The sequence below is a fragment of the Vibrio sp. ABH4_348 genome (genome assembly GCF_056159765.1).
The window spans coordinates 633,028-690,698 of record NZ_JBSWVW010000001.1; the positions used below are offsets into that span (position 1 = coordinate 633,028).

Annotated in this window: 49 protein-coding genes and 1 tRNA gene (2 of these 50 only partly in view); 24 read left to right on the forward strand and 26 right to left on the reverse strand. The window is 45.2% G+C overall.

The features are described 5' to 3' along the window. Positions 1-871: the 3' portion of a ferrochelatase gene (hemH, locus tag ACXAFJ_RS02950; RefSeq protein WP_475321308.1), read on the forward strand. It extends 98 nt beyond the left edge of the window; the window shows 871 of its 969 coding nt (coding positions 99-969); its start codon lies beyond the left edge, outside the window; it ends in the stop codon at positions 869-871. Positions 872-945: 74 nt separating this feature from the next. On the opposite strand, the gene asnB is transcribed toward hemH, so the two are convergent. The 4 genes from asnB to nagA all read right to left on the reverse strand — a co-directional run bounded on the left by asnB (position 946) and on the right by nagA (position 6,780). Further along, positions 946-2,610, reverse strand: a complete 1,665-nt coding sequence (gene asnB / locus ACXAFJ_RS02955) for an asparagine synthase B (RefSeq protein ID WP_475321310.1) — start codon at positions 2,608-2,610, stop codon at positions 946-948. Positions 2,611-2,763: 153 nt separating this feature from the next. After that, entirely contained in the window at positions 2,764-4,350 is a 1,587-nt protein-coding gene (locus ACXAFJ_RS02960; protein WP_475321311.1) for a cation:proton antiporter domain-containing protein, read from the reverse strand. Between the two features lie 76 nt (positions 4,351-4,426). Then, positions 4,427-5,641, reverse strand: coding sequence for a DNA-binding transcriptional regulator NagC (gene nagC / locus ACXAFJ_RS02965; protein WP_475321313.1), 1,215 nt, complete (start codon positions 5,639-5,641; stop codon positions 4,427-4,429). Between the two features lie 2 nt (positions 5,642-5,643). Beyond that, a complete protein-coding gene (nagA, locus tag ACXAFJ_RS02970) occupies positions 5,644-6,780 on the reverse strand; it encodes an N-acetylglucosamine-6-phosphate deacetylase (protein WP_475321314.1) in 1,137 nt (378 codons plus the stop codon). A 442-nt stretch (positions 6,781-7,222) separates the two neighbouring features. Between nagA and nagE the strand changes: the two genes are divergently transcribed. Beyond that, the gene (nagE, locus tag ACXAFJ_RS02975) at positions 7,223-8,797 is read left to right on the forward strand and encodes an N-acetylglucosamine-specific PTS transporter subunit IIBC (protein WP_475321315.1); all 1,575 of its coding nucleotides are present in this window, start codon (positions 7,223-7,225) and stop codon (positions 8,795-8,797) included. A gap of 193 nt (positions 8,798-8,990) precedes the next feature. Beyond that, positions 8,991-10,658 (forward strand): glutamine--tRNA ligase, encoded by a 1,668-nt coding sequence (gene glnS / locus ACXAFJ_RS02980; protein ID WP_475321317.1) that lies wholly within the window; start codon positions 8,991-8,993, stop codon positions 10,656-10,658. Positions 10,659-10,745: 87 nt separating this feature from the next. On the opposite strand, the gene fur is transcribed toward glnS, so the two are convergent. From fur to ACXAFJ_RS03000, 4 genes are all read right to left on the reverse strand, one after another. Further along, positions 10,746-11,201, reverse strand: a complete 456-nt coding sequence (fur, locus tag ACXAFJ_RS02985) for a ferric iron uptake transcriptional regulator (RefSeq protein WP_475321318.1) — start codon at positions 11,199-11,201, stop codon at positions 10,746-10,748. A gap of 222 nt (positions 11,202-11,423) precedes the next feature. Beyond that, positions 11,424-11,957, reverse strand: a complete 534-nt coding sequence (gene fldA / locus ACXAFJ_RS02990) for a flavodoxin FldA (RefSeq protein ID WP_475321319.1) — start codon at positions 11,955-11,957, stop codon at positions 11,424-11,426. 42 nt (positions 11,958-11,999) lie between these two features. Further along, the gene (locus ACXAFJ_RS02995; RefSeq protein WP_475321321.1) at positions 12,000-12,221 is read right to left on the reverse strand and encodes a DUF2788 domain-containing protein; all 222 of its coding nucleotides are present in this window, start codon (positions 12,219-12,221) and stop codon (positions 12,000-12,002) included. A gap of 86 nt (positions 12,222-12,307) precedes the next feature. After that, positions 12,308-13,084 (reverse strand): alpha/beta fold hydrolase, encoded by a 777-nt coding sequence (locus ACXAFJ_RS03000; RefSeq protein WP_475321322.1) that lies wholly within the window; start codon positions 13,082-13,084, stop codon positions 12,308-12,310. Positions 13,085-13,176: 92 nt separating this feature from the next. Between ACXAFJ_RS03000 and seqA the strand changes: the two genes are divergently transcribed. Then, the gene (gene seqA, locus ACXAFJ_RS03005; protein ID WP_475321323.1) at positions 13,177-13,722 is read left to right on the forward strand and encodes a replication initiation negative regulator SeqA; all 546 of its coding nucleotides are present in this window, start codon (positions 13,177-13,179) and stop codon (positions 13,720-13,722) included. A 59-nt stretch (positions 13,723-13,781) separates the two neighbouring features. After that, positions 13,782-15,428: a phosphoglucomutase (alpha-D-glucose-1,6-bisphosphate-dependent) gene (pgm, locus tag ACXAFJ_RS03010; RefSeq protein WP_475321324.1), complete on the forward strand. Its 1,647-nt coding sequence runs from the start codon at positions 13,782-13,784 to the stop codon at positions 15,426-15,428. A 79-nt stretch (positions 15,429-15,507) separates the two neighbouring features. On the opposite strand, the gene ACXAFJ_RS03015 is transcribed toward pgm, so the two are convergent. Continuing rightward, positions 15,508-16,278, reverse strand: coding sequence for a DUF1853 family protein (locus ACXAFJ_RS03015; protein ID WP_475321325.1), 771 nt, complete (start codon positions 16,276-16,278; stop codon positions 15,508-15,510). Positions 16,279-16,400: 122 nt separating this feature from the next. Here ACXAFJ_RS03015 and ACXAFJ_RS03020 point away from each other — a divergent pair, with 122 nt between their 5' ends. Continuing rightward, positions 16,401-17,159 (forward strand): Nif3-like dinuclear metal center hexameric protein, encoded by a 759-nt coding sequence (locus ACXAFJ_RS03020; protein ID WP_475321327.1) that lies wholly within the window; start codon positions 16,401-16,403, stop codon positions 17,157-17,159. 82 nt (positions 17,160-17,241) lie between these two features. Here the strand turns inward: ACXAFJ_RS03020 and ACXAFJ_RS03025 are convergent, their stop codons facing one another. Continuing rightward, complete coding sequence (locus ACXAFJ_RS03025) at positions 17,242-18,531, reverse strand: citrate synthase (RefSeq protein ID WP_475321328.1); 1,290 nt, start codon at positions 18,529-18,531, stop codon at positions 17,242-17,244. A 396-nt stretch (positions 18,532-18,927) separates the two neighbouring features. On the opposite strand from ACXAFJ_RS03025, the gene sdhC reads away from it, so the two are divergent. The 8 genes from sdhC to sucD all read left to right on the forward strand — a co-directional run bounded on the left by sdhC (position 18,928) and on the right by sucD (position 28,532). Further along, a complete protein-coding gene (gene sdhC / locus ACXAFJ_RS03030) occupies positions 18,928-19,320 on the forward strand; it encodes a succinate dehydrogenase cytochrome b556 subunit (protein ID WP_475321329.1) in 393 nt (130 codons plus the stop codon). After that, positions 19,314-19,658, forward strand: coding sequence for a succinate dehydrogenase, hydrophobic membrane anchor protein (gene sdhD / locus ACXAFJ_RS03035; protein ID WP_475321331.1), 345 nt, complete (start codon positions 19,314-19,316; stop codon positions 19,656-19,658). The genes sdhC and sdhD overlap by 7 nt, the downstream gene beginning before the upstream one ends. Beyond that, the gene (sdhA, locus tag ACXAFJ_RS03040; protein ID WP_475321332.1) at positions 19,659-21,425 is read left to right on the forward strand and encodes a succinate dehydrogenase flavoprotein subunit; all 1,767 of its coding nucleotides are present in this window, start codon (positions 19,659-19,661) and stop codon (positions 21,423-21,425) included. A gap of 15 nt (positions 21,426-21,440) precedes the next feature. Then, a complete protein-coding gene (locus ACXAFJ_RS03045; RefSeq protein ID WP_475321333.1) occupies positions 21,441-22,151 on the forward strand; it encodes a succinate dehydrogenase iron-sulfur subunit in 711 nt (236 codons plus the stop codon). Between the two features lie 99 nt (positions 22,152-22,250). Next, a complete protein-coding gene (sucA, locus tag ACXAFJ_RS03050; protein ID WP_475321335.1) occupies positions 22,251-25,070 on the forward strand; it encodes a 2-oxoglutarate dehydrogenase E1 component in 2,820 nt (939 codons plus the stop codon). 27 nt (positions 25,071-25,097) lie between these two features. After that, entirely contained in the window at positions 25,098-26,303 is a 1,206-nt protein-coding gene (gene odhB / locus ACXAFJ_RS03055) for a 2-oxoglutarate dehydrogenase complex dihydrolipoyllysine-residue succinyltransferase (RefSeq protein ID WP_475321337.1), read from the forward strand. Positions 26,304-26,493: 190 nt separating this feature from the next. Then, complete coding sequence (gene sucC / locus ACXAFJ_RS03060; protein WP_475321338.1) at positions 26,494-27,660, forward strand: ADP-forming succinate--CoA ligase subunit beta; 1,167 nt, start codon at positions 26,494-26,496, stop codon at positions 27,658-27,660. Continuing rightward, positions 27,660-28,532 (forward strand): succinate--CoA ligase subunit alpha, encoded by an 873-nt coding sequence (sucD, locus tag ACXAFJ_RS03065; protein WP_475321339.1) that lies wholly within the window; start codon positions 27,660-27,662, stop codon positions 28,530-28,532. Before sucC ends, sucD begins: the two co-directional genes overlap by 1 nt. Before the next feature lie 70 nt (positions 28,533-28,602). On the opposite strand, the gene rnt is transcribed toward sucD, so the two are convergent. Then, positions 28,603-29,238, reverse strand: a complete 636-nt coding sequence (rnt, locus tag ACXAFJ_RS03070) for a ribonuclease T (protein ID WP_475321341.1) — start codon at positions 29,236-29,238, stop codon at positions 28,603-28,605. Positions 29,239-29,490: 252 nt separating this feature from the next. On the opposite strand from rnt, the gene motY reads away from it, so the two are divergent. Continuing rightward, a complete protein-coding gene (gene motY, locus ACXAFJ_RS03075; RefSeq protein ID WP_475324046.1) occupies positions 29,491-30,360 on the forward strand; it encodes a flagellar protein MotY in 870 nt (289 codons plus the stop codon). 72 nt (positions 30,361-30,432) lie between these two features. Here motY and ACXAFJ_RS03080 read toward each other — a convergent pair whose 3' ends face one another. The 10 genes from ACXAFJ_RS03080 to ACXAFJ_RS03125 all read right to left on the reverse strand — a co-directional run bounded on the left by ACXAFJ_RS03080 (position 30,433) and on the right by ACXAFJ_RS03125 (position 38,960). Beyond that, positions 30,433-30,870, reverse strand: coding sequence for a DUF2753 family protein (locus ACXAFJ_RS03080; RefSeq protein ID WP_475321342.1), 438 nt, complete (start codon positions 30,868-30,870; stop codon positions 30,433-30,435). A gap of 184 nt (positions 30,871-31,054) precedes the next feature. Then, entirely contained in the window at positions 31,055-31,471 is a 417-nt protein-coding gene (gloA, locus tag ACXAFJ_RS03085; protein ID WP_475321343.1) for a lactoylglutathione lyase, read from the reverse strand. 38 nt (positions 31,472-31,509) lie between these two features. Then, the gene (gene nth / locus ACXAFJ_RS03090; RefSeq protein WP_475321344.1) at positions 31,510-32,220 is read right to left on the reverse strand and encodes an endonuclease III; all 711 of its coding nucleotides are present in this window, start codon (positions 32,218-32,220) and stop codon (positions 31,510-31,512) included. A 10-nt stretch (positions 32,221-32,230) separates the two neighbouring features. Continuing rightward, positions 32,231-32,920: an electron transport complex subunit E gene (locus tag ACXAFJ_RS03095; RefSeq protein ID WP_475321345.1), complete on the reverse strand. Its 690-nt coding sequence runs from the start codon at positions 32,918-32,920 to the stop codon at positions 32,231-32,233. Next, on the reverse strand, positions 32,920-33,552 hold the full coding sequence (rsxG, locus tag ACXAFJ_RS03100; protein ID WP_475321346.1) for an electron transport complex subunit RsxG: 633 nt from the start codon (positions 33,550-33,552) through the stop codon (positions 32,920-32,922). Before rsxG ends, ACXAFJ_RS03095 begins: the two co-directional genes overlap by 1 nt. 10 nt (positions 33,553-33,562) lie before the next feature. Next, positions 33,563-34,609: an electron transport complex subunit RsxD gene (gene rsxD, locus ACXAFJ_RS03105; RefSeq protein WP_475321348.1), complete on the reverse strand. Its 1,047-nt coding sequence runs from the start codon at positions 34,607-34,609 to the stop codon at positions 33,563-33,565. Continuing rightward, positions 34,609-37,365 carry an electron transport complex subunit RsxC gene (gene rsxC, locus ACXAFJ_RS03110; protein WP_475321349.1) on the reverse strand — a complete coding sequence of 919 codons (2,757 nt, stop codon included), beginning with the start codon at positions 37,363-37,365 and terminating at the stop codon, positions 34,609-34,611. The genes rsxD and rsxC overlap by 1 nt, the downstream gene beginning before the upstream one ends. 4 nt (positions 37,366-37,369) lie before the next feature. Beyond that, positions 37,370-37,951: an electron transport complex subunit RsxB gene (gene rsxB / locus ACXAFJ_RS03115; protein WP_475321350.1), complete on the reverse strand. Its 582-nt coding sequence runs from the start codon at positions 37,949-37,951 to the stop codon at positions 37,370-37,372. A gap of 1 nt (position 37,952) precedes the next feature. Further along, positions 37,953-38,531: an electron transport complex subunit RsxA gene (rsxA, locus tag ACXAFJ_RS03120; RefSeq protein ID WP_475321351.1), complete on the reverse strand. Its 579-nt coding sequence runs from the start codon at positions 38,529-38,531 to the stop codon at positions 37,953-37,955. A 353-nt stretch (positions 38,532-38,884) separates the two neighbouring features. Continuing rightward, a tRNA-Asn gene (locus tag ACXAFJ_RS03125) sits at positions 38,885-38,960 on the reverse strand. 565 nt (positions 38,961-39,525) lie between these two features. Between ACXAFJ_RS03125 and uvrB the strand changes: the two genes are divergently transcribed. The 3 genes from uvrB (at position 39,526) to luxU (ending at position 43,784) form a co-directional block, all read left to right on the forward strand. Further along, on the forward strand, positions 39,526-41,559 hold the full coding sequence (uvrB, locus tag ACXAFJ_RS03130) for an excinuclease ABC subunit UvrB (protein ID WP_475321353.1): 2,034 nt from the start codon (positions 39,526-39,528) through the stop codon (positions 41,557-41,559). Positions 41,560-42,043: 484 nt separating this feature from the next. Beyond that, positions 42,044-43,444 carry a quorum-sensing sigma-54 dependent transcriptional regulator LuxO gene (gene luxO / locus ACXAFJ_RS03135; RefSeq protein WP_475321354.1) on the forward strand — a complete coding sequence of 467 codons (1,401 nt, stop codon included), beginning with the start codon at positions 42,044-42,046 and terminating at the stop codon, positions 43,442-43,444. A gap of 4 nt (positions 43,445-43,448) precedes the next feature. Then, positions 43,449-43,784: a quorum-sensing phosphorelay protein LuxU gene (gene luxU / locus ACXAFJ_RS03140; RefSeq protein WP_475321355.1), complete on the forward strand. Its 336-nt coding sequence runs from the start codon at positions 43,449-43,451 to the stop codon at positions 43,782-43,784. A gap of 27 nt (positions 43,785-43,811) precedes the next feature. Here luxU and ACXAFJ_RS03145 read toward each other — a convergent pair whose 3' ends face one another. Continuing rightward, on the reverse strand, positions 43,812-44,696 hold the full coding sequence (locus ACXAFJ_RS03145; protein WP_475321357.1) for a YvcK family protein: 885 nt from the start codon (positions 44,694-44,696) through the stop codon (positions 43,812-43,814). A gap of 279 nt (positions 44,697-44,975) precedes the next feature. On the opposite strand from ACXAFJ_RS03145, the gene ACXAFJ_RS03150 reads away from it, so the two are divergent. The 3 genes from ACXAFJ_RS03150 to udp all read left to right on the forward strand — a co-directional run bounded on the left by ACXAFJ_RS03150 (position 44,976) and on the right by udp (position 48,779). After that, entirely contained in the window at positions 44,976-45,392 is a 417-nt protein-coding gene (locus tag ACXAFJ_RS03150) for a CBS domain-containing protein (RefSeq protein WP_475321358.1), read from the forward strand. A 121-nt stretch (positions 45,393-45,513) separates the two neighbouring features. Further along, positions 45,514-47,835: a heavy metal translocating P-type ATPase gene (locus ACXAFJ_RS03155; protein WP_475321359.1), complete on the forward strand. Its 2,322-nt coding sequence runs from the start codon at positions 45,514-45,516 to the stop codon at positions 47,833-47,835. Between the two features lie 185 nt (positions 47,836-48,020). After that, entirely contained in the window at positions 48,021-48,779 is a 759-nt protein-coding gene (udp, locus tag ACXAFJ_RS03160; RefSeq protein ID WP_475321360.1) for a uridine phosphorylase, read from the forward strand. 43 nt (positions 48,780-48,822) lie between these two features. Here udp and ACXAFJ_RS03165 read toward each other — a convergent pair whose 3' ends face one another. Beyond that, entirely contained in the window at positions 48,823-49,644 is an 822-nt protein-coding gene (locus ACXAFJ_RS03165; RefSeq protein WP_475321362.1) for a hypothetical protein, read from the reverse strand. A 234-nt stretch (positions 49,645-49,878) separates the two neighbouring features. After that, on the reverse strand, positions 49,879-51,918 hold the full coding sequence (gene metG, locus ACXAFJ_RS03170; protein ID WP_475321363.1) for a methionine--tRNA ligase: 2,040 nt from the start codon (positions 51,916-51,918) through the stop codon (positions 49,879-49,881). A 163-nt stretch (positions 51,919-52,081) separates the two neighbouring features. Here metG and apbC point away from each other — a divergent pair, with 163 nt between their 5' ends. From apbC to ACXAFJ_RS03185, 3 genes are all read left to right on the forward strand, one after another. Continuing rightward, positions 52,082-53,140, forward strand: a complete 1,059-nt coding sequence (gene apbC / locus ACXAFJ_RS03175) for an iron-sulfur cluster carrier protein ApbC (RefSeq protein WP_475321365.1) — start codon at positions 52,082-52,084, stop codon at positions 53,138-53,140. Between the two features lie 190 nt (positions 53,141-53,330). Continuing rightward, the gene (udk, locus tag ACXAFJ_RS03180) at positions 53,331-53,972 is read left to right on the forward strand and encodes a uridine kinase (RefSeq protein ID WP_475321366.1); all 642 of its coding nucleotides are present in this window, start codon (positions 53,331-53,333) and stop codon (positions 53,970-53,972) included. Positions 53,973-54,155: 183 nt separating this feature from the next. After that, positions 54,156-56,249 (forward strand): AsmA family protein, encoded by a 2,094-nt coding sequence (locus tag ACXAFJ_RS03185; protein ID WP_475321367.1) that lies wholly within the window; start codon positions 54,156-54,158, stop codon positions 56,247-56,249. Between the two features lie 106 nt (positions 56,250-56,355). Here ACXAFJ_RS03185 and cobO read toward each other — a convergent pair whose 3' ends face one another. Together cobO and ACXAFJ_RS03195 are read right to left on the reverse strand one after the other, a co-directional pair. After that, complete coding sequence (cobO, locus tag ACXAFJ_RS03190; RefSeq protein ID WP_475324047.1) at positions 56,356-56,994, reverse strand: cob(I)yrinic acid a,c-diamide adenosyltransferase; 639 nt, start codon at positions 56,992-56,994, stop codon at positions 56,356-56,358. A 64-nt stretch (positions 56,995-57,058) separates the two neighbouring features. Then, positions 57,059-57,671, reverse strand: partial view of a methyl-accepting chemotaxis protein gene (locus tag ACXAFJ_RS03195; RefSeq protein ID WP_475321369.1) — the 3' portion only. It continues 935 nt past the right edge of the window; only the last 613 of its 1,548 coding nucleotides appear in the window; the start codon falls outside the window, past its right edge; its stop codon occupies positions 57,059-57,061.

Below are 57,671 nucleotides of genomic sequence, written 5' to 3' on the forward strand. Positions count from 1 at the left end.
TCATCGAGTGGTTGATACCAGCCGCTGGATTTGGTGTCCAATTCTTCATGGCATTGTTTTACCGATTCGTTCACCTAAAGTAGCCAAGTTATATCAAACCATATGGATGGATGAAGGCTCTCCATTGATGGTGTACTCCAAGCAACAAGCCAGCACATTGCAAGCTAAGACAGGTTTGCCCGTTGAACTTGGTATGACCTACGGCAATCCCAGCTTGACCGATGGAGTGACTAAACTTCAGGCTCAAGGCGTTGAGCATATTATTGTATTACCTCTGTTTCCACAGTATTCGGCTACCACAACGGGTGCGGTGGTAGATGGATTGAATAAAGCCTTTAAGAAACTTAGAGTGTTCCCCGCGTTTTCTTTAATTCGGGACTACCACGATCACCCTTTGTACATAAAAGCACTGGCTGATCGTATTCGAGAACATTGGCAAAACAATGAACGTGGTGAGTATCTGCTGTGCTCTTATCACGGTATTCCTCAACGCTATGCTGATTTGGGTGATGTCTATCCTCAGCATTGCGAGAAGACAACTGAATTACTCGCAAAAGAATTGGGTTTGAGCGACAGTGAAATTGGTATGACTTATCAGTCCCGTTTTGGTCGTGAGCCTTGGCTACAGCCATACACAGATAAAACGTTGGAGAAAATGCCGGACACTGGTATTAAGAAACTCGACATAGTGACCCCAGCATTTTCTGTTGATTGTTTAGAGACGTTAGAAGAGATCGCTGAAGGCTGTGAAGAAACTTTCTTAGAGGCTGGTGGCGAGAAATTTAACTATATTCCTTGCTTGAATTCGACCGACGCCCACCTTCAGATGATGGAAGCGCTGATTAACTCGGTTAAACCCAATTACAGTTAATTTAGACTTCTATCTAAATCCAGTTCAAAAGCAAAAGGCACCGCGAAGGTGCCTTTTTGATTTTGGACTTCTTGCTAGTAAGATTCGTTGTGAACTGTTTTCACGGCGCGACCTGAAGGGTCTGCATTGTTCTTAAACGATTCGTCCCACTCAATGGCTTTTGCTGAAGAACAAGCGATTGAAGGCCCGCCTGGTACACATTCCGCTGCGGATGGTAGAGGGAACAACTCCTCAAAGATTTCGCGATACATGTAGCCTTCTTTAGTTTGAGGCGTGTTGTATGGGAAGCGGAATTGAGCCGATTCCATCTGCTGATCAGACACTTTTTCTTCCGCAACTGCGCGCAAGGTGTCAATCCATTGATAACCTACGCCATCTGAGAACTGCTCTTTTTGACGCCATGCGATAGAGTCTGGTAGGTAATGCTCAAAACATTCACGTAGAATGTGTTTTTCCATCTTGCCGTTGCCACACATTTTGTCTTCAGGGTTTAAGCGCATTGCTACGTCGATAAACTCTTTGTCCAAGAAAGGTACGCGACCTTCAACACCCCATGCTGCTAGCGATTTGTTCGCTCGAGCACAATCAAACATGTTCAGTGCAAGCAACTTACGAACGGTTTCTTCGTGGAATTCTTTCGCGTTAGGCGCTTTGTGGAAGTACAAGTAGCCACCAAAGATTTCATCGGCACCTTCACCAGACAGCACCATTTTGATACCCATGGCTTTGATCTTTCTGCCCATTAGGTACATCGGAGTAGAAGCACGAATCGTCGTTACATCGTAAGTTTCAATGTGATAAATTACATCGCGAATCGCATCCAAACCTTCTTGAATGGTATAGGTCATCTCGTGGTGAACCGTCCCGATTTTGTCAGCTACTTCACGAGCGGCTTTCAAATCTGGAGCGCCTTCCAAACCAACCGCGAAAGAGTGTAGTTGAGGCCACCAAGCTTCTGTTTTGGAATCATCCTCAACACGCATTGCTGCAAAACGTTTTGCCACCGCTGAAGTAATTGAAGAATCGAGACCACCAGAAAGTAATACACCGTAAGGAACGTCTGTCATCAGCTGGCGCTTCACCGCTGATTCTAGCGCTTCGGTTAACTCTTCCTTGCTAGTCGAGTTGTTTTGAACTGCTGCATATTCGTTCCAATCGCGCACGTAGTAACGCTGAGGTTCTTCATCGCTAGAACCGTAGTAACAACCCGGTGGAAATTCACTAATAGTGCGACAAACCGGTGTTAGTGCTTTCATTTCAGACGCAACATAGTAATTGCCATGCTCATCTAAACCTTGGTAAAGCGGAATAATACCAATATGGTCGCGTCCAACTAAGTATTGGTCTTTTTCTTCATCGTAAAGAACAAAGGCAAAAATACCGTTTAGGTCTTCAAGTAGGTCCGCGCCTTTTTCTTGGTATAGCGCAAGGATGACTTCACAGTCGGAATCCGTCTGGAATTCGTACTTGCCTTCAAAACGAGCGCGAATTTCTTTGTGGTTGTAGATTTCACCGTTAACCGCAAGGATGATTTTTTTGTCTGGGCTGTAAAGAGGTTGCGCACCACTGTTAAGACCAACAATGGCTAAGCGTTCATGAGCTAAAATCGCTTTGTCGGAGGCGTAAATACCTGACCAATCGGGGCCTCTATGACGAAGCTTTTTTGACATTTCTAATGCTAACGGACGCAATGCAGACGCATCACTCTTGATATCTAAAATTCCAAATACTGAACACATAACAATTCCTTACAACCAGTCCTTTATGTGTTCAATTTGCCACTATGATTAAAAAAAGCAATGAGAAAGTATAAAAAAAGCAAACCACCAAGGGTTTGCTTAGTATTTTTTTAATAAAACGTAGATTAATTAAATGAAATTTAATTATGGGTATTATTTGGCCGCTTTATCGCTAGGTAACTGTTCTAAGACATGTTGGGCAAAACCTTTACCAGCTTCACTGTAAATATTAAACGCGGCGTCAACACCGGATTCTCGCAGTGATTCGAGTTGGTCTGGGTAAGCTGCAATTGCGGCGATTTGTCCGGCAAAGTTTTTCTGCTTTAATTGCTCGAGTGCAGATTGATTACCTTGGTGGTGCGGCATCGCCAGTAACACTAGCTCAACGTTGGCTGTATCTAGAATCCTCTCCCAAAAGTCTGAGTCGGTTGCATCGCCAGCTATCACATTTCTGCCTTCCTTGCGGTGCAGCTCTGCAGCATCTTCTTTAACTTCCACACCTAAACAGCGCTTACCTTGCTGCTCAACTAATTCATCGTATGCGCCACTACCGATACGCCCCATACCTAGGATAAGTACTTGGGCTTGTCCGGGGTTTATCAACTTGTCTTTTAAATTGAGTTTCTCAGCGGCGTGGTCTCGCAGCCAATTGGCAAATTTACGATAAATTGCGTGGCCATTTTTATTAATAGGGGAGGCGATGATGAAAGAAATAGAGACAGCAAGAGCGATGCCGACCAATACATCGGCGCTCATCCAGCCCATATTGAAGGCCAACCCACCAACAATCAAGCCAAACTCACTGAAGTTGAACAAAGAAAATGCCGTTAGTAAGGATGTGCGTACTCTAAATTTAAATAGGTTGATAATAACAAAGTACAAGATGCCTTTAATTGGTAGAAGCAGTAGGAACAATAACGCCAGTACTAAACCAGACATTGTTGGCTCTGCGGACAAACCAATGTTTAGGAAGAAGCACACTAAGAACAGCTCTTTCATGTTAAACAATGATTTGGATAGCTCGGAAGCCTTGTTATGGCTCGCGAGTAACATTCCGAGAACGATAGCCCCTAGGTCGGCTTTCACTCCGACTAAATCGAATAGACCTGCTCCTGCAACCAGGGCAAGGAAAATACCCATTAGGACCAGCATCTCTCCGTGTCCAACCGAATCTAAGAGTTTGAAGAATAGTGGGCGGATAAAAGGAAGGGCAAACAATACAATAGCATACCATTCAGGTAGCTTGCCGGTGGACGCCGTCATAAAGACCACGGCGAAGATATCTTGCATAACTAAAACACCAATCGCGATGGTGCCATAGGTAGCGTTCATTTCGCCCTTTTCCTGAAGAACTTTTACCGCAAAAACCGTACTGGAGAAAGAGAGGGCAAAGGCCAGAAGGATCACCTGAGACATATCCATATTGGCAAGAGAACCTAAACCCAGAGATTTAAACAGCAACAGCCCTAGCGCAAAAATGGTGGTTGATAACAGGTTGTGTATGGTCGCGCCAGCCCAAATTTCTTTGGATAAAAGGGTTTTGATATCGAGTTTGAGACCGATGGTAAAGAGCAGTAGAGTCACACCCAAATCGGCAAGTGAGCTAATCACATCATTGGATTGATAGCCAAAAGCGTGTAAACCAAAACCGGCTAACAAAAAGCCAACGAGTGGTGGCAGTTGCAGTTTTAGTGCAACAAAACCCGCAGCAAACGCTGCAGAAATTAATACGATATCCATTCTACCTACGAGTAACAAAAAAGAGCTACGTTATTAACATAGCTCCATATTCTAGTAGTTTTGCGCGTTGAGGTAATTACTCTTCGAGCAATTTTTGTAACAAGACACCATTTAACATGGCGCGTTTGATCATCGCGAAGGCACTGAGAGTGGGTAGGTGATATACTTGCGACGCCACAATTGGCAAGTTTTGATGAAAAGTTTTCAGTGATTGATTTTCAATGTTGCGTCTAATCGCAGGAAAAACGATGTCTTGGCAGCGAGTAATATCACCGGCGATGACTATTTTTTGCGGGTTAAACAAGTTTATAGTGATGGCGATGGCTTTGCCAAGCTGATTGCCTACACGCACTAAGCTTTGTTTGGCAAGCTCGTCACCTTGATTGGCGTGATCACACACATCACCAATAGTAATACTGTCTAGTTGAGTTAGCGATGATTCATACCCCTGACCAATAAGCGATTTGACTCGCTGTACGATGGCTGGATTTGCCGCCACAGTCTCTAAGCAGCCAAAATTTCCGCATTGGCATTGTTCACCAAGAGGGTCAATTTGAATATGGCCAATTTCTCCAACGTTTCGGTTAAAACCAAGAAAAACTTGACCGTTAACGATAATACCGGCGCCTGTACCACGGTGCACACTAACCAAAATAGAATCTTGGCAGTCTTGGCTTGAACCAAAATAGTGCTCGGCCAATGCCATTCCTCTAACGTCATTACCAACAAAGCAGTGAACATTAAATGCATCGTGTATTAAGTCGCCTAAAGACAGGCTATCGATGGAGATATTTGGCATGTACTCGACCAAGCCTTCTTCCGGGTTAACCAAACCCGGCAAGGCCACGCCGATCGCAATCAGGTTTTTAATCACCAATTGCTGCGATTCAATAAACTCGCGGATGTGAGTGATTAAACCTTCTACCAACTCATCTTGAGATTGGTAATTGAAGTCTTGGTAGTCACTGACTAACTCTTTACCACCCAAATCAAATAGGGTGATTTGTAAGTAATCTCGACCTAGTCGAACAGCAATCGAGTGGAAGGGAGCGACTTCGGTGGTTAGGGAGATGGCACGACGACCACCAGTGGAAGCTTGTTGCGCGACCTCTTTGATGAGGCCGCGTTCTAGTAGTTGACGAGTAATTTTGGTGACACTGGCGGGAGCGAGTTGACTGGCGTCGGCAACTTGGATTCGAGAGATTGGTCCTTGTTGGTCAATCAATCTATAAACGGCTGCGCTGTTGAGTTGTTTTACTAAATCTACGTTACCAATCTGTCCGCCAGTCATGCCTAATTTTGCTCGTATTGTCCGTTCACCACGGTCGCTTTGACATTATAGTCGCGATCAAACACAGCAAAGTTCGCTACCATCCCTTTGCGGATACGGCCAAGTTTGTGGTCGACTCCGATTGCTTTTGCAGGGTATAGCGTCGCCATGCGAACGGCTTCGTCCAAAGCAACGCCCACGTGTTCAACAGTATTTTCAACAGATTCCATCATTGTTACTGCTGCGCCACCAAGTGTGCCGTTTTCGTCAACACACTTACCATCACGGTAATATACTTTCTTACCTACAAAAATAAAGTGATCGATGTTTGCGCCTGCAGGAGCTGTGGCATCGGTCACTAATACTAGTTTTTCGCCTTTAATTTTCTGGGCAATTCGGATGTTGGCGTAGTCAACGTGGAAGCCATCGGCAATGATGCCTGCGTATACGTCTTGTGAATCGTAAACCGCACCAACAACGCCCGGCTCACGGCCGACACTTGGTGTCATTGCATTAAACAAGTGGGTAGCGAATGTAATACCAGCGTCGAAGCTTTCACGCGCTTCAGCATAGGTGGCATTTGAGTGGCCAATTGACACGACAATGCCCGCATCGCGTAGACGGCGAATGTGGTCGTGGTCGTTCTTTTCTGGTGCCAACGTCACTTTGGCAACAAGTTCTGCGTTGTCACAGATAAAATCAACCATGTCAGTGTCAGACGGACGGATGTGATCGACACTGTGAATCCCTTTTTTCTCAACGTTTAAGTAAGGACCTTCAAGGTGCAAGCCTAGCGATTGATTTTCGTATTTTCCGTGGAACTCACGAGCCGCTGAAATAGCGTTACGCATGTCTTCATCTGACGAGGTAATTAAAGTTGGCAAGAAACTAGTACAGCCTGATTTCAAGTTAGCTTTATGCATAATCTCGAGCGTTTCTGCGGTCGTTTCATTGTTGAACATCACGCCACCACAGCCGTTAAGTTGTAGGTCGATAAAACCTGGAGTCAAATTTGCTCCCTGCAAATCAATCGTCTCGATACCACTTGGGATCTCGGACTCAGCCACAATTGAATGAATTAGGTCGTTTTCAACGATGACAGCATGACCCGTCAAAACGTCCGTACCGGTGAATACTTTACCGTTAGTTAGCGCATACATGGTTGCTAATCCTTCTATCTTCTAAAACTTAAATTGGGTGAGTTCCATCGGGTCCCTATGGTTTCGCGCGTTGGCGAATAACAGCTATTGCGATTTGTCCAACCTTTGTGGTCTTACAAACTGCGGTTGTCAGTAAATCTTATTACTCACTCACCACATCCGGCACAATTCAAGGAGTTACAAGTTTGATTGTTTTGTAGCCATCAATAACTTAACACTACCGTGTTTTGGGACTCGTTCTGATCATTTTTTGTATTGTAAAATAAGTTTTATGATCTGGCTAGCAAATTCCCCGTCACGGCTGGGTTTCTGGTGATTATGATCACAAATGATGAGGTTTTAATTTGCGGGGCAAAATTAATGTCATAAACTGATTTCGACTAAATTGAGCCACTAAAAAAAGTCGCTCAAAAAATAGAAAATCCTATAGGGGGAACTTAAGGTGAATATTCTTGGATATGCGCAAAAATTAGGTAAAGCTTTGATGCTACCTATCGCAACACTACCTGTTGCGGCGCTCTTACTTCGTTTGGGTCAAGGCGACCTTTTGGGTATCGATTTTATGGCGCAAGCTGGTGGCGCTATTTTCGGTAACCTACCACTTCTTTTCGGCCTTGGTATTGCAATTGGTCTTTCTAAAGATGGCGCTGGTGCAGCAGGTCTTGCTGGTGCCGTGGCATACTTTGTACTGACCGCAACAGCAACAACTATTGACTCAGCAATCAACATGTCATTCTTCGGCGGTATCATTGCAGGTATCATCGCAGGTCACTCATACAACGCGTTCCACGCGACTCGTCTTCCTGAATGGTTGGCGTTCTTTGCTGGTAAGCGTTTAGTACCTATTATGGCAGGTTTGTTTGCCCTAGTAGCCGGTGCGGTTTCTGGCTTCGTTTGGCCAACAATCCAAGGCGGCCTAGACACACTAGCACACGCTATTTCTTCTTCTGGTTCAATCGGTGAGTTCGCATACGGCGCACTTAACCGTGCATTGATCCCTGTTGGTCTTCACCACGTTCTTAACTCTTACATCTGGTTCGGTCTAGGTTCATGTCAAGAGATTCTAGTAACTGGTGCTCAAGCTGCAGGTCAAGCTCTTCCAGCTCTACAGCAAGTGTGTGTAGACCCAGAGCTAGCAAAAACTCTTGTTGCTGGTCAGCAGCACACATTTGAGTTTGCTAACGCGGTAACACCAGAAATCACTGCGACTGTAAAAGAAGTAACTGAAAACGTTAAAACTGGTGACCTACACCGCTTCTTCGGCGGCGACAAAGGCGCTGGTGTATTCATGACTGGTTTCTTCCCAGTAATGATGTTCGGTCTACCTGGTGCTGCACTAGCTATGTACCTTGCTGCTCCAGCTGAGAAGCGTGGTCAAGTTGGTGGTGCTCTATTCTCAGTAGCATTCTGTTCTTTCCTAACTGGTATCACAGAGCCTCTAGAATTCTTGTTCGTGTTCCTAGCTCCAGCGCTATACGCACTACACGCAGTTCTAACTGGTCTATCTCTAGTTGTTGCTAACATGTTCGGTACTCTGCACGGCTTCGGCTTCTCTGCAGGTCTAATCGACTTCCTACTAAACTGGGGTCTAGCAACTTCACCAGTAACTCTACTAGTTATCGGTCTTGCGTTCGGTGCGGTTTACTTCTTCGTATTCAGTGCTGCAATCCGCATGTTCGACCTTAAGACTCCTGGTCGTGAAGGTGACGACGAAGAAGTTAGCGCAGCAGCTGGTGATGCGAACAGCGGTGAGCTAGCTCGTCAATACCTTAAAGCGCTAGGTGGTCACGAGAACCTAACTAACATCGACGCGTGTATCACTCGTCTACGTCTAACTCTTAAAGACCGTTCAGTTGCAAACGAAGACGTTCTTAAGAAGCTAGGTGCAAAAGGTGTTGTTAAGCTAGGTGAGAACAACCTACAAGTTATCCTTGGTCCTCTTGCAGAAATCGTAGCTGGCGAAATGAAAGCTATCGGTGCAAACGAAGACCTATCTAGTGTTAAGCTTCCAAGCTAATTAAACACAGATACTAAGCTGAATTGAGGCTCCCAATAGGGAGCCTTTTCTTTTTGTGGCTATCAGAGTACAAAAGTCGTGTTTGCAATGGGGCAAACTCTTGTGTAAACCCTCATAATTGTGGATCATTGACGACATCTGTCGCTGTACTCCAAGTGCAGTGTTTTTGACCAATTTATTAGAGGTGCAATTGATGAGTGAAGCTGAAGCTCGTCCATCAAACTTCATCCGTCAGATCATCGACAAAGATCTTGCGGAAGGTAAGCATGATAGCGTTCATACCCGTTTTCCACCTGAGCCGAATGGCTACCTACACATAGGCCATGCAAAGTCTATATGTCTCAATTTTGGCATTGCTCAGGATTATCAGGGTCAATGCAACTTGCGCTTTGATGACACCAACCCAGAAAAAGAAGACGTCGAATACGTCGAGTCGATCAAGAGTGATGTATCTTGGTTGGGCTTTGAATGGGATGGCGAGATTTGTTACTCATCCAATTATTTCGACCAGTTGTATACTTACGCGGTTGAATTGATTGAGAAAGGTTTGGCGTATGTTGAGGAGCTCTCTCCTGACGAGATCCGTGAGTATCGCGGTACTCTGAAGGCACCGGGTAAGCCGAGTCCTTATCGTGAACGCAGTGTTGAAGAAAACCTAGCTTTGTTCGAAAAAATGCGAGATGGCGGTTTTGAAGAAGGTAAAGCTTGTCTTCGTGCCAAAATTGATATGTCGTCTTCATTTATGGTTCTGCGTGATCCGGTGTTATACCGCGTTCGCTTTGCAGAGCACCATCAGACAGGTGACAAGTGGTGCATTTACCCAATGTACGACTTTACGCACTGTATTTCTGATGCGCTAGAAGGGATTACTCATTCCCTATGTACATTGGAGTTCCAAGACAACCGTCGTCTTTACGACTGGGTGTTAGAGAACATTTCTATTGAGTGTCAGCCAAGACAATACGAGTTTTCTCGATTAAACCTTGAATATACAGTGATGTCTAAGCGCAAGCTTAATCAGCTTGTAGTTGAGAACTTAGTCAATGGTTGGGATGATCCACGAATGCCAACTATCTCTGGTTTGCGCCGTCGCGGCTTTACACCAGCCTCAATTCGCGAATTCTGTAAGCGTATTGGCGTGACAAAACAAGAGAATATGATCGAATTTGGTTCTTTGGAATCTTGTATTCGCGATGATCTTAATGAAAACGCTGCTCGTGCAATGGCAGTGCTAGACCCAGTGAAAATCGTTATCGAAAACTTCCCTGAAGGTGAAGTAGAAACGCTTACTGTTTCCAATCATCCGAACAAACCAGAAATGGGCGAACGCACGGTACCGTTTAGCCGTGAAGTTTGGATTGAGCGTGATGACTTCCGCGAAGAAGCAAACAAGAAGTACAAACGCCTGGTATTGGGGAAAGAAGTCCGTCTACGTGGCGCCTATGTGATTAAAGCTGAGCGCATTGAAAAAGACGACAATGGCGAAATACAGACTATTTACTGTGCGTACGATGCTGAAACATTGGGCAAAAACCCAAGTGATGGTCGTAAAGTTAAAGGTGTAATTCATTGGGTATCAGCAGATAACGCATTGCCAGCTGAAATTCGTTTGTACGACCGCCTGTTTACCGTGGCAAACCCCGCCGCTGCAGATAATTTTGCTGAAACGATTAACCCAGATTCACTCAAAGTCGTACAGGGTTTTGTCGAGCCAAGCTTGAAAAATGCGGCAGCTGAAGTAGGTTACCAGTTCGAGCGTACAGGTTACTTCTGTATCGATTCCAAAGACAGCTCGCCAGAGAAGTTGGTATTTAACCGTACGGTTGGATTACGCGATACATGGGCCAAAATAGAGGGTTAACAAACTCTCTTTTACAACCCTCTCAATGAGTAAACAAAAAGCCAGCAAATTGCTGGCTTTTTTAATAACAAAATCTTTTGAGTTCGCTTACTTTTGAATTTTGCGTTCGCTGGTTGGTTTTGGTGAGCACTTTTCATTATCCACACATACACCGTACAGGTACAAGCTGTGGTTGATGAGCTCTACGTTATTTTCTTGAGCGATTTCTTGTAGGCGGTTAAGAATAATCTCGTCAGTAAATTCGATAACTTCACCACTGTTTAGGCAGACCAAATGGTCGTGGTGATGCTGTGTAGCCAATTCAAAAACGGACTTACCACCTTCAAAGTGGTGACGAGTTACAATACCAGCGTCGTCAAATTGGTTTAGCACTCGGTATACCGTTGCCAGGCCGATTTCTTCACCGAGATCGAGTAATTTCTTATATAGGTCTTCGGCACTGATATGCTGACAACCAGGTTTTTGTAGTACTTCCAAAATCTTTAATCTTGGGAGGGTGACTTTAAGGCCAGCGTCTTTCAACGCTTGATTATTATCTGACATATAATTTCCCGTGGAAAATCGGCAGCGATTTCAATACGTAACTGTACAGCATTATAGGTGACTATACGACAACAATAAACCATGAAGTTCCGGAGGTTACTAGTCGAATGCCCATAAACTAGGTCTAGGTCACTGATGTTGAGAATGAAATTGAAAATCTTTCGAAGCGAAATAAAAAGCCAGCTTTATTAAGCTGGCTTGATTTTGAACGAAGGGGAGTGATTAGTCTTCTAGTTCTGCCAAGCACATCTCTTCATAAACTTGTTTACACCAACCTTTAACACGTTCGTCGGTTAACTCTGGTTGGCGGTCTTCGTCGACACATAAGCCTACAAATGAAGAGTCGTCTCCGTCTACTAGGGCTTTCGACGCTTCAAATTCATAACCATCAGTCGAGGTGTGACCTAAAATTGTGCCACCTTTTGCTTCAACGATATCGCGAATCGTGCCCATGGCATCACAGAAGTATTCTGCGTAGTCTTCCTGGTCACCACAACCAAAAATGGCCACAAGCTTAGTTGAAAAGTCGATTTGCTCGAGTTCTGGGAAAAAGTCGTCCCAATCACATTGAGCTTCTCCGTAATACCAGGTTGGTATACCGAGCAACAATAGGTCGAAATTATCGATGTCTTCTTTTGAGCTTTTGGCGATATCTTGAACGTGAATGAGGTGTTTACCCATTTCTTTCTGGATCTGCTTTGCGATCGCTTCAGTGTTACCCGTATCGCTTCCGAAGAAGATACCTACACTTGACATAGATTTATTACCTTTAACTTGTAATGTAATTTAGAGAAGTAGTTAACCGAGACCAGTACCTTCCCAACTAAACTGGATAATACCTTTTGCAACAAAGCCAGCGCAACCCAGAAACAAAACTAACCAAACGATTCGCTGTCCAAAAGGTGGAACATTACCCGTCTTCAATACGTCTTTAATCGCCATACCTATCAAAAAAAAGATTGATGCAAACAACAAATCCAAGCCAATTGACTCGAGTGTGTTCATGTATTCATAAAGCATAGTTTGTCCTTTGTTGATACACAGGCTAGGCGATGAAAAATTCGACAGCACTATACCATCTGTTGTTTACAAAGTTAATCCCATGATTAAAGTGGATTTTTTTCGATAAACTTACGAATTATACGCAAAACATCGTTCGGCTTTTCGGCGTGTAACCAATGACCTGTATTGGCGATAATGTGGGCTGATGCATTGGGAAATTGGTTCTTAATGTGCGCTTGGTGATCGGCCGTAATGTAATCTGACTCTCCACCTTTTATAAAGAGAGTTGGTGCGATAAAGGCTGGTTGCGGTTGCCAGCCGATAATGTCGGAGTAGTTGGCTACTAAGCTGGCTACGTTGAAGCGCCAATTCATCAAACCATCGCGGTTATAAAGTGATTTACCGAGAAACTGTCTGACGCCGGGCATTTCAATATGCTGTGCCATCACTTCGTTGGCTTCGGCCCTTGATCTGCAAGATGCGGACTGAACGGCTTCCAAACCTGCGATCACATTGTCGTGACGACGAGTTTGATAGTTGACTGGCGCCATATCCATTATCACTAAACTATGAACGAGTTCTGGATGTAAACCAGCTAAACGCATTGCAGCTTTTCCACCCATGGAGTGGCCAATAACCATGGCTTTGGTAATACTCAGCTCTTCAAACAGACGGGCGAGATCTTCGGCCATATCGTCGTAGCTGTGACTATCACTATGAAAAGATTGCCCGTGATTGCGCATGTCGACACTTATGACATCGAACTGTGTGGCCAACTCGCGCGCAAGGACGCCTAAATTGTCTAGACTACCAAACAAACCGTGAATCAATACTAAGGTCGGACCATGTCCTTGCCGTTTATAATTGAGAAGCTGTGACATTTTTGCTTATTCGTGACTGGTTTAACGTAGAGTATCGCAATTGATCTCGCTATAATTCAGCAGAGTTTAAACACAGAGAATATGAAAAGCGAATGAAAACGATCGAGGTAGACGAGGATCTATACCGTTACATTGCCAGCCAAACTCAACATATTGGTGAAAGCGCATCGGATATTTTAAGACGCCTGTTACACGTGGAACAGGTCAAAGCGGATTCGCAACCACTATCTGACGTCCCCGCGAAACCTAACGGTATAGTGGTCGCAAAAGATGCCGTAAAGGACGTTCGACCCGATGCAGTGAAGGCAATGCGTAGCCTGTTAATTTCAGATGAGTTTGCGGCGCACAAAAAAGCCATCGATCGATTTATGCTGGTTCTCTCCACCTTATACAGCTTGGACCCGGACAATTTTGCATCAGCAACTCAAGTAAAAGGGCGCAAACGTGTTTACTTTGCTGACAACGAGCAAACCTTATTAGAAAGTGGCAACACCACAAAGCCCAAATCCATCCCTGATACACCGTTTTGGGTAATCACAAATACCAACACCAGCCGCAAGCGACAAATGGTAGAGCAATTGATGGCACATATGAATTTGCCAGCAGACTTAAATGAAAAAGTCGCCAACGCAATCTAAGTTTTCAATTCAACCTCACGTTAGCGCGTGAGGTTTTTTCTTAAATATAGGACGTTAAAATGGCTATCCACCCTAGAGCTGGGCAAAGAACCCTGCCTGAAGATCTTAATAATATTCCCGCCCTTGTTGCTAATTATTACTTAAACCAACCGGATGTATCACTTGATGAGCAGAAGGTTGCGTTTGGCACTTCTGGGCATCGAGGAACCTCTGAAAAGTTCAGTTTTAATGAACACCATATCAAAGCGATTGCCCAAGCGATTGCTGAGGTCCGTAAATCCAATGGTGTTACCGGCCCATTGTTTTTAGGGAAAGATACCCATGCGCTCTCAGAGCCTGCGTTTGCGACTGTTGTTCAAGTATTAGTAGCGAATGGTGTGACGGTAATAAGCCAGGAAGATTCAGGATTTACCCCAACACCGGGTATCTCGCATGCAATCTTGACTTACAATCTCGTTAACGATGAGTTGGCAGATGGCATTGTTATTACGCCTTCCCATAATCCTCCTCAAGATGGTGGTATCAAGTACAATCCTACTCATGGCGGTCCCGCAGAAGCAGCGCTAACCGATGCGATAGAAGCTCGCGCAAATGAGATCATCGCGGCGAACTTAGTGGATGTAAAATCACTGTCGTTTAGCGATGCAAAAAACAGCGACTTTTTTGTTGAGCGAGAATTAGTTGCACCATATGTACAAGACCTAACGAATGTCATCGATATGGACGCCATTAAACAAGCCAAATTGCGAATCGGTGTCGATCCATTGGGCGGTAGTGGTATCGAGTACTGGCGACAAATTGCTAAGTATTACGAGCTGGATATCACGTTAGTTAATGAAGCCGTTGACCCATCATTCCAGTTTATGTCGCTAGATAAAGATGGTGTGATTCGTATGGATTGCTCTTCACCTTACGCGATGGCCGGATTACTCTCTCTGAAAGACCAATATGATTTGGCATTTGGCAATGACCCTGATTATGACCGCCATGGTATCGTAACTCCGGCGGGTTTGATGAATCCGAACCACTTTTTAGCAGTGTGTATTGACTATCTGTATAGACATCGTCCGCAATGGGCGCAAAAAGTGGCAGTAGGCAAAACTCTGGTCTCTAGCGCGATTATCGATAAGGTGGTCGCTGACTTGGGCCGAGAGCTATGTGAAGTTCCAGTCGGCTTTAAATGGTTTGTTGATGGGCTGTTTAGCGGTGAGATTGGCTTTGGTGGCGAAGAAAGTGCTGGAGCCTCCTTATTGAGAAAAGATGGCACGCCTTGGTCTACCGACAAAGACGGCATCATCTTGTGCTTATTGGCCGCTGAAATTACCGCGGTTACGGGTAAAAACCCTCAAGTGTATTACGATGAGCTGGCGGCAAAACACGGCGCTTCTTTCTACACTCGTATTCAAGCGGTCGCCAATGGTCCTCAAAAATCCGTACTTAAAAAGATGTCACCAGAAATGGTAACCGCTGAGACTCTTGCGGGCGATCCTATTACCGCCAGACTTACCAACGCACCGGGTAATGGGGCTGCAATTGGTGGTCTGAAAGTCACGACGGAATTTGGTTGGTTTGCCGCTCGCCCATCCGGGACAGAAGATATCTACAAGATCTACTGTGAAAGTTTCAAAGGAGAAGAGCATTTGAGACTTATCGAACAAGAAGCGCAAGCGATCGTCAATACGGTTTTTGAGCAGGCTGGCGTGTAAGGTCTCACTAATTACTCGTTTGTATGAAAACTAGAAGGAGCCGTTTGGCTCCTTTTTGTTTATGTAGTGCGCTAACAGCCTATGCTTTGGCGACCTTATGGTCACCTGGCCATGAATCTGGCATCACGAACCAAAATTGTCCATTCTCATCTAAACCGTGTACAAATTTGTCTTTTGCTATGTCCGTAGTTAACGTTAATTGGTCCGAGCCTATCGCCCACTGGTGTTTATGTAAAATTGCTATCGAGAAAGGGTTTTCCAGCCATTGCGAGTGATAACACCAAAAGCCGTTGATTTGAGATTCGTTGATTTGTAACTGACCACAATGTGTTGGAATAGGCTGATTTAAAAATGGATTACTGTACAGCCGGCCCTGAAGTAGTGCTTTATGTTGCCGAACTGGGTATTGGGCATAGTCGCGCAGAAAAACTGGGTGATTTGTCATGTTCAATTGATGCTCAAGCATGTGATTGGACTTGATATCTAATCGGTCTTTCGCATTTGGACCGTACCAAAAATCGTCCAAAAGTAAGTAGAACTTAATGGCCACTTCCCAATGCTCATATTGTTCTGTTTGGCTATCATGCAGCACAAAGTCAATAGCCCCTGCGGTTTTACCGTTGTCGTTAATTTGAATCTCTTCCAGCGCAATTTGGTAGCGGTTAGAGTGAATAAATGCCTCTCGGCATAAGTGCTGATAGACAAATCCTAAACGCTGGTTGCCCTGATAATTGGCTAGTTTTTGACTTTCTTGTTCATGGAGAAAAGATAAGTGAGAAAATCGGTGGTCGTTTTTGATAAGGGATGGTGTAGAGACAACCCATTGATAAAAAGCGCGGTGACTAGACATGGACAGAGTTGGTTTTTGTAGTGTTATCGGTATTCTATACACAAGTGATTTTTTGATATACCGCTAACGCCAAAATCATACTCGATTGATTATTTCGTTAGTACAATAATTAAGGCCGCAATATGCAGAACATTGAGTTGGAAACCATCCTCCATAACAAGCTTTCACCGGAATTATTCAAAGATTACAGTCCCAATGGCATGCAAGTTGAAGGCAAACGTGACATAAAAAAAATTGTTACTGGCGTCACCGCTTCGCAAGCGCTAATTGATTATGCGATCAGTGTAGAAGCAGATGCGCTTTTAGTGCATCACGGTTACTTTTGGAAAGGCGAGCCTGAGCCTATTAGAGGGATGAAAGGCAATCGCATTCGCAGCTTAATCAAACACGATATTAATTTGTATGGCTACCACTTACCGCTGGATGTTCACGCAGAACTCGGCAACAACGCTCAGTTGGCGAATTTACTCGATATTCAGGTCGAAGGTGGCTTAGAGGGGCATCCACAATCTGTCGCTATGTTCGGTAGGTTGCGCAAACCAGTTTCGGGAAAAGAACTTGCCAGTAAAATATCTCAAGTATTGAATCGAGAGCCGTTGCACATTACGCCTGAGCGAGGGGATTCTAAGATTGAAACTATCGGCTGGTGTACTGGTGGTGGTCAAGATTTTATTGAATTAGCTGCAAACCATGGCCTAGATGCATTTCTCTCGGGTGAGGTATCGGAGCGGACAACTTACACGGCAAGAGAGCGCAATATTCACTACTTTGCCGCCGGACATCATGCAACAGAACGCTACGGAGTTAAGGCGTTAGGTGAATGGTTGGCTGCAAACTATGACTTGGATGTTGAGTTTAAGGATATCGACAACCCTGTCTAACACGCTTCAATACATAAAGAGCTCAGATAAAGAAAAAGCGAGGTGATGACCTCGCTTTTCGTTTCATACGCTTTAACGACGTTTATGAGCGGTCGTTAAGTGGTGAAAAATCGCGTTGCGCTTCACCTGTGTATAGCTGGCGTGGACGACCGATTCGATTAGTTGGGTCACTGTGCATTTCGTTCCAGTGAGCAATCCAACCGATAGTACGAGACATCGCAAAGATTACGGTGAACATAGAAACTGGAATACCGATAGCTTTCAAGATGATACCTGAGTAGAAATCGACGTTCGGGTAGAGTTTCTTCTCGACAAAGTACTCATCAGAAAGGGCGATACGCTCAAGCTCCATCGCAACATCAAGAAGTGGATCTTGAATGTTAAGCTCGTCAAGCACTTCATGACACGCTTCGCGCATTACCGTTGCACGTGGATCGTAGTTCTTGTAAACGCGGTGACCAAAGCCCATCAAACGGAATGGGTCTTCTTTGTCTTTCGCGCGTTCAACATACTCAGGAATGTTGTCAACACTACCAATCTCTTCCAACATGCGTAGACATGCTTCGTTAGCACCACCGTGCGCTGGACCCCAAAGAGAAGCGATACCTGCTGCGATACATGCAAATGGGTTCGCACCTGAAGAGCCTGATAGACGTACGGTTGACGTTGAAGCATTTTGCTCGTGGTCTGCGTGCAGAGTGAAGATTTTATCCATTGCACGTGCTACGACCGGGTTCACTTCATAGTCTTCACATGGGTTCGCAAACATCATGTGTAGGAAGTTTTCAGCGTAGCTTAGATCATTACGAGGGTAGATGAATGGCTGACCGATTGAGTACTTGTAACACATAGCGGCAAGCGTTGGCATCTTAGACAGTAGACGGAATGCTGCGATTTCACGGTGCGAGTCATTCGCAATGTCTAGTGAGTCGTGGTAAAACGCCGCAAGTGCGCCAGTTACACCACACATAACCGCCATTGGGTGCGCATCGCGACGGAAGCCGTGGAAGAAGCTTGCGATTTGCTCATGCACCATAGTGTGACGAGTTACTGTTGTTTTAAATTCCTCGTATTGCTCACGAGTAGGGGCTTCACCATATAAAAGGATGTAACACACTTCCAGGTAGTCAGCATTGTTGGCTAGCTGGTCGATTGGGTAACCGCGGTGCAAAAGCACACCTTTGGCGCCATCGATGTAAGTGATTTGAGATTCACAAGATGCAGTGGCAAGAAAACCAGGGTCGAATGTGAAGTAACCATTCGCTCCAAGTTTACGAACATCGATTACTTGAGGACCTAGCGATCCGTCCATAATCGGCAGCTCGATTGGCGCTTGACCTTCAATGTGAAGGGTCGCTTTCTTATCTGCCATAACAATCTCCTTTGTTTATTATTTAATCCTGTCCAGGACGTTTGTGTGCGGATCTTTTACGTTCCTAGCTAAGTAAAGTCAATTTTTCTCCGGCGATGTGTGCACTTGTTTTGATTTTTTGCGTACATAACGTTAAAAATCTGTTCTATGTAGCAAAATTTGTTACATCAATTGTATTAGAATGTTGCCAGCCGTATAGTGGCGCAGTTAATTCTGGCTCAGGCCTTTAAATTCAAGGCTTGAAAGAAATCGCAGGAGTCGATTTTTACAGAATTGTTAACAATACCTTTACAACTAAATAGGCTATAATTAGCGAGAAGTTGTTAAGAAGATGTTAACTTTTGTGGCTTTAAAGCCCAAAATTCATTCATAACTATAAATGCTCAATAGAGCTGAGTGAGCAAGCCCGTGAAAGAAAGAAAGTCAAGACCTGTTAATTTAGATTTACAGACCATGCACTTTCCGATCACTGCTATTGTATCAATCACCCACCGTATCTCGGGGGTGATCACATTTGTCTCGGTCGGAATTTTGCTTTGGTTGTTATCCGTTTCCCTTTCCTCTCCGGAAGGTTTTAAGACGGCCGTTGATATAGTAGACGGCTTTTTAGGAACCTTCGTAATGTGGGGAATACTGACGGCACTGGCATACCATATCGTATTTGGTATTCGTCACCTAATTATGGATATGGGCTACTTCGAAGAGCTCGAGTCGGGCAAAGCCACTGCCAAGATCAGCGTTGTAATCACGGCGGTGTTGTCGGTACTAGCGGGGATAATGGTATGGTAAAAACTATCTCTTCATTTGGTCGCAACGGGGTACATGATTACCTGCTTATCCGTGCGACAGCAATCATTATGACTTTGTACGTGGTGTACTTAGTCAGTTTTTGTGCATTCACAGACATCTCTTATGTGGCTTGGACACAGTTCTTCGCCAGCACCTTTACCAAAGTGTTCACTATGCTTGCTTTGGTTTGTGTGCTGATTCACGCGTGGATCGGTATGTGGCAAGTCTTTACTGATTACATTAAACACAGTGCATTGAGAAGCCTAATGCAACTGGGCGCGATTGCGCTGTTGCTCGCTTATCTTTTCTCTGGTCTGTTTATTCTGTGGGGTGCATAAATGTCAATTCCAGTTCGCGAATTTGATGCCGTAGTAATCGGCGCTGGCGGTGCGGGCATGCGCGCTGCGTTACAAATTTCTGAGCAAGGCCTTAGCTGTGCCTTGCTTTCTAAAGTATTCCCAACTCGCTCTCATACCGTTTCTGCTCAAGGTGGTATCACAGTAGCGTTGGGGAACTCACACAAAGACAACTGGCAGTGGCATATGTATGACACTGTAAAAGGTTCAGATTACATCGGTGACCAAAACGCCATCGAATACATGTGTAAAACTGGACCGCAGTCAGTTATCGAACTTGAAAAAATGGGCTTGCCGTTTTCTCGTTTTGAAAACGGTACGATCTACCAGCGCCCATTTGGTGGTCAGTCAAAAGAGTTTGGTGGTGAGCAGGCTGCGCGTACTGCGGCGGCGGCTGACCGTACCGGTCACGCTTTGCTGCACACTCTTTATCAACAAAATATCAAGCACAAAACGACCATCTTCTCGGAGTGGTATGCGTTGGACTTGGTGAAAAACCAGGACGGCGCAATCCTAGGTTGTACTGCTATCAGCATGGAATCTGGTGAGATTTGTTACTTCAAGTCGAAAGCAACCGTTCTAGCAACTGGTGGTGCAGGCCGTATTTACGCGTCGACTACTAACGCACACATTAATACCGGTGACGGCGTGGGCATGGCACTTCGTGCTGGTGTTCCAATGCAAGATATGGAGATGTGGCAGTTCCACCCAACTGGCATTGCCGGGGCTGGTGTTCTTGTAACCGAAGGTTGTCGTGGTGAAGGTGGCTATCTGCTCAATAAAGATGGTGAGCGCTTCATGGAACGTTACGCTCCAAACGCCAAAGACCTTGCAGGGCGTGACGTTGTTGCTCGTTCAATGATGATCGAAATTCGCGAAGGACGTGGTTGTGACGGCCCATGGGGTCCGCATATCAAGCTTAAGATGGATCACTTGGGTAAGGACGTTCTTGAATCACGTCTACCAGGTATCTGTGAGCTATCACGCACCTTCGCACACGTTGACCCAGTTAAAGAGCCAATTCCAGTTATCCCAACCTGTCACTACATGATGGGTGGTGTACCAACTCAAGTTTCAGGTCAGGCTCTTAAACAAGATGCCTCTGGAGCAGATGTTGAAGTACAAGGTCTGTTTGCATGTGGTGAAATCGCATCTGTATCGGTTCACGGTGCAAACCGTTTGGGCGGCAATTCGCTACTAGACTTGGTGGTATTTGGTCGCGCGACAGGTCTTCACTTGGGTGAAACTCTTGAAGCGCAAGCTGAAGCTCGCCCTGCAACTGAATCAGATATTGAAGCTTCTCTGGCACGTACCATGCGCTGGGAAAACAGCACTTCTGGTGAAGACCCAGCACAGATTCGTAAAGACCTACAAACTTGCATGCAAAACAGCTTCTCGGTATTCCGTGAGGGTGATGCAATGGCAACGGGTCTGGATGAGCTAAAAGTTATTCGTGAGCGCCTAAAAGAAGCACATCTTTCAGACAAGTCACAAGAGTTCAACACTCAGCGAATTGAGTGTTTGGAACTAGACAATCTAATGGAAACGGCGTTCTCAACTGCAGTAGCGGCAAACTACCGTACCGAGAGCCGTGGCGCACACGCTCGATTTGACTACCCAGAGCGTGATGACGAAAACTGGTTGTGTCACTCTATCTACAACCCGGAAAACGAAGCGATGACCAAGCGTGATGTCAATATGACTCCAGTTCATCGTGAAGCTTTCCCGCCGAAAGCACGTACATACTAAAGGGAGGACATAAACATGAAACTTAACTTCTCTTTGTACCGCTACAATCCGGATGTAGACAAAAAGCCTTACATGAAAGACTACACACTTGAGGTAGAAGAAGGCTCTGACATGATGGTGCTAGACGCACTAATTCTATTGAAAGAGCAAGATCCTTCAATCTCTTTCCGTCGCTCTTGTCGCGAAGGGGTATGTGGTTCTGATGGCTTGAATATGAACGGTAAAAATGGTTTGGCCTGTATTACGCCTTTGTCAGCGCTAAAAGGTGACAAATTGGTAATTCGCCCATTACCAGGTTTGCCCGTCATTCGCGATCTGATCGTTGACATGACGCAGTTCTACGATAACTACGCCAAAGTAAAACCTTACTTGATTTCTGATGGTGATTTACCGCCAGCGCGTGAGAATCTTCAAGCACCAGATGACCGCGCTCATTTGGACGGTTTGTACGAATGTATCATGTGTGCATGTTGTACAACTTCTTGTCCGAGTTTCTGGTGGAATCCAGATAAATTCATCGGCCCTGCGGGTCTACTTGCCGCTTACCGTTGGCTAATTGATAGCCGCGATACTGCGACGGATGAACGTTTGTCTGATCTTGATGATGCATTTAGCGTTTTTCGTTGCCACGGCATCATGAATTGTGTAAGTGTTTGTCCTAAGGGACTGAACCCGACGAAAGCTATCGGACACATCAAGTCGATGTTAGTGAATCGCTCGGTTTAATAGTTATAAAATTGCGCCTGGCTGTTTTGGTTAGGCGCCTTAAAAACAAGCTCGGCTTAGACCGATGCAAAACGTGAAATCTACTGGTAAAGGGAATATATGCACAACGGCGTGATGAAGGCATGGCTCGAGTCTTCACACTTGGCTGGCGCCAATGCAACGTATGTAGAGGAACTCTACGAACTGTATCTAAGCGACCCCGATCTGGTAAGTGAGGAGTGGACACGTGTATTTGATGAGTTGCCTAAGCACTCAGAAGAAGTGGCAGACCAGCCACATTCACGCGTTCGCGAATACTTCCGACGACTCGCCCAAGAAACTAAGCATTACAACGTCCAAGTTAGTGATCCTGATGTCAATGCAAAACAGGTAAAAGTACTACAACTTATCAATGCTTACCGCTTTCGTGGTCACGAAGCGGCCAACCTAGACCCACTTGGTTTATGGGACCGTCCAGCCGTTGCTGAACTAGACCCATCTTTCCATACTCTTACCCAAGACGATCTTGATGAAACTTTCAATGTAGGTTCTTTTGCCATTGGCAAAGACACAATGACATTGAAAGAACTGCATTCATCATTGAAAAAGATTTATTGTGGTTCGGTAGGTGCAGAGTACATGCATATTACCGACACAGAGCAAAAACGTTGGATTCAACAACGTTTGGAATCCGTTGTTGGTCAACCTAAATTCTCGAAAGAAGAAAAACAAACCTTCTTAGGTGAGTTAACTGCTGCTGAAGGGCTAGAGCGTTATCTTGGCGCTAAGTTCCCGGGAGCAAAACGCTTCTCACTTGAAGGTGGTGACGCTCTAATCCCAATGACCAAAGAACTGATTCGTCATGCTGGTGCAAACGGTATGCGTGAAGTCGTTGTTGGTATGGCGCACCGCGGCCGCTTGAACATGCTAGTCAATGTTCTTGGTAAAAAGCCGCAAGACCTATTTGATGAATTTGCGGGCAAACACGATGAAACATGGGGCTCTGGTGACGTTAAATACCACCAAGGTTTCTCTGCTGACTTCGCGACCCCAGGTGGTGATGTTCACTTAGCACTCGCGTTTAACCCGTCTCACCTAGAAATTGTAAACCCTGTGGTCATGGGATCGGTACGTGCTCGTCAAGATCGCCTAGGCGATAGTGAAGGCAGCTCAGTACTTCCTATTACAATTCACGGCGACTCTGCGATTGCAGGCCAAGGTGTAGTGCAAGAAACATTTAACATGTCTCAAGCGCGTGGCTTCTACGTTGGCGGTACGATTCGAATTGTTGTCAACAACCAAGTTGGTTTCACTACCTCGAACCCACGTGATACGCGTTCAACCATGTACTGTACTGATATCGCTAAGATGGTACAGGCTCCGATCTTCCACGTGAACGCAGATGACCCTGAAGCTGTAGCGTTTGTTACTCGCATCGCACTAGATTTCCGTAATGAATTTAAGCGTGATGTTGTGATTGACTTGGTTTGTTACCGTCGTCATGGTCACAATGAAGCGGATGAGCCAAATGCAACTCAGCCGTTGATGTATCAAAAAATCAAGAAGCATCCAACGCCTCGTAAATTGTACGCAGACGTACTAATCGAGCGCGGTGAGTGTGACATTGAAACTGCGACATCAGCGATCAACGAGTACCGTGATGCACTCGACCACGGCGAAGTCGTGGTAAAAGAATGGCGTCCGATGGCGTTGCATTCAGTAGATTGGTCTCCATACCTTGGTCATGATTGGAACATCGACTGGCAATCTCAGTTTGACAAGCAACGCTTGGTTGAATTGGGTAGCAAGCTATGTGAGTACCCAGACAGCCACAAACTGCAAAGCCGTGTAAACAAGCTTTATAACGATCGCCGAGCGATGGTTTCAGGTGAAAAGGCGATTGATTGGGGTATGGCAGAATCACTGGCATACGCAACAATCGTTGATGATGGCAAACGTATTCGTATTACTGGTCAGGACTCAGGTCGTGGTACCTTCTTCCACCGCCACTCAGTACTGCATAACCAGAGTGATGCAAGTACCTACGTACCGCTATCAAGTATCCACGACAAACAAGGCCCGTTTGAAGTCTTTGACTCAGTATTGTCAGAAGAAGCGGTATTGGCATTTGAATATGGCTACGCAACAGCTGAGCCGGGCGGTTTGACTATGTGGGAAGCGCAGTTTGGTGACTTCGCCAACGGTGCCCAAGTCGTAATTGACCAGTTCATATCTTCTGGTGAACAGAAGTGGGGACGTTTATGTGGTCTATCAATGTTCTTGCCTCACGGCTATGAAGGACAGGGACCAGAGCACTCATCTGCACGTCTAGAGCGCTTTATGCAGTTATGTGCCGACCAGAATATGCAAGTAGTTGTTCCATCAACACCTGCGCAGGTTTACCACATGATTCGCCGTCAGGTTGTGCGTCCAATGCGTCGCCCTCTGATTGTCATGTCGCCGAAGTCATTGCTTCGTCATCCACTTTGTACCTCTACATTGGATGATTTGGCAGACGGCACTTTCCTACCTGCAATCCCAGAGATTGATGAACTGAACCCTGCAGATGTAAAACGCGTCGTGTTCTGTTCAGGTAAGGTGTACTACGACTTGCTAGAGCAGCGTCGTAACAATGAGCAAAAAGATGTTGCCATTGTTCGTATTGAGCAGCTGTACCCGTTCCCAATCGACGAAGTACAGGCTGCGATCAGTGAGTACAAGAACGTTGAAGATTATGTTTGGTGTCAAGAAGAGCCTCAAAACCAAGGCGCTTGGTACAGTAGCCAACATAACTTCCGCGCCGCTATTCCAGCGGGAGCCGATTTGAAATATGCGGGTCGTCCAGCGTCTGCGTCGCCAGCTGTTGGTTACATGTCCGTACACTTGAAACAGCAGAAGGCGTTAATTGAAGACGCACTTACCCTAGGTCAAAAAGACTAAGAACTAGAAGATAAGGAAGATAGAAAGATGACAATTGAAATTCTGGTTCCAGACTTACCTGAATCAGTTGCAGACGCAACCGTAGCGACTTGGCACAAAAAGCCAGGTGAAGCTATCGCTCGCGATGAAGTCATTGTTGATATTGAAACTGATAAAGTGGTTTTGGAAGTTCCAGCTCCTGAAGCCGGTGTTTTGGAAGCCATTGTTGAAGAAGAAGGTGCAACAGTACTTTCTAAACAACTACTAGCGCGCCTTAAGCCAGGTGCGGTAGCTGGTGAACCAACTGCTGACACAACGACAGAAGCGGAAGCGTCTCCAGATAAGCGCCACAAAGCAAGCTTAACGGAAGAAAGCAACGATGCGCTGAGCCCAGCGGTGCGTCGCCTACTGGCTGAACATAATCTACAGCCAAGCGACATCAAAGGTTCTGGTGTTGGTGGTCGCATTACTCGTGAAGACGTTGAAGCGCATCTTGCGAATGCAAAATCTGGTAACGCTGAAGCGGCACCTGCTGTTGAAGCGCCAGCGGCAGCTCGTACTCAGAAACGCGTACCTATGACACGTCTTCGCAAGACAGTGGCTAACCGTCTGCTTGAAGCGAAAAACAGCACTGCAATGTTGACGACGTTCAACGAAGTGAACATGAAACCTATCATGGATCTTCGCAAGCAGTACAAAGATCAGTTCGAGAAACGTCACGATACCCGTTTAGGTTTCATGTCTTTCTATGTGAAAGCGGTAACTGAAGCACTTAAGCGCTACCCAGAAGTTAATGCGTCTATCGACGGCGATGATATCGTGTACCACAACTACTTCGATATCAGCATGGCTGTTTCAACGCCACGTGGTCTTGTTACTCCAGTTTTGAAGGACTGTGACACACTAGGCTTCGCTGACATCGAAAAAGGCATTAAAGAGCTCGCCATTAAAGGCCGCGACGGAAAACTTACCGTTGATGAGCTAATGGGCGGTAACTTCACCATCACTAACGGTGGTGTGTTTGGTTCGTTGATGTCGACACCTATTATCAACCCACCACAATCTGCCATTCTTGGTATGCACAAAATCCAAGAGCGCCCAATGGCGGTAGATGGTAAAGTTGAAATTCTACCTATGATGTACCTTGCGCTTTCTTACGATCACCGTCTAATCGATGGCCGTGAGTCAGTAGGATTCTTGGTAACCATCAAAGAACTTCTAGAAGATCCAGCACGTTTGTTGCTTGATGTATAAGAAGTTTTAGCTAGGCTTTAAAGCCTGCAATTACAAGGCTGAGTCGGCTCAACGGCTCAGCCTTCATTTGAATCGAGATATGTCCAACGTATCTTTGATTGAATTGAGAAGCACCCTACGTACGTATGACAGACAGTGTTAGTCATATGGAATAATAAAATCCCAAGGGATAACTGAACGGAATAACACAATGAATTTGCATGAATATCAAGCCAAACAGCTGTTTGCAGAATTCGGTTTGCCTGTACCAGAAGGCTACGCTTGTGATACCCCACAAGAAGCTTTCGAAGCAGCTGGTCGCATTAGCACAGAAAAGAAAGTAGTGAAGTGTCAGGTTCACGCTGGTGGTCGCGGTAAAGCGGGCGGCGTTGAGCTACACGACACGAAAGATGGTGTTAAAGAGTTTGCACAAAAGTGGCTAGGTAAAAACCTAGTAACTTATCAAACAGATGCTAATGGCCAGCCAGTAACAAAAATCTTGGTTGAAGAAGCATCTAACATTGCAAATGAGTTGTACCTTGGTGCGGTTGTAGACCGTGCGACACGCAAAATCGTTTTCATGGCATCAACTGAAGGTGGTGTGGAAATTGAGAAGGTTGCTGAAGAAACGCCTGAGTTGATTCACAAAGCGATCGTAGACCCTTTGGTAGGCCCTCAAGCATACCAAGGCCGTGAGCTAGCATTCAAACTAGGCTTGGCTGGTGACCAAATCAAGCAATTTACCAAAATCTTCCTGGGTCTTGGTAATATGTTCAGCCAGTACGATTTTGCACTTCTAGAAATCAACCCACTTGTGATCACTGCAGAAGGTAATCTGTTGTGTCTTGATGGCAAAATCAACATTGATTCAAATGCACTTTACCGTCAGCCAAAAATCCGCGAACTGCACGATCCTTCACAAGAAGACGAGCGCGAAGCGCACGCTGCACAGTGGGAGCTTAACTACGTTGCACTAGACGGAAACGTTGGCTGTATGGTTAACGGTGCTGGCCTTGCAATGGGTACGATGGACATCGTAAACCTTCACGGCGGCAAACCAGCGAATTTCCTAGATGTAGGTGGCGGCGCGACTAAAGAGCGTGTTGCTGAAGCATTCAAGATCATCCTATCTGATGACAACGTTAAAGCGGTTCTAGTTAATATCTTCGGTGGTATCGTACGTTGTGACATGATTGCTGAAGGCATTATTGGCGCAGTTAAAGAAGTAGGTGTTAACGTACCAGTAGTTGTACGTTTGGAAGGTACCAACGCTGACCTAGGTCGCGAAGTACTTGCTAATTCTGATGTTGATATCATTGCAGCTGAGTCACTAACTGACGCAGCTCAGAAAGTAGTTGCTGCTGCGGAGGGCAAATAATGTCTGTACTAATTAATAAAGACACGAAAGTAATCTGTCAGGGTTTCACTGGTGGTCAAGGTACTTTCCACTCTGAGCAAGCGATCGCTTACGGTACGCAAATGGTAGGTGGTGTTTCTCCAGGTAAAGGTGGTCAAGAGCACTTAGGTCTTCCAGTATTTAATACCGTTCGTGAAGCAGTAGAAGCGACTGGCGCAACAGCGACAGTAATTTACGTTCCTGCACCTTTCTGTAAAGATGCAATCCTAGAAGCGATTGACGCGGGTATCGAACTTATCGTGACTATCACGGAAGGTATCCCAACAACAGATATGATCGATGTTAAAGTGAAGCTAGAAGAAACTGGTGCACGTATGATCGGTCCTAACTGTCCAGGTCTTATCACTCCAGATGAGTGTAAGATCGGTATCATGCCTGGTCACATCCATAAGAAAGGTAAAGTAGGCATCGTTTCTCGTTCAGGTACGCTAACTTACGAAGCAGTTAAGCAAACTACTGACGAAGGCTTTGGTCAGTCTACTTGTGTTGGTATTGGTGGTGACCCAATCCCAGGTTCAAACTTCATTGATATCTTGAAATTGTTCCAAGAAGATCCAGAAACTGAAGCTATCGTTATGATCGGTGAGATCGGCGGTACAGCAGAAGAAGAAGCAGCGGCATTCATCAAAGAAAACGTGACTAAGCCAGTTGTTTCTTACATCGCTGGTGTAACTGCTCCTCCAGGTAAGCGTATGGGTCATGCTGGTGCAATCATCTCTGGTGGTAAAGGTACAGCTGAAGATAAGTTTGCTGCTCTTGAAGCCGCAGGCGTTAAGACCGTTAAGTCTCTTGCAGATATCGGCAAGGGTCTACGTGAAGTAACAGGCTGGTAATCCCCCCTAGTTACTAGACGAAACCAAAAAAAGCCTGACTAATGTCAGGCTTTTTTTGTTTGAATAAAACTTAATCTTCTGGCGACAATGGCCAACCGCCCAGTTCACGCCACTTGTTAACGATGCCACAAAACAGCTCTGCGGTTTTTTGTGTATCGTATAAGGCTGAATGAGCTTCTTTGTTGTCAAAGTCCATTCCCGCCGTTTTACATGCTTTGGCCAGCACCGTTTGTCCGTAGGCAAGCCCGCTTAATGTTGCCGTATCAAAGGTAGCAAAAGGGTGGAAGGGTACACGTTTCAATTTGCTTCGCTCACTAGCTCTCATCACAAAGTTATGATCGAAAGTGGCATTGTGAGCAACCATGATCGCTCGATTGCAGTCATGGGCTTTTTGTTCTTTTCGTATGACTTTATATATTTCTTTTAATGCTTCTGATTCCGGTACAGCGCCACGCAATGGACTGAAAGGATCGCGAATTCCATTAAAATCCAGAGCTTCTTGTTCGAGGTTGGCACCCTCAAATGGTTCAACATTAAAATGAAGGGTAGTAGCAGGCTTGAGAGCGCCAGATTCGTCCATGGTTAATGTAACGGCACAAATCTCCAGTAGTGCATCGGTGTTGGCGTTAAATCCCGCGGTTTCGACGTCAACGACGACCGGAAAATAGCCTCGAAAACGATCTTTTAGTTGGTTTTGAGAAGTCATAATTGTTAATTTGGGAATGTCTGGCTCGATTATCGCAAAACTATGTCTAGAAAGACAATCTAGTGAGTAGCTCAAGGTTTATTGACCGCCGCAAATTTGCAACTGCGGATTTTAGACAATTGCTTCAAAAGTTGGCGAGAACTTTGCTTTAATAGTATTGCCCAAGTTGGATGAGTACTGGGGTAAACACAACTTCTCATTTAACTGATTGATTTTATGGAGTATTAGGTGAACACTAATTTAAAGAAGTCTATGAAATGGTTGATGGTGGCTTTGATTGGCCTAACCACAACTCATGCTCAGGCTTTGGAACGGCGCTATGTTGCCGCCCCGCAGCAATCGGTTTGGGAAATGGCATCAAGTACACCGTTGGAATGTCGATTGGTACATCCGATTCCTAATTATGGTAAAGCTGAGTTTTCTGCCGTCGCCAGTAAAAAAATCAATCTCGATTTTGAACTGAAAATGCTGCGCCCAATGGGACAGACTCGTGAAGTGTCGGTTGTCTCTATGCCACCGGTTTGGCATCCGGGTGATTCTGCTTCTCGTATGGCTCAGTTAGATTTCTATCAGCAGTTTGATGGCTATGTTGGCGGTCAGACGGCATGGACGTTACTAACGGAACTTGAAAAGGGACGCTTTCCAACGTTTAGCTACAACGAATGGCGCGGTAACGATCAACGTATAGAAGTGGCATTGTCCTCAGTGCTATTTCAAGATTCCTATAACGAATTCAGCGCGTGTATTGCTGGTTTGTTACCGTATAGTTTTGAAGATATAGCGTTCACTATACTGCATTACGACCGTTCAAGCGTCGAATTAAACAAAGCTTCACGTAAGCGTTTGGCACAAATTGCAGAATACATTAAACACAACCAAGATATTGATCTGGTTCTGGTCTCAACTTATACCGATTCGGTAGACAGTAAAGCCGTCAGTCAAAACCTATCGGAACTGCGCGCCGAATCGCTTAGAGAATATTTCAAATCGCTCGGATTATCTGAAGATAGGATTCAGGTACAAGGCTACGGTAAACGCCGTCCGATTGCAGACAATGCTTCGCCAATTGGAAAAGACAAAAACCGTCGTGTAGTGATTTCACTGGGACGTATACAGGTTTAGCTTTTACAGAAACCACAAAAGACAAAACCAGCCACTAGGCTGGTTTTTCAATTTCTATACAACTAAAAATGGCTAGTTGAGTTTGAACTTGGCAATCATATTACAGTTAGTTGCACTATCAATATCTTTAACCATTTGTGCAATCTTAGGATTAGGGTGGCGTTTCATAAACTCTATCAAGGCTTTCTTACAACATCCCAAAGAGTCAACGAATGCACTGCAACTTGTATTTGGACATTGAGGAACCAGAGTTAAAAACTTTTCAGAAGCCAGCTGCAAATATTTAAGCTCATAAGAAGTATCGCCAACGGAACGCCAGAACGACGCTAGGTTATGACAAGATACCACCGAAATCATTAGACGGTCTTCGACATCAATAGAATCTGAGTCGCTTATTTCATCGCTCAACGTCAACGCTTTTTGATAATGGATGATTGAACGAGCGTGATCTGCTTCTTGAAGCGCCTGATCAGCTAGCAGAGTTTGCTGTTCCCAATCAGTAATAGTCATTTAAAACACTCCAGCCAAAATAGTAACGAGAGATTAAATGATAATGATTAGCATGTAAAGAAAGTTGTGGATAATTGCAAGAAAAGTTGAAGAAATGAGAGCATCTTAGAAGGAAATGATAAGGGCAGTGAAACACTACCCTAGGATACAAAACACTAGTCTCACTAATCTAACCAGCGAGATGTTATCCGTTTAGACCAGCAGAAGCTTGTTTATTCTGAATCAACTCTAGCATGTAGCCGTCAGGATCTTTTACGAAGGCGATATGAGTGGTGCCGCCTTTCACAGGGCCAGGCTCGCGTGTCACATTACCACCTGCAGCTTTGATGGCATCACAGGTTGAGTAGATATCTTCAACACCAATCGCGACATGGCCAAATGCATTGCCCATATCGTACTCTGTGGTGCCCCAGTTGTAAGTAAGCTCGATTACAGCACCTTCAGACTCATCACCATAACCTAAAAACGCTAATGTGTACTCGTATTGCTCGTTCTTGTTAGTGCGCAACAACTTCATGCCCATTACGTTTGTGTAAAACTCGATAGATTTGTCGAGATCACCGACGCGAAGCATGGTATGTAAAATACGTCCTTTAGACATAGTTAACTCCTAATTATTTTAATATCTTTTACAGAAACTCAGCGACGTTTGGTCGCTTTTTTCTCTTTCTGAGCCTGCTCTTTCAATACTTCGTTGATAAAACTTCGTCTTCCGTATTGGCGAGTAATGATGCACTTATCAAGTGAAAATCCACGAGCAGGGCAATATTCTCGACCGTAAAAAATGATTTGCAGATGCAGCTTGTTCCACTTTTCTTTGGGGAATAGACGCTTGGCATCACGCTCCGTTTGGTCAACGCTTTTACCATTGGTCAGCCCCCAGCGATACATCAAACGATGGATATGAGTATCTACTGGAAATGCTGGTACACCAAAGGCTTGTGCCATTACAACAGACGCAGTTTTGTGTCCAACACCTGGCATGGCTTCAAGCGAAGCAAAATCTTGCGGCACTTCGCCATTGTGTTGATTGATGATCATTTCTGACAGGTGCCAAATCCCTTTTGACTTCATTGGTGATAAACCACAGGGCTTAATGATCTCTTTGATTTCTTCAATCGACATTTTCACCATGTCATAGGGATTGTCTGCTTTGGCAAATAACAAAGGCGTTATTTGGTTGACTCTCTCATCGGTGCACTGGGCCGATAAAAGCACTGCAATTAGTAAGGTGTAGGGATCTTTGTGGTCAAGCGGTACTGGCGTCTCTGGGTAGAGGTCTTCCAGTATGTCGACGATGGCTTGGACCTTTTCTTTTTTACTTACGGTTTGAGTGTTTAATTCAGTCATCTTTGAATTCTTATTGGTTGGTTACGCGTACGCGCTCAATGCTTGGTTTTTCTTTACTCGGTTGTTTTGAAGCAAAATAACCATCGACAAAGTTTTTGAATGCGACAATCAAACCAACCCCGATAAACGCGCCGGGTGGTAATAATGCAAGTAGGAAGCTACTTTCCACCTCGAATATCTGAATTCTTAGCGCCGTTGCCCATTGCCCAAGTAATAAATCCGCACCATCGAACAAGGTACCATTACCCAGTACTTCACGCATTGCCCCCAGCACAACCAAGGCTGCTGCCATTCCCATCCCCATCCAGAATCCATCTAATGTAGATGGTAGCGGCGCATTTTTAGAAGCAAATGCCTCAGCGCGACCAATGATGATGCAGTTGGTCACGATAAGTGGGATAAAAATACCCAATGACAAATACAGGCTATACGCATAGGCATTCATCAATAATTGGACACAGGTTACCAGCGAGGCAATGATCATGACATACACCGGAATACGCACATCTTTCGGTACATAATCCCGAACCAAAGAGACGCTTAAGTTAGAGCCAACCATTACAATTAAGGTCGCGATTCCCAGCCCTAGCGCATTGGTCACCGTGGAAGAGACAGCAAGTAAAGGACACAGCCCCAACAATTGAACAATTGCAGGGTTGTTACTCCACAAGCCTTCTTTAATCATCTTAGAGTGTTCCATTAGTCCTCCACACCACAGCCTTTGGGTTGTGCTGCAATCGCACGTTTGTGTTCGACTGCGTACAGGGCAACATTTTTAATCGATTTGACGACCGCTCTTGGGGTTATGGTTGCACCAGTAAACTGATCGAACTGACCACCATCTTTGCGGACACGCCAGTCAGCTAAGTTATCTTCACGAACTTCTTTACCTGAAAAACCTAACATCCAATCTGAAACTCTTAAATCAATCTTGTCTCCGAGCCCCGGCGTTTCTTTATGCGCCAAAACGCGTGAACCTAAAATGGTGCCATCGAGCGCAACACCAGTGATGATTTTAATGGCACCGTTGTAGCCATCAGGAGCAACGGATTCAATGGCAAAGGCAGTGATTTGACCATCCCGAGTTGCGATATAAGCTGGTACTGGCTGTTTCAAATGTAAGCTTGGGTCAGATATTAATGTACAAGATTGGTATAGTTTGTTGTCGTGCCAACTGGTGGGTATGACTTGGTTTAGGATTGAAAGTAACTGTTTTTGTTCTTGCTCTTCGATGGTGTCTTTTGTCAAATAGTGGGTGATGGCGACCAATCCTGTAGAGACACAAGCAAAGGCGGCCAGCACTACACCATGTTTTTTGATTGCAGCTATCATTGCCGTTTCCTTAATGACCGTAAGTTCTAGGTTTGGTGTAGTAGTCGATGAGCGGAACACACATGTTGGCAAGCAATACCGCAAATGCGACGCCATCTGGGTATCCCCCCCACGCGCGAATGACAAAAACCAAACCAGCAATTAGTGCACCAAATACAAGTCTTCCTTTTACCGTTGTTGACGCCGATACTGGATCGGTTGCGATAAAAAATGCGCCCAACATGGTGGCACCAGAGAACAGCTGTATCGACGGAGAAGCCACCGTTCCCGGTGCAAACAACGCAAATAGGACACTGAATATTGCCAATGTTGCGATCATTGCGGCTGGAATATGCCAACTAATGATTCTCAACTTAATCAGAGCCAATCCACCGACTAAATAAGCTAAATTGACCCAAGTCCATCCTACTCCCGCAAGTCCAGAGAACAATGGAGAGTTCAATATTTCACTCGGTGTTGAACCCGCCAATAACCCTGTTTTGAAGGCATCAAGCGGAGTTGCTGCGGTCACACCATCAATAGAGGTGCGAGTTTGCAGTAATGACAACCCGTCTAGGTTAAAGCCCGTAAATATCAATGAAATTGCATCGCCCAATGACGCGTGAATAGGTTGAATCGAAACTGGCGCCACCCAACTGGTCATTTGTACCGGAAAGGAAATAAGTAGCACAACATAGGCGACCATAGCTGGGTTAAACAAGTTTTGACCCAGTCCTCCATAAAGGTGTTTGGCTATGATGATGGCAAATATCAAACCTATTACTAACACCCACCATGGTGAGTATGGAGGTATGGAAATCGCAAGTAACCAAGCGGTGACCAAGGCGCTATTGTCACGCAGTGCCATCCAAGGCGAACGGCGTCGTAACAACATCACTACAGCTTCAAGTGCCATTGCCAATGGGATTGCAATCGCGAGTTGAACAAGTGTTCCCCAACCAAAAAAATAACTCTGCACAAGTAAGCCGGGAAGTGCGCAAAGCGCTACCCACTTCATTATTGAAGATGTCGTTCTTCTGTTATGTGAATGGGGGGAACTGGCAATAAAAAACGACACTAGTTATTGTCCTCGGAGTTTTGTGGGTTTTCTCGTTGTTGTTTTTTTGCTTTAGCGCGGGCAATGGCCGCAGCGACCGCGGCTTTTTTCGGATCGATTGGTTCAGTAGACACAACCTCATCGGTTTTGTTTCCGCTGTTGTCTAGTTTCTCAGCCGATTGACTTGCCGCTTGCTTTTTGGCTTTTGCTCGGGCAATGGCGGCAGCGACCGCGGCTTTTTTCGGGTCGACTGTGTCAGAAGCGGCAACCTCATCAGTTTTGTCTTCGTTGCTGTCTAGCTTTTCAGCCGATTGACTTGCCGCTTGCTTTTTGGCTTTTGCTCGGGCAATGGCGGCAGCGACCGCTGCTTTTTTCGGATCGATTGGTTCAGAAGACACAACCTCATCGGTTTTGTCTTCGATGCTGTCTAGCGTCTCAGCTGATTGACTTGCCGCTTGTTTTTTGGCTTTAGCGCGGGCAATGGCGGCAGCGACCGCGGCTTTTTTCGGGTCGACTACTTCAGAAGAGGCAACCTCATCGGTTTTGTCTTCGTCGTTGTCTCGTTTTTCAGCGGGTTGGATTGCCGATTGCTTCTTGGCTTTAGCACGCGCAATCGCGGCTGCAACAGCAGCTTTTTTCGGGTCGACCGCTTCAGAAGATAAAACCTCATCGGCTTTGTTTTCGTTGCTGTCTAGCTTTTCAGCAGGTTGACTTGCCGATTGCTTTTTGGCTTTAGCACGCGCAATCGCGGCCGCAACGGCGGCTTTTTTCGGATCGACCGCTTCAGAAGATGCAACCTTATCGGTTTTGTCTTCGTTGCTATCTAGCTTCTCAGCGGGTTGACTTGCCTCTTGCTTTTTCGCTTTAGCACGCGCAATAGCAGCTGCAACCGCTGCTTTTTTCGAATCTGCTTGTTCAGCTGATTGCTCTGGCTGAGGTTTAGTCTCGGTATTAACAGAATTTGTCGCTTGTTTTTTCGCTTTAGCTCTTGTAATGGCTGCAGCCACAGCATCTTTTTGCGATGATTTAGTCTCTGTAGTATTGCTATCAGCATGACTACTATCTGCTGTTGGGGAAGTTTTCTCTGCTTTTCGTTCGCGAGCCAGACGTTTTCGTTCCTCGCGAAGCTTCTTCATCTCAGTGTTGTCAGGCTCACTCGAACCTGATTGTTGCGAGGCGGCTTGTTGAGCCTTGGCTTTAGCAATGGCGGCTGCAACCGCGGGTTTAACGGCAGGTTTTTCAGCTTGAGCTTTTTGAGCCTTAACTCGTTCTATCGCAGCGGCAATTGCATCATCACCAGCCTTTCCGGCTTCTACTTTGCGTTTTTCAGCGGCTTTTTTGAAACGGTTTTCACGCTCTTGCTTGTCGCGCTCCATACGCGCTTTTTTCTCTTCGAAGCGCTGTTTGGCACGTTCTGCCGCTTCGGCTTCTTCATTGCGAGTTCGAATTTCGGCTTTGGCTTGACGGTAGTACTGTACTAAAGGTATTTCACTCGGACAGACGTAAGCACAGGCTCCACACTCTATACAGTCTTTGAGATTTAATTCCTCACATTTATCAAACTCTTCGGCTTTAGCATGCCATTGAAGTTGCTGAGGCAACAATGAAGCAGGGCAAACCGCAGCACACTCACCACAACGAATACAGGCCATTTCATTTCGACCTGCATCTATTTCGCGATAGCTCGGAGCAAGAATACAGTTGGTTGTTTTGGTTACTGGCACCTGAGTGTGAGGCAGGGTGAATCCCATCATAGGGCCACCGAGAATAATGCGTTGTAGCTTCTTGTCCGCGCTATAGCCAAAGTCGTCCAACAATGACTGAATTGGCGTCCCAAACTTAACCCACACATTGCGCGGTTGCTCAAAGGTATTCCCCGTCAAGGTCACTAAGCGCTCGGTATGGCTTTCACCGTTAAGGATGGCGCGCTTAATCGCGTATAAAGTACCCACATTTTGAACTAAAACCCCAATATCAGCTGGAATCTTTTTAGCGGGAACTTCCAGATTAGTCAGGATTTTTATCAGCTGCTTTTCGCCACCAGACGGATATTTGGTCGGAATAACACGAATCACAATAGGTAGATTCTTAGCGGCCGTTTGCAGTGCTTTGATGGCTGCCGGTTTGTTGTCTTCGATACCAATTACAACCAATTTTGGTTCGAGAATATGCTGCAGAATCTCAATGCCAGTGATGATTTCAGAAGCGTAGTGTTGCATCAGTACATCGTCTGCCGTGATGTATGGTTCGCACTCCGCAGCATTGACAATGAGTATCTCGGTCTTGGCAAATCCAGATTGGATCTTTTTGGATGTTGGGAAGCCAGCACCACCCATACCTGAGATCCCGGCTTGGCGCAGTTTTTCGGTTAATTCTTCAGGACTATCTTTACGGAAGTCTTCACAGACGGCCAAGCGTTGCCAGTTATCTTCGCCATCTGGTGCAATCATAATGCAAGGTTCGGTAAGACCAGAAGGGTGAGCGACAGTTCTATGCTCAATTCCAGTTACAATACCAGAAGTTGGCGCATGAACTGGTAACATGAAACCTGAGTCGCCCTCCGTTAACGGTTGACCCCTAAGCACCTTGTCACCAACATTGACAATGACTCTACCTGCTTTACCGATATGCTGTTTTATGGGCAACACGAGTTCTTGTGGCAAACCTGCTTCCACGGGAGTGCATACATTTGACTGGGTTTTGTTTTCCAATGGATGGATTCCACCGGGAAAATCCCAAAGTGCCCCGGCTTGAATTTGTTCAATCAATGACTGCATCGAATTATTCACCCACTCGTGTCACAGGTTTTTCGGTTACATTGACAACCGGAATGGCGTTCATTTGCCATTTCCAAGTTGCGGTTGTCGTCTCAACAGGAATCATTTCGATACAATCTGTCGGGCAGGGTGCAACACATAAGTCACAGCCCGTACATTCATCTTTGATAACCGTGTGCAGTGCTTTCGTTCCACCAACAATTGCGTCCACAGGGCAAGCTTGAATGCACTTGGTACAACCTATACACATGTCTTCATGTATATAGGCGACGGTTTTGACTTCTTCAGTAAGATCGTGTGCCGATTCCACGGCCTCGACACCCATTAAATCGGCGAGTTTCTCTATGGTTGCTTGACCACCAGGTGGGCATTTATTTATCGAATCCCCGTTGGCGATGGCTTCCGCATAAGGTCGACAACCCGGATAGCCACATTGACCACACTGTGTTTGCGGTAGCACGTCGTCGATTTGATCCACAATAGGATCGGATTCCACTTTAAAACGGATCGAAGCAAACCCAAGAGCGGCGCCAAATACTGCAGCCAAAGCTACTAGCGCTAGGATAGCGAGTACAATCGTGGTCATGTTACTTCACCAAACCAGTGAAGCCCATGAAGGCCAATGACATGAGCCCAGCCGTGATCATGGCAATCGATGCCCCTTTAAAAGGAACTGGAACATCAGCCGCCGCCAGACGCTCACGCATGGCAGCGAAAAGAACTAAAACCAAAGAGAAGCCAGCTGCGGCGCCAACGCCGTAGACTAAAGATTGCACAAAAGTATGGTTCTCATTGACGTTAAGTAAGGCAACACCCAATACCGCGCAGTTTGTGGTGATCAAAGGTAAGAAAATACCGAGTAGACGGTACAAAGTGGGGCTGGTTTTGTGTACAACCATTTCCGTGAACTGAACCACGACGGCGATAACTAAAATAAAGCTCATGGTACGCAAGTACTGAATGCCAAGCGGCTCCAAAACATAGCTTTCGACTAAATACGAACACACGGACGCAAGGGTTAGCACAAAAGTCGTGGCCAATCCCATTCCGATGGCGGTTTCCAGCTTCTTGGATACACCCATAAATGGGCATAAACCTAAAAATTTAACTAATACAAAGTTGTTGACCAAGACAGTGCCGACCAACAACATAAAATATTCGGTCATAGAACCTTCTTATTGTTTGACTGGTATTAGACACAGGGTCCCTTCTATTAATGCACTTATGACTGTGCTGTAAAGGTTGCTCACTACCGCTGTGACGATCAGATCAAAACGTCTGGATTTGTTTGGATTATTGTAAACCGAGGGGTTTATTATCCAGATTTACTTCATTAATAACAACCAAGAGCGACTAAGGGTATTCTCGTGATTTTTGGTATGTTTACGTTCTTAGTTAGATTGTACCTTAGATAGCTCAGTTTGGTTTAGTGAGTTCACGCTATCTCTTGGTTTATTTGGATAAAAGTAAGTTCTGAGAACGAAAAAAGCCGTGTTTATCAACACGGCTTTCTCAAATTTGGCTCCCCCTGCGGGACTCGAACCTGCGACATACGGATTAACAGTCCGCCGTTCTACCAACTGAACTAAGGGGGAATTACGTTTAGCGGCGAGAATACTAACGATCCCACTAGTTAGTGTCAATATATTGAATAGAGGATCCTACCAATTTTTTTGTCCTATGATGTTTACAATTCCTCAAGCTTTGCCAGCTCTGGGTTTGGATTAGTTATCCACCAAAATTGTGGATAACCATGTGTGCGAAAACTGAGCAACTGATTCTGACAATTTATATGAAACCTTATTGCGTTTTCTCAGAAAGTTTAAAAAGCGAACAAGAGGCTAATTATTAAGCAAATTTTAGCTTGGAGGGTAAAATACTAAACATCTAGGAGTGATGTGAATAACTCAGGATAGCTCGAAAAATAACCGAAAATTGTGAATAAGGTGTGTGTGAAAAACAACCAGGTTTGGGGCGTTTTTTGGTCAGGGTGGAGGATATTATCAGAGTGGATTTGGATCTTCCAGCGATCAAACCGACAAAGTGAAAAAACAGAATGAAATAGTTTTCACACCCTATTAATTCTGTATAGGTATACAGTGTTTTGAGTTAAACTATTCCGATGATCCTCATCAAGAACAAACCGAGTAAGGAAAGCAAATGGATAAAACCTATGATTTGGTCTCCGACTATCAACCCGCAGGTGATCAACCTACGGCAATCAATGAGTTGGTCGATGGTTTAGATTCAGGATTAGCTCATCAGACACTTCTCGGTGTAACCGGTTCTGGAAAAACATTCACGCTTGCTAATGTTATTGCCCAATCTCAGCGCCCGGCAATTCTATTGGCCCCGAACAAAACACTGGCGGCTCAATTATACGGCGAGATGAAAAGCTTCTTTCCGAATAACGCAGTGGAATATTTTGTCTCGTATTACGACTATTACCAACCAGAGGCTTATGTTCCAACAACGGATACCTTCATCGAGAAAGATTCCTCTGTTAATGCTCATATCGAACAAATGCGTTTGTCGGCAACCAAAGCGCTGCTGGAAAGAAAAGACGCTATTATCGTCGCGTCCGTGTCAGCTATTTACGGTTTGGGTGATCCAGAGTCGTACTTAAAGATGATGCTTCACATCCGTCGTGGTGACGTGATGAATCAACGAGATATTTTGCGTCGATTAGCAGAGCTTCAATATAGTCGTAATGATGTTGCGTTTGAGCGAGGACAATTTCGCGTTCGCGGGGAAGTTATTGACGTATTCCCAGCGGAATCCGATCAAGATGCGGTGCGCATTGAGATGTTTGATGATGAAGTCGATTGTATTAGCGTGTTTGATCCTCTTACCGGAGTGGTAAAACAAAAAGATCTCGCAAGGTTTACCATTTACCCCAAAACTCACTATGTCACCCCTCGCGAGCGTATGCTTGAGGCGATTGAAAACATCAAGGAAGAGCTTAAACAGCGGAAAAAGTACTTGCTCGACAATAATAAGCTGCTTGAAGAGCAGCGTATTAGTCAGCGCACTCAGTTTGATTTGGAAATGATGAATGAACTTGGCTTTTGCTCTGGTGTAGAAAATTATTCTCGTCACTTAAGTGGCCGTACCGAGGGAGAGCCGCCCCCGACCTTGTTCGACTACCTTCCTCATGATGGTTTGCTGATTATTGATGAATCGCACGTTACCGTGCCGCAAATTGGCGCCATGTACAAGGGTGACCGTTCGAGAAAAGAAACTCTGGTTGAGTTTGGTTTTCGACTACCCTCAGCACTTGATAACCGACCTCTCAAGTTTGAAGAGTTTGAAGCTTTGGCACCGCAAACCATCTTTGTCTCTGCGACACCGGGCAATTATGAATTAGAAAAATCCGCAGGCGATGTGGTTGATCAGGTCGTGCGTCCCACAGGACTGCTTGATCCCCAGCTAGAGGTGCGACCGGTTGCTACGCAGGTTGACGACTTATTGTCTGAAATTCGCTTACGCGCGGCCAAAGACGAGCGCGTTCTCGTTACTACATTAACCAAACGCATGGCTGAGGACTTAACGGAGTATTTAACCGAACACGATGTAAAAGTTCGTTATTTACATTCTGATATCGATACGGTTGAGCGCGTTGAAATTATTCGTGATTTACGACTGGGAGAGTTCGATGTCTTGGTGGGTATTAACTTGCTGCGAGAAGGTTTGGATATGCCAGAAGTTTCGCTGGTGGCAATACTGGACGCAGACAAAGAGGGCTTTTTACGTTCAGAACGCTCACTGATTCAGACCATTGGTCGAGCCGCTCGTAACCTACAAGGGAAAGCGATTCTTTACGCTGATTCGGTGACTAAATCCATGAAAAAAGCCATGGATGAAACAAATCGCAGACGAGAGAAGCAACAAGCTTACAACCAAGAACAAGGGATCACGCCACAAGCTCTTAAACGCAATATTAAAGATATTATGGAGCTTGGTGATGTCCACCACGCGTCTCGGAAAGATCAGAAAAGTAAAGTGGTACCGCTTTCGAAAGTGGCTGAAAACGAGGTGGAATACACCGCTATGTCACCTCAAGAGTTGGAAAAGGCGATTGGTGTGTTGGAAACGCAAATGTACAAACATGCCCAAGATTTGGAGTTTGAGTTAGCGGCGCAAGTACGAGATCAAATTGAACAACTGAGAAATCAGTTTATCAGTAACAGCTAAACCCAATGCGGCAGATAAAAAAATAGCCAAACGCAAGTCGCGGTTGGCTTTTTTGTGAATAATGTTTTCACTAACAACGTCAGTTGGCTAGGTGACCCAAGAAGGGTCACTCTTAAGTTAGCATTTACCGTGCCAATACTAGTACTATAGGTTTATTAAATTATCTATTTTGCTGTTTTTGGTGCTAAGTGTATGAATTTTTTCGGGCAGTTCATCACGCTCTGACATGTTTAAATAGCTTTGTAGAATTCATACTCATTAAAATACAGCACCTTATACTGATAATTTTGGTCAATAGCTGTGTTGTCTGTTTGATTTTTGGCTAAATGACGGCGTATTAGGAAATTCGAGTGATATCAATTTTTCTCATGACGACTAGTCGCTCATTTCATAACTTTTTGTAAAAAACCTCTCAGTAAATTTGCAAATTGCAAAGCTGAGTGCGAAAATTTATTAAAATGCAAAAATAAAAATCAGCTTGGCTATGGAATCTCATCTTTATTCAAAAAAGTCTCGATACTTGCTTATGGTCGAGGATACAGCGTCTGTCGCCGTTCTGTATCGTTCCTACATCACTCCTCTTGGTATTGACATCAATATTGTCGGCACGGGTAAAGAAGCAATTGAAAGCCTTAAAATCCGCATTCCAGATCTTATTTTGTTAGATCTCAGATTACCGGATATGACAGGTATGGATGTCCTTCAAGAAGTTAAAGCCTCACATCCTGATGTCCCTGTTATTTTTATGACCGCACATGGGTCGATAGAAACTGCAGTCGAAGCAATGCGCCATGGCGCCCAAGATTTTCTCATTAAACCGTGTGAAGCAGACAGATTACGCGTTACGGTTAACAACGCGATTCGCAAAGCGAGTAAACAAAAAGAAGAGACCCAAGACGCGGGCAATCAAAATTACCAAGGTTTCATTGGCAGTAGCCATACCATGCAAGCGGTCTATAAAACCATTGACTCTGCTGCGACCAGTAAAGCCAGTATCTTTATCACAGGAGAAAGTGGCACAGGTAAAGAAGTCTGTGCTGAAGCGATTCACGCGGCAAGTAAGCGTGGAGATAAGCCATTTATCGCTATCAACTGTGCGGCCATTCCCAAAGATCTTATCGAAAGCGAACTGTTTGGCCACGTAAAAGGCGCATTTACCGGGGCGGCTACCGACCGTCAAGGTGCAGCAGAACTGGCTGATGGCGGTACTTTGTTCCTCGACGAACTATGTGAAATGGACTTGGATTTACAAACTAAACTGCTGCGGTTTATTCAGACCGGTACCTTCCAGAAGGTGGGGTCGTCTAAAATGAAAAGTGTCGATGTTCGTTTTGTTTGTGCGACCAACCGAGATCCCTGGAAAGAAGTGCAAGAAGGGCGCTTTCGAGAGGATTTGTATTACCGATTGTACGTGATACCACTGCATTTACCGCCGTTGAGAGAGCGAGGGGAAGATGTGGTTGAAATTTCCTATTCGCTGCTTGGTTTTATGTCGAAGGAAGAAGGGAAAGATTTTTGCCGACTTTCACCTCAGGTTATCAATCGCTTTGTCCGATATGAATGGCCGGGGAACGTACGACAATTACAAAACGTATTGCGAAATGTGGTGGTATTGAACAATGGGACTGAAATTACGGTGGATATGCTACCGCCACCTCTCAATAGAGAGAGTGAGCAACCAATAAAGGTTGCATCCGACTTAATTTCAACTAAACCTAAGAAAGAGCAAGATATTTTCCCATTGTGGCTCACCGAAAAAATGGCGATTGAACAGGCGATAGAAGTGTGTGAGGGCAATATTCCTCGTGCAGCGGGCTTCTTGGATGTCAGCCCTTCAACCATTTACCGTAAACGTCAAACTTGGAACGAGAAACAAGGTAAATAATGATATGGAAGTGCGAAACCAAAATAAGATAGACAGGCTAGCTGGAGAAATTGGTGCTGAAAACGTTCCCGTTCTGCTCGAGATATTTCTAGGTGAACTGAATACTTACATTGAAAGTCTGCGCTCAGACTCACTGGCAGACCGCAATCAATATCTTAAAGAAATCAGTCATGCACTAAAAAGCAGTGCTGCCAGTTTCGGTGCTGAGAAGCTTTGCAGCTACGCTGTTGACGTGGACGCAGCGGCAAAACATGAAGAATCAACGTTAGACAGTCAATTTGGTACTGGGCTGTTGTCCGTGTTAGAGGAAACGCGAGACGACTACGCCACACTGCTTTAGTTTTAACTAGCGCACTATTTCCTTTCGTTAACTCAATAGACCGATAATCGCTTTGGTCAGCTTTTGTCTGTCATGGCGCCAATCTCGATTAGGGGAGGCCAAGTCGGCTTTCTCATAGCGCCAATCTACAAGAGTTTCATCCGGTGTTGGTCCCAGAACCACATCGATTTTCCGTGACTGGCATGCTCGTTCACACCACGTCAGCTTTTCTTTCGCTGTCATGCGGCCTGCTGGACCAAATTCCGGTGATAAGTTTTCAATGAATACAAGTTGAGCTTTGCTATTGTCGGAAATAGCTTGACCAATTTCTGGAAGTAGAAGTGGTGGCATGATACTGGTCAGAAAGCTCCCTGGTCCCAAAATGATCAAATCGGCAGAATGGATAGATTCTACGGCTTCGCTGGTGGCGGGCACTTCTGGATCTAAATCTAAGCGCAATAGGTCTTGCTCCATTTCATCGACGTTGGTTTCACCTGTTACTCGTTTCCCTTGGGTAGAAAGTGCAGTGAGATCGGAAGGGTGTTCGGACATCGGGACGATATTCACATCGACTTTCAACATTTCTCGAATCAAATTGATGGCATCAAGTGGGCGAACCGATAGGTTGTCCAATGCAGTTAGCATCAGATTGCCAAGGTTGTGCCCATTCAATTCTCCGTTTCCTTTGAATCGATATTCAAACATCATAGAGCTGATAGATGGCTGTGTAATGAGCTGATTTATACAATTGCGAGTATCACCCCAAGCGATGCCACCTTGGCAGTCGCGAATTCTGCCGGTTGAGCCGCCATTATCAGTGGTGGCGACAATCCCTGTCGCGTTGGAGCCAAAATCAGACAGGGCTGCAAGCATTCGCCCTAATCCGTGTCCGCCGCCGATGGCGACAACTTTATTATTGAGAACTGAATTCATATTTTTGTAGTTATCGTTATTACATTTGCTGTGAGACCGGGTTTTCCACCCATGAGTTTGCCGTGAATTGAATTGTTCAACAAGTCCAAGCCTCTCGTTATCAATCCATGACCATTCTAGCTTTTCATATTGGCATAGGGCTAAGACATCGAGAGTTCAATTGAGTTCGACTCCAGTTTAATCGGTGAGACCTATTACAAAAATAGCCGTTATCCAATTCGCTTTTCCAAAATTTTCAGCAACACTTAGATCAAAGGAAGCACGTCTGGGGAGGCGATGATGGAGTCACTGAAAGTTAAAGATTATATGTCACATAAAGCGGTGACATTTAAAAAAGAAATGCCGTTGAGTGCTGCACTTGAAAAAGTGATGAAGTCGACTCATATGGGTGGGCCAGTTATTGATGACAAAGAGAAAGTGATTGGCTTTTTGTCAGAGCAAGACTTACTCGATAAATTAGTCAAAGTCAGTTACTACTGTCAGGACACACACACCGTAGGTGATTGCATGCACCCTGAAGTGCTATCCGTAACGCCAGAAACCTCGATTATCGAACTTGCTGATATGATGAAAGTCGGGCGCCCGAAAGCGTACCCTGTCATCGATAGCGGCAAATTAGTGGGAATGATAACTCGTACCGACGTACTAAGAGCTATCGGAAAAACCTTAGACGACTGTTTTCAGCATCCTGTATAGGTTTCCTCGGCAAGATTAGGTTGTAAGGTAATTTCGCAAAATTGCGGTTGACTCTGGACTTAACTCCAAGGTTTACAATAACCAATGTGACTAATTGTTATTGAATAACCAAGGAGAAGTTATGACTCAATATCATGCTCATGATGCGTGTTGTTCGCAGCACGCTCATTCAAAAAACGCTCAACAGTGCTGTGATCAGCAATCAGCACCTTTGCATTCAAATACAACAGACGCCACCGTCAATGAGGTTACTTCCCATTGTTGTGGTAGTTCGACACAAACAGATTGCTCTGCCAGTGAAGACGATGGAGAGTCTGACCCCAGTCAGTTATCTTGGATAGTCAAAGGGATGGATTGTGGCTCATGTGCCAACAAAATCCAAACCGCGCTTGAAAAGCAACAACAGATTAACCGCGTTCAGGTGTCTTTCGCTACCCAAAAACTAACGGTAGTTTTGCACCCTGAAGCGACCAATCGCAAACTTCAATCTGAAAATATCGCTCAAGTGGTATCTCAACTAGGGTTTGAACTTACCCCTATTAACACCTCCGATAGCACTACCTCTAATAAGTCTTCTGTCTACAATCATCTCAAAGAATATACCAGTATTGGCCTAGTTACTGGGCTGATGTCACTCGCCTTAGTGATTGAAAGGTGGTCCCCGCTCTTAAGTGAACTGGCTTTCATTGGTGCCATGTTGTTTGGACTGTGGCCGATTGCAATAAAAGCGTGGCGTTTAGCGAAAAGCGGAACGCCATTTAGTATTGAAACCTTAATGAGTGTCGCGGCCGTCGGTGCTTTGTATCTTGGCGAAACTGTCGAGGCTGGTATGGTTCTCGTGCTTTTTTTAATTGGTGAGAAGCTTGAAGGCTACGCGGCTCACAAGGCGAGAAGTGGTGTTCAATCACTGATGGCATTGGTGCCTGACAAGGCCCTTGTCCTTAAAAATGGACAGAGGACAGAAATGGACATTAATGCCTTAAAGCCAGGAATGTTGGTTGAAGTGGCTCCCGGCCAGAGATTACCTGCGGATGGCAACCTGAAAAGTGACTGGGTTAATGTCGACCAAAGTGCACTTACTGGCGAGTCTGTACCGGTTGAGAAGTTGAGCGGAGAAGCGCTAATGGCGGGATCTATCGTGACTGATAAAGTTGCGGTTTTTGAAGTTACCTCAAAGGCGGGTCAGAACTCAGTCGATAAAATTTTGCAGTTGATTGAGGAAGCGGAAAGCCACAAAGCACCGGTTGAACGATTCTTAGACAAATTTAGCCGTTGGTACACACCATTAATGATGGTGATAGCCGGTTTGGTTGTGGTTATCCCACCACTGATGTTTGCTCAATCTTGGCAGGAATGGCTGTATAAAGGACTGGCATTGTTACTTATTGCCTGCCCATGCGCGTTAGTGATTTCGACACCCGCGGCGATCACCAGCGGACTAGCCAGAGCAACCAGAATGGGCGTGTTGATAAAAGGTGGCGCAGCGTTGGAGAAGTTGGCGACCGTTGACACATTGGCGATGGATAAGACTGGTACACTGACCAAAGGCCAACCTGAAGTGACAGACGCTGTCGGGTTTGATATTGACCAAAATTTGTTGTTAGAGCGTTGCGCCGCGCTCGAAGAAGGTTCAACCCATCCTCTGGCCAAGGCATTAGTAAGCTACTGCAAGGAGAAAGGGGTTGTTGTGGCTGCTGCCGACAATCGACGTATTTTAGTTGGTGAAGGTGTACAGGGAGACATCAATCAACAGCGATTCCAACTGGTTTCATATAAAGTGGCGTCAACACTATGCGCGTTTACAGAACGACAAAATGAGGTTCTTGAAGGGCTTTTGTCTCAGGGGAAAACGCTGGCTGTGCTTTTATTTGGCGACCAAGCTCAGGGAGTTATCGCCTGGCAAGACTCGTTAAGAGAAGATGCGAGATCCAGCTTAGCTAAGCTTAGCCGACATGGCATCGAATCTATTATGTTAACGGGTGACAACAAAGTTAGTGCTGAAGGCATTGCCAGTAAGCTAAACATTAGGGCGCAGTCTGAATTACTGCCGGATGACAAAGTAAAATGGGTACAGGAATTTTCGAAAACCCATTCGGTGGCCATGGTTGGCGATGGTATTAACGATGCGCCAGCTTTGAAGTCAGCTCAGGTTGGGATCGCTATGGGCAGTGGAACGAACGTTGCCTTAGATACCGCTGACGCCGCACTGACAACCGATCGCTTACAGTCGTTACCAGAAATGTTCTGGTTGGCAAACAAGACGATGTCGATTATCCGCCAGAACATTACCATCGCGTTGGGACTTAAAGCGGTGTTTCTCATCACGAGTATTTTGGGTTACACGGGGCTATGGGTAGCAGTATTAGCCGATAGTGGTGCAACTGCTTTGGTGACTTTGAATGCCTTGCGACTGATAAAAACCAAATACCCAGAATTGGGTTGAAGTATGAGCATTTATGGGTGTGTTGACTGATCTATATCTCACTAAACGTATTTTGTTACTTTTATTGCTTTTATAAAGGTGATCTTGATCGCTATATGCTGGTGATAAATAGGCTACTGTATCAAACAGAATTACAAAAAATTGAACTCGCTTTCGGGCGAGTTCTATTGTTTAGGAGCAAAATTATGTCTGAAGCTGTATTCCATTTGGGTGTGACCGAAGCCGACCTTGCGGGTGCCAAAATTGCCATTATTCCTGGTGACCCAGCACGTGTTGAAAAAATTGCCAATTTAATGGACAAGCCAGAGTTTCTTGCCAGTCATCGTGAATATACGGTGTTTCGCGCTGAGTTAGACGGTAAACCAGTTGTTGTGTGTTCAACGGGTATTGGTGGTCCATCAACATCAATTGCAGTCGAAGAGTTGGCGCAATTGGGTGTGAGAACCTTTTTGCGAGTCGGTACTACTGGTGCAATTCAACCCCATGTAAATGTTGGTGACATGATCGTGACTACAGGCTCGGTGCGTCTTGACGGTGCAAGTACCCACTTCGCACCTATGGAATTCCCAGCGGTTGCAGACTTTGATGTAGCTACAGCGATGCGTGAAGCGGTGATTGAACAAGGCGGGGTGGCACATACTGGGGTAACAGCATCGAGTGATACCTTCTACCCGGGCCAGGAACGCTACGATACCTTCTCAGGTCGAGTCGTGAAGCGCTTCCAAGGCTCAATGCAAGAATGGCAAGATATGGGTGTACTTAACTTCGAAATGGAGTCAGCTACCTTGCTAACCATGTGTGCGAGTTCTGGCCTAAAAGCTGGTTGTGTTGCAGGTGTGATAATCAATCGTACTCAAAAAGAAACGCCTAATCACGATACCTTAAAAGAAGCTGAAACCCGCTCAATTAAAGTAGTGGTTGAAGCTGCTCGCAAGCTGATCTAAATCCGTTTTGGTTTGTATTCTAGGCTCGCCATATTGCGAGCCTTTATTTTACCTGTACTTTTCCTTGCGTACTTGGTGTTAACATCGTTGTGTTTTGGTGGAAGATGTCAGCGACAACATCGTCATAGGCCACCGAGATGAACTCGGAGATTCGATTACTGAGTTCGAATAGTTTGTCTTGGTTTTGAAGTTGGTCATCTTGTTTATCGAATTGTTCAAGGTGTTGTAATAGCTCGGTTGCTATCGGTGAGTGATGAAGATTTGAGTTTAGTAATGTCAGTTGGTGGATTTGTCTGGTTAACTGTAGCGCCTGAACTCTTAGTTTGCTTTGTGCAAATGGTCTACCGTCCAATTCTCCTATCTGCGATAGGCTAATTCTAAACTGGGTCAACCCTTCCATAGCATCAATTACCCACATCCAATGAGTTTGATAGCGTTGTTCTTGCGATTTGTCTTGATGCTCCAGCAGCCAATTCATCACGAGATCGTCAACTAAATAGATGCACTGTCTGATCAACTGACCATGCCAGAGCTGATTTTTTGTCTGCGATAATTTTCGGCTACTCACTCTCAGTTTAGTAATGTTCGCCATCAGAACTCGGTAGCCTGCTTTGTCATTTGCTGCAGCGAGATTAACCAGTTGATGACAGTGCTCAGAAAGGTTTTGTTGGGTCTCTAATAATTGTTGCGAGCTTTTGGTTTGACCTGTCGATAAATGCCTATGCGCTCTGAGGAGCAGAAGGATTTGTCGTAGTCGCAACCACAATTGATAGTGATAGTTGGTACTGTTGTTCTTAGTACGAAATCGTAAGCTTAAAACCACCAATATTGTTGCCACGACAATACTTGATAACCAAATAAACATACACTGCCTTAGAAAATGACGGTGTTTAGTTTTTGCATTGGTTGTGCCATTCTTTTAGTTATTAAATAACAATGACCTAGCTAGATTTGGTTTGTCTTGGTGATACAGGCTAGTGCAGAAATGCACTGTTTTGGGCAGGTGGCGAAAATAGCTCGTGGTTTGGTCTAAAAATAAAAAACGCCTCGATTTGGGTATAAATCAAGGCGTTTTATATATAGCTAGTGAAGCGCAAGATTACATGATTCGCATGCCTGGTTGAGCGCCTTCATGTGGTTCAAGGATCCAAAGATCTTTACCACCTGGACCGGCGGCGAGAACCATGCCTTCTGACATACCGAACTTCATCTTACGAGGTTTAAGATTGGCAACCATAACAGTATGTTTACCAAGTAAATCTTCAGGCGAGTAGGCCGATTTAATGCCAGCAAATACTTGGCGTGTTTCTCCGCCCAGATCTAAAACCAGTCTTAGCAGCTTATTAGCTTTTGGCACGGCTTCACATTCAACAATTTTGGCGACGCGTAAGTCGACTTTGGCAAAATCATCAAACTCAATTTCATCTGCAATAGGATCTTTACTAAGTTCCGTTTCCTGCGCAGCTTCTGCTTGTGCCACTGCTGCAGCGGCTTCTTCTTTCGATGCCTCAACCATAGCCTCAACTTTCTTCATGTCGATGCGGTTAAAGAGTGCTTTAAACTTAGTGATTTCGTGGGCCGTCAGTGGGGTTGCAATGCCATCCCAAGTCAATTCTTGGTTAAGGAACGCTTCAGTGCGCTCGGCAAGCAATGGCATGACCGGCTTCAAGTAGGTCATCAACACACGGAACAAGTTAATGCCGACAGTACAAATGTCTTGTAGCTGCTGATCTTGACCTTCTTGTTTTGCCACAACCCAAGGGGCTTTTTCATCTACGTACTGGTTGGCTTTGTCAGCCAAAGCAGTAATCTCGCGAATTGCACGTCCAAACTCACGGGTTTCGTAGAGTTCAGCAATTTTTTCAGCGGCATCAACAAATTCTTGGTACAACGCTGGCTCAGCAAATTCAGCCGAAAGCTTACCTTCGAAACGCTTGGTAATAAAACCAGCATTACGAGACGCAAGGTTAACAATTTTGTTCACCACGTCTGCGTTGACACGCTGAGTGAAGTCTTCAAGGTTAAGGTCTAGGTCGTCAATACGGCTGTTTAGTTTCGCTGCGTAGTAGTAACGCAAACATTCAGGGTCAAGATGCTCAAGGTAGGTGCTTGCCTTGATAAAGGTTCCTTTAGACTTCGACATCTTGGCACCATTTACCGTAACATAACCGTGCACAAACACGTTGTTTGGCTTGCGGAAACCAGAGCCGTCGAGCATTGCCGGCCAGAACAAGCTGTGGAAGTACACGATGTCTTTACCGATAAAGTGATAAAGCTCAGCTTTGCTGTCTTTGTTCCAGTACTCATCGAAATCGAGGTCATCGCGCTTTGAACATAGATTTTTGAAAGAGCCCATGTAGCCGATAGGCGCGTCTAACCAAACGTAGAAGAACTTATCTTTCTCCCCTGGGATTTCGAACCCAAAGTATGGCGCGTCACGCGAGATGTCCCACTGTTGCAAGCCAGACTCGAACCACTCTTGCATTTTGTTCGCCATTTCAACTTGCAGCGAACCAGAACGGGTCCATTCTTTCAACATTGACTCAAACTGAGGAAGGTCGAAGAAGAAGTGCTCTGAATCCTTCATGACAGGTGTTGCACCTGATACTGCCGAGCGCGGATTGATCAAATCGGTTGGGCTATAAGTCTCACCACAGGCATCACAGTTATCACCGTATTGATCTTCAGACTTACACTTAGGGCAAGTGCCTTTAACAAAGCGGTCAGGCAAGAACATTTCTTTCTCAGGATCGAAAAGCTGAGAAATAGTGCGGCTTGAAATAAAGCCGTTTTTTTTCAGTTCCAAGTAGATGTGCGACGCCAGCTCGCGGTTCTCGTCCGAGTGTGTGCTGTGGTAGTTGTCAAAGCTGATGTTAAAGCCAGCAAAGTCCGCTTCGTGCTCTTCTTGTACAGCAGCGATCATTTGTTCTGGTGACATCCCCATTTGTTGTGCTTTAAGCATAATTGGAGTGCCGTGAGCATCGTCAGCACAAATGAAGTTGATGGTGTTCCCTCTCAAACGCTGGAATCGTACCCAGATGTCAGCTTGGATGTGTTCAAGCATGTGACCTAGGTGAATCGAACCGTTAGCGTAGGGTAGAGCACACGTGACCAGAATTTTTCTAGGATCGTTTGCCATACGTAATTTTTCGCTTTTCAGTGAGTAATAAAAATAGTCAGCAATGATAACCCATGACGCTAGTGACTCCAAGGCTTGCAATCAATGAGACCGCGTGTTTTTTGGGGTTCTTTGCGTCCTACTCTGATGATAGGATTGAGTCGAACATCTGAGGAGAAAAAGAATGGATAAAACCGCCGCTATTGCTTGGCTAAATCAGTTTGAACACCCGTCACTTGCCTACGGTTGGGCCGACGTTTCAGGGATAGTTTCGGTTCAGGATCATGCCATTTCTATTACTTGGCCTTTTGCAAGCTATCAACTGACGGAAGATTTTTCTGATTGGCTGGCGGGGGAGCAAACGACCGGAAAAACAACATGGGAAGTGACGGTTTCTCACTCGGTGAAACCACTTCAGTCGGCGCTGGGTACTGACCTAAAAGGTGTGAAAAACATTATTGCCGTGTCATCTGGCAAAGGCGGCGTGGGGAAATCAACCACAGCAGTAAATTTGGCATTGGCATTGAAAGCGCTTGGTGCCAAAGTGGGTGTGCTCGATGCTGATATTTATGGCCCTTCAATTCCTCTTATGTTCAATACTCAAGGCCGCAAACCTGAAGTTCGCGACGGGAAATGGATGCAGCCTATAGAGTCTTATGGAGTTTACACGCACTCGATCGGCTATTTGGTGGATAAAGATGAAGCGGCGGTATGGCGTGGGCCTATGGCTTCTCGAGCGCTTGGACAATTGCTTAACGAGACTGACTGGCCTGCATTGGATTATCTTGTCATTGATATGCCGCCAGGCACAGGTGACATCCAATTAACCTTGGCACAGCAGATTCCAGTCAATGGGGCTTTAATTGTTACTACTCCACAAGATCTAGCGTTAGCGGATGCTCGAAAGGGAGCCGCGATGTTTAATAAAGTTAACGTGCCAGTCTTAGGCATAGCTGAGAACATGAGTTACCACATCTGTAGTAAGTGCGGTCACAAAGAGCCTATTTTTGGTTGTGGTGGCGCTGAAAAAATGGCTCAGGAATATGGCTTACCTGTTGTAGCGCAGTTCCCTTTGCATATAGATATTCGAAATGACTTGGACAGTGGTAAGCCAACGGTCGCAGCGAGGCCTGATTCCGAACACTCGTTAATGTATCGAGATCTGGCAGAGAAACTGGTAGCAAAAATGTACTGGCAGGGCACTCCTCGAGCAGAATCTATATTGTTTAAACAAATTGATTAGGTCCATTTGTGAATGCAATATTCAAACGATTGATATGCCTTAAATGATGCAATCGATTACCTCAAAATGCATGTCTATTTTCTACTCAAATAATGGTTGAAAGCGGTTAAAATACCGCATTGTCGCTAGTATAGAGATCTTTGAATGCCTATAATCTCAAGGATTTCTAAATTCAATTAGTGTGAGAGTAATGTCCGATAATAATCAGTGCGTCGTTGTAGGGATTGCAGGCGCTTCGGCTTCAGGGAAGAGCCTTATTGCAAGTACCATTTATGCAGAACTTTGCGAAAAAGTAGGCGGCGACCAGATTGGTGTCATTAAAGAGGACAGCTACTACAAAGACCAAGCTCACCTGACAATGGAAGAGCGCGTTAAAACCAACTATGACCACCCAAATGCGTTTGATCATGAGTTGCTTTGCGAGCACCTTGAAGCCCTAGGGCGTGGTGAATCGGTTGAAATTCCAGAGTACAGCTATGCTGAGCACACTCGTACCGACAACACGACGACGATGACGCCGAAAAAAGTCATCATACTCGAAGGTATCTTGTTGCTAACCGATCCAAAACTGCGTGAGGTGATGGATGCCAGTATCTTTATGGACACACCGCTAGACATTTGTCTGCTTCGCCGAGTGAAGCGAGATGTTGAAGAGCGTGGTCGTACGATGAGTTCAGTGTTGAGCCAATACGAAAAAACCGTTCGTCCTATGTTCATGCAGTACATCGAACCTTCAAAACAATACGCGGATATCATTGTTCCGCGCGGTGGTAAAAACCGAATTGCGATTGATGTTCTTAAAGCCCATCTAGCCAAGCTGTTAAGACGGTAGTCTTGAAATCCGGGATTACACCCGTAAGAACTATTTATTTTTTATGAAAGAAGTGTCACTTTAGGGGCACTTCTTTTTTTTGCTATGTATTTTGAGAGAAAATTCAATCCGTGAGCTTTGAATGGAATTGTTCGGCAGTTCAATAGTCTATAGTTTTGATATTTCGAATAAGGGTTAGGGGAAATGAAAAAAGCCTTATATGCATTTTTGTTTGTGCTGGTGGTGCTCATCGGTAGTGTGGTCGCACTGGTACTGTTTATCAATCCAAATCAAATAAAACCGGTTCTAGTTGAACAAACTCAAAAACAAACTGGCTTAGATTTGGTGGTTGAAGGAGACATTAGCTGGCAGTTTTTCCCATCACTAGGGTTCGAACTGGGAAAAACTAAAGTCCTTAATCCTTCTGGCTTTAGCCAAGAAACGCTTTTTTCCGTTGATCGCGTCAATCTCAATGTCGACGTTATGCCATTGTTTGATAACCAAGTGCATATCGGCAACATCGTTATGGATGGTGCCAAAGTAGTTATTGAAACCAAGCAAGATGGTAGCAGTAACCTAGACCCGCTCACTCAACCTAAGACATCGAGTTCCGAGTCTGAAAATTCCGTATCTGTCGATGTCAATGTATCCCCTGAGCAAAGCCAGCCATGGCAAGTAACTGTCGCCGGTGTAACGCTTTCTAACGCACAAGTGAGCGTAATCGACCGCAAAGCAGGTTCTGAAACTCACTTAAACGATATCCAGCTGACAGTGAGTGAATTTGCATTTGATCAATGGGCGCAAGTTAGCGCGTCTTTATCCGGTAAAACTAACGCGCAAAGTTTTAGTCTAGAAGCTGATTCTGAGTTCAAACTGTCTCAAGATATGGCGCAATATGCGTTGCGAAACATCGAAACCAACTTGTCTTATCAAGATCAGAGCAACAGTTTTGAATCAATTCAGTTGAAAGTCCCAACCTTTGGCTTTGATCAACCGATTCCACTAGAGTTTAGTGTTAAAGGAACTGCAGCGGACATGGGCGTAGAAACTAGCGGGACGGCTACTGCCAATATCGATAAGGCAGTAACGAAAGTAACGTTAGCGGGCTTGAATGTTGCCAGTACCTTGACCGGTGATGCTTTGCCACAAAATCCAATGAATATAGGCTTGGATTCCGATGTCTCATTGTCGTTGAACCGTTCAGTAGTCGATGTGGTGCTGAGAAAGCTCTCTGCCAATGATATTCAATTATCTGGCACATCTTCAGTGGCTTACGCATCAGCAATACCAAAAATTCGTTTTGATTTACAAAGCCCCAACATCGATTTGGATGCGTTTTTGGCCAGTGAAACTGGTGCTGCGGAAAGCAAAACTAATGACTCTGCAGAGAGTTCTGGCGATGGAGCATCAACTGAACCCGCAACGAGCGGCGAACCGGATTTAAGTGCGTTGAAAACACTTGATCTTGCTGGCGACTTGGCAATCGACCAGTTCAAAGCCGGCAACGCCTCAATGCAAGATGTGAAAGTTAAACTGAGCATCAAAGATGGCGTGCTGAACTTAAATCAGCTGCAATCAAAACTGTACAGCGGGATCATGTTGGCCAATGCTAAGTTGGACGCGACAACCAGCCCAGCCAAATACACAGCAAAAGGAGACTTAACGGGTATTAAAGTCCAGCCTCTGCTAAAAGATGTGGCTGACTTCGATACGCTGGAGGGTACAGGTAATATCGACATCAACTTAAATGGTCAAAGCCTGAACCCAGAAGAGTTAAAGAAAAATCTGGTTGGCGCAATGAACATCAAATTTACCGATGGCGCCGTCAACGGAATTAATATTGCTCAAGTGGTTCGCGAAAACTACGCCAAAATTAAAGGTAAGAGCTTTGATGGCAAAGAGGGTGTTCAGAAAACCGACTTCAGCTCAATGGCAACCAAAATTACTTTTGATAAAGGCAATGTGAACTTCAAAGACCTGGCTGCTCAATCACCGTTTTTGCGGGTCAGTGGGGAAGGTAGCGCAAACTATTTTGCAGAAACCGCAGATATGTTGGTGCGTACTTCCATCGTCGGTAGCCTTGAAGGGCAAGGTGGTAAAGACATCGAGGAACTGAAAGACATTACCATCCCGATTCGTATCTCAGGCCCGTGGACTGATCTGAAATATCGCCCAGAATTTGATGCTGTACTGAAGCAGAAAGCTGAGAAAAAAATCAGCGAAAAAATTAGTGAAAAGATCAAAGATGAAGACACCAAAAAAGCGGTAGATAGTTTGATCAAAGGGCTGTTTAACTAAAACCCGAACTCTTATAAAAGCAAATAAAAAAGCGCCGAAAATATTGGCGCTTTTTTATTGGTTACAGCAAGATGATTCAATTTTTGTCGTCGGAGACTGCAAAGTTCTACCAATCAATCCCTTGTAGAGATTTGATGCCAGATTCGAATGCGTGTTTTACATTTTTCACTTCAGAAACCGTATCGGCTAATTCAATTAAGGTGCGGTGAGCGCCGCGACCTGTAATGATTACTGACTGCATAAATGGACGGTTTTTCAGTGCTTCAACCACTTCATCCAGTTCAATGTAACCATAGCTAACCATGTAGGTCAGCTCGTCAAACAAAATCACATCGATACTTTCATCTTGCAGCATGCGTTTGCATTCTTGCCAAACCAGTTGTGCTGCTGCGGTATCCGTTTCTTTGTTTTGGGTTTCCCAAGTGAAGCCAGTCGCCATTACCTGGAATTCGACACCCAACTTTTCTAGTAGGTTGCGCTCACCGTTATCCCATGTTCCTTTGATAAACTGGGCAACTGCCGCTTTTTTGTTATGGCCTAATGCGCGCGTTACCATGCCAAACCCGGAAGTAGATTTGCCTTTACCGTTGCCAGTGATAACCAATAGCAAGCCTTTCACTTCCTTTGCCGCTGCAATTTTCTCGTCGACTTTTTCTTTAACTTTTTGCTGGCGCGCTTTGTGTCTATCTTGTTTTTGTTCTTCGCTCACGTTGTCACTTCCTATTATCAGAGGCTTTCGGAACATCATAAACCAAAAACCTATGTAGTGAATACATAGGCTTAATGGGGGAATAGTTTATTAACAGTAATTAGTTAAGGTTATACGCTGCTAACCAGCGACTGGTTTCAGCTGACTGGGTTTGTAGCTCGTTACTACTCGTGCTCAAGCGTTCTGATTCCTCGACCAGGCTATCAACTTGGGTATCGATACTATCGAGTTGGGAAATCAACTGTTCCATTGAAGCAAACTGCTCATCAGCCGAGTAAACGATTTGTTGTGAAGTTTGGTCGGCAGTAAGCACATCATTTAGCGCTGTTTCAATATTCGCAGCGGACTCTTCAATACGTTGTAGGCAGTTTTCCGACGCCGATTGTCCCTGATGAGTGTATTCAATAAGCTCATTTGCGACTGCGCTGAGTTTGGTCAGGATTTCTTCTACTTGATTGGTTGAAGCTGAGGTTTTTTCGGCCAACCCTCGGACTTCATCAGCGACCACCGCAAAACCTCGTCCATGCTCACCAGCTCGTGCGGCCTCAATGGCTGCATTGAGTGCTAACAAATTCGTTTGGTCGGCAATGGTACGGATAATGGCTAAGATTTCGGTTACTTTGTTAACCTGAACTTCTAGACTTTCAGCCTGAGCAGTTGTCTGTGCACTTTTTTCATTAAGTACTCGATTTTCATTTAGAGCCCGGGAAAGT

Excerpts from the sequence above, each read along its gene's own strand:
- asnB (WP_475321310.1), bottom strand. The coding sequence starts at position 2,610 with ATGTGTTCAGTATTTGGAATTTTAGATATCAAGAGTGATGCGTCTGCA.
- ACXAFJ_RS02960 (WP_475321311.1), bottom strand. The coding sequence starts at position 4,350 with ATGGATATCGTATTAATTTCTGCAGCGTTTGCTGCGGGTTTTGTTGCA.
- nagC (WP_475321313.1), bottom strand. The coding sequence starts at position 5,641 with ATGACTGGCGGACAGATTGGTAACGTAGATTTAGTAAAACAACTCAAC.
- nagA (WP_475321314.1), bottom strand. The coding sequence starts at position 6,780 with ATGTATGCGCTAACTAACGGTAAAGTATTCACCGGTACGGACGTTTTG.
- glnS (WP_475321317.1), top strand. The coding sequence starts at position 8,991 with ATGAGTGAAGCTGAAGCTCGTCCATCAAACTTCATCCGTCAGATCATC.
- fur (WP_475321318.1), bottom strand. The coding sequence starts at position 11,201 with ATGTCAGATAATAATCAAGCGTTGAAAGACGCTGGCCTTAAAGTCACC.
- fldA (WP_475321319.1), bottom strand. The coding sequence starts at position 11,957 with ATGTCAAGTGTAGGTATCTTCTTCGGAAGCGATACGGGTAACACTGAA.
- ACXAFJ_RS02995 (WP_475321321.1), bottom strand. The coding sequence starts at position 12,221 with ATGCTTTATGAATACATGAACACACTCGAGTCAATTGGCTTGGATTTG.
- ACXAFJ_RS03000 (WP_475321322.1), bottom strand. The coding sequence starts at position 13,084 with ATGTCACAGCTTCTCAATTATAAACGGCAAGGACATGGTCCGACCTTA.
- seqA (WP_475321323.1), top strand. The coding sequence starts at position 13,177 with ATGAAAACGATCGAGGTAGACGAGGATCTATACCGTTACATTGCCAGC.
- pgm (WP_475321324.1), top strand. The coding sequence starts at position 13,782 with ATGGCTATCCACCCTAGAGCTGGGCAAAGAACCCTGCCTGAAGATCTT.
- ACXAFJ_RS03015 (WP_475321325.1), bottom strand. The coding sequence starts at position 16,278 with ATGTCTAGTCACCGCGCTTTTTATCAATGGGTTGTCTCTACACCATCC.
- ACXAFJ_RS03020 (WP_475321327.1), top strand. The coding sequence starts at position 16,401 with ATGCAGAACATTGAGTTGGAAACCATCCTCCATAACAAGCTTTCACCG.
- ACXAFJ_RS03025 (WP_475321328.1), bottom strand. The coding sequence starts at position 18,531 with ATGGCAGATAAGAAAGCGACCCTTCACATTGAAGGTCAAGCGCCAATC.
- sdhD (WP_475321331.1), top strand. The coding sequence starts at position 19,314 with ATGGTAAAAACTATCTCTTCATTTGGTCGCAACGGGGTACATGATTAC.
- sdhA (WP_475321332.1), top strand. The coding sequence starts at position 19,659 with ATGTCAATTCCAGTTCGCGAATTTGATGCCGTAGTAATCGGCGCTGGC.
- ACXAFJ_RS03045 (WP_475321333.1), top strand. The coding sequence starts at position 21,441 with ATGAAACTTAACTTCTCTTTGTACCGCTACAATCCGGATGTAGACAAA.
- sucA (WP_475321335.1), top strand. The coding sequence starts at position 22,251 with ATGCACAACGGCGTGATGAAGGCATGGCTCGAGTCTTCACACTTGGCT.
- odhB (WP_475321337.1), top strand. The coding sequence starts at position 25,098 with ATGACAATTGAAATTCTGGTTCCAGACTTACCTGAATCAGTTGCAGAC.
- sucC (WP_475321338.1), top strand. The coding sequence starts at position 26,494 with ATGAATTTGCATGAATATCAAGCCAAACAGCTGTTTGCAGAATTCGGT.
- sucD (WP_475321339.1), top strand. The coding sequence starts at position 27,660 with ATGTCTGTACTAATTAATAAAGACACGAAAGTAATCTGTCAGGGTTTC.
- rnt (WP_475321341.1), bottom strand. The coding sequence starts at position 29,238 with ATGACTTCTCAAAACCAACTAAAAGATCGTTTTCGAGGCTATTTTCCG.
- motY (WP_475324046.1), top strand. The coding sequence starts at position 29,491 with ATGAAATGGTTGATGGTGGCTTTGATTGGCCTAACCACAACTCATGCT.
- ACXAFJ_RS03080 (WP_475321342.1), bottom strand. The coding sequence starts at position 30,870 with ATGACTATTACTGATTGGGAACAGCAAACTCTGCTAGCTGATCAGGCG.
- gloA (WP_475321343.1), bottom strand. The coding sequence starts at position 31,471 with ATGTCTAAAGGACGTATTTTACATACCATGCTTCGCGTCGGTGATCTC.
- nth (WP_475321344.1), bottom strand. The coding sequence starts at position 32,220 with ATGACTGAATTAAACACTCAAACCGTAAGTAAAAAAGAAAAGGTCCAA.
- ACXAFJ_RS03095 (WP_475321345.1), bottom strand. The coding sequence starts at position 32,920 with ATGGAACACTCTAAGATGATTAAAGAAGGCTTGTGGAGTAACAACCCT.
- rsxG (WP_475321346.1), bottom strand. The coding sequence starts at position 33,552 with ATGATAGCTGCAATCAAAAAACATGGTGTAGTGCTGGCCGCCTTTGCT.
- rsxC (WP_475321349.1), bottom strand. The coding sequence starts at position 37,365 with ATGCAGTCATTGATTGAACAAATTCAAGCCGGGGCACTTTGGGATTTT.
- rsxB (WP_475321350.1), bottom strand. The coding sequence starts at position 37,951 with ATGACCACGATTGTACTCGCTATCCTAGCGCTAGTAGCTTTGGCTGCA.
- rsxA (WP_475321351.1), bottom strand. The coding sequence starts at position 38,531 with ATGACCGAATATTTTATGTTGTTGGTCGGCACTGTCTTGGTCAACAAC.
- uvrB (WP_475321353.1), top strand. The coding sequence starts at position 39,526 with ATGGATAAAACCTATGATTTGGTCTCCGACTATCAACCCGCAGGTGAT.
- luxO (WP_475321354.1), top strand. The coding sequence starts at position 42,044 with ATGGAATCTCATCTTTATTCAAAAAAGTCTCGATACTTGCTTATGGTC.
- luxU (WP_475321355.1), top strand. The coding sequence starts at position 43,449 with ATGGAAGTGCGAAACCAAAATAAGATAGACAGGCTAGCTGGAGAAATT.
- ACXAFJ_RS03145 (WP_475321357.1), bottom strand. The coding sequence starts at position 44,696 with ATGAATTCAGTTCTCAATAATAAAGTTGTCGCCATCGGCGGCGGACAC.
- ACXAFJ_RS03150 (WP_475321358.1), top strand. The coding sequence starts at position 44,976 with ATGGAGTCACTGAAAGTTAAAGATTATATGTCACATAAAGCGGTGACA.
- ACXAFJ_RS03155 (WP_475321359.1), top strand. The coding sequence starts at position 45,514 with ATGACTCAATATCATGCTCATGATGCGTGTTGTTCGCAGCACGCTCAT.
- udp (WP_475321360.1), top strand. The coding sequence starts at position 48,021 with ATGTCTGAAGCTGTATTCCATTTGGGTGTGACCGAAGCCGACCTTGCG.
- ACXAFJ_RS03165 (WP_475321362.1), bottom strand. The coding sequence starts at position 49,644 with ATGTTTATTTGGTTATCAAGTATTGTCGTGGCAACAATATTGGTGGTT.
- metG (WP_475321363.1), bottom strand. The coding sequence starts at position 51,918 with ATGGCAAACGATCCTAGAAAAATTCTGGTCACGTGTGCTCTACCCTAC.
- apbC (WP_475321365.1), top strand. The coding sequence starts at position 52,082 with ATGGATAAAACCGCCGCTATTGCTTGGCTAAATCAGTTTGAACACCCG.
- udk (WP_475321366.1), top strand. The coding sequence starts at position 53,331 with ATGTCCGATAATAATCAGTGCGTCGTTGTAGGGATTGCAGGCGCTTCG.
- ACXAFJ_RS03185 (WP_475321367.1), top strand. The coding sequence starts at position 54,156 with ATGAAAAAAGCCTTATATGCATTTTTGTTTGTGCTGGTGGTGCTCATC.
- cobO (WP_475324047.1), bottom strand. The coding sequence starts at position 56,994 with ATGTTCCGAAAGCCTCTGATAATAGGAAGTGACAACGTGAGCGAAGAA.